This is a genomic window from Mesobacillus sp. (genome assembly GCF_047739415.1).
In the GTDB taxonomy this organism is placed as follows: domain Bacteria; phylum Bacillota; class Bacilli; order Bacillales; family Cytobacillaceae; genus Mesobacillus.
The window spans coordinates 1-54,322 of sequence record NZ_JBIQOE010000250.1 but is presented as its reverse complement, the minus strand read 5'-3'; the positions used below and the strand labels follow the sequence as shown (position 1 = coordinate 54,322).

The window sequence follows — 54,322 nt, the reverse complement described above, 5'->3', positions numbered from 1 at the left end:
CATGAAGTTATCTTAATCCAGCTCCAGCGCCTAGCCCCTCGAGTCGCTTCGGTCCGCCCAATGAAGTCAAAGAACGACTTCACCGGTCGGCCCTCCAGCGCTTGTCAGGGCTGAACGAGGCGCTTGCGCTTTTTGTTCTGGCTGTAACCTAGGACCTCTGTATGTCCATCCTGGCGGCATTCACCTTTTTATGTCATAACACTCCTTGTCCTGCATAAACTTGTACAAACTGCCAAAGGAGACGAGGGTCTGTCAATGAAAAGGATTTGGATTAAATTATTGTTAATCGCCACTCTGTTAATATACTGCATTCCTCAAACAGCGCAGGCTTCTGTTTCGGTAAGTGCCAGAAGCGCTGTTTTGATAGAACAGGAATCTGGCAGGGTGTTATTTGAAAAAGATGCTCACAGAGTAAGCAGGATTGCCAGTATTACTAAAATCATGACGGCCATCCTTGCGATAGAATCTGGAAAATTGGATGAAAAGGTGAAAGTGAGCGAGAATGCTGTCCGTGCTGAAGGATCTTCAATTTACTTGAAGCCTGGAGAAAAGATCAGGCTTGAGGATCTGGTGTACGGATTAATGCTGAGGTCGGGTAATGATGCTGCTGTCGCGATCGCAGAACATGTAGGCGGCAGTCTGGATGGATTTGCTTACTTGATGAACGAAAAAGCTCAGCAAATCGGCATGGAAAATACTCATTTCTCCAATCCCCACGGGTTGGATGACCAGGAGGACCACGTTTCCACAGCATATGACATGGCACTGCTTACGCGCTATGCAATGGAAAATGAGATTTACAGGAAGATTGCCGGGACAAAAATTCACAGGGCTCCTAATCCAACAGAAACATGGGACAGGGTTTGGAAAAATAAAAACCGCCTCCTGACAGAGAAATATAAGTATAGCACCGGTGGAAAGACCGGTTATACAAAACGGGCGAAAAGAACCTTAGTCTCTACAGCCCAAAAGGGTGATTTTGAGTTAATCGCAGTCACTCTCAATGCACCTGACGATTGGAATGACCATATCCAGATGTTTGAAACAGCATTTTCAAATTATGATGTCGCAGAGGTTCTTTCCAAAGGTAAAGTGAAAGGGATAAAGAATTCGCATTATAAGAATAAAGTTTACCTGGACCATTCATTTGTCTACCCGCTAACTTCGGAAGAAGAAGACCTAGTCAAAGTAGAATACAGATTGAAAAAGGCTGCACCAAACGAGGAGGATTTGCGAAATCCGGTTGCTGGCCGGGCAAATGTCTACTTGGATGATAAGCAGATTGCAAGTTTACCTGTTTATTACAAAGTGGACGCAAAAGAGAAAAAGTCCTTCTTCGATCTTTTTAAGAATATCTTCACATCAATAGCAGGAATCAAGAATCATGGTTAATTATATCTGGGTGGTTATGATCTTAATTGGCCTGGGCTTTGCAATGGTGAATGGCACAATGGCTGAGGTGAACGAAGCAGTTTTTAGCGGTGCAAAGGAAGCTATCACCCTGAGTATCGGCCTTATTAGTATCCTTGTATTTTGGCTTGGCATGATGAGGATCGCGGAGGATTCTGGTCTATTATCAAAACTTTCCACTTTATTTAAACCGTTGATTTCAAAGTTGTTCCCCGAAGTACCTTCCAATCATCCGGCGATGGGCTATATACTGTCAAACATGATTGCCAACATGTTTGGGCTTGGGAACGCAGCTACACCTCTTGGAATCAAAGCAATGGAAGAACTGAAAGAGCTGAACGATGGGAAGAATGAAGCGAGCCGGTCGATGATCACTTTTCTTGCAATCAATACTGCGAGCATCACCCTCATTCCAACCACCGTTATTGCAATAAGGATGAATTATGATTCAGCCAATCCAACAGATATAGTTGGGCCTACTCTTGTGGCGACTGCTGTCTCTGCAGTTGCAGCGATATTAATTGACCGTTTCTTTTATTACAGAAGAAGCAAAAAGGGGTAAATCCAAATGGAAATTGTATCTGCCATATCACTATGGTTCATCCCTGTCGTGATTGCCTTTATTCTGATTTATGGAACCTATAAAAAAGTCCCCACATATGAAAGTTTTGTAGAAGGCGGAAAGGATGGTATCAAAATGGCCGTTTCCATCATGCCATTCCTGGTAGGGATGATGGTAGCCATTGCGGTTTTTCGGGCATCAGGTGCACTTGATGTCATGGTGGACTGGCTCCGTCCAGGTTTGGAGATGGTAGGAATTCCTGCTGAAATTGTACCGCTTGCGCTGATCAGGCCAATTTCAGGGACAGCAGCGCTAGGAATTACGAGCGATCTTATTGGGGTACACGGACCAGACTCTTTTATTGGTACCCTCGCAGCTACATTACAGGGAAGCACCGACACGACGTTTTATGTCCTTACCGTATATTTCGGCGCTGTCGGCATTAAAAAAATGGGAGACGCACTTAAAGTCGGGCTTCTCGCTGACGCAGTAGCAATCATAACAGCTATAATCGTCGTTACTTTCATGTTCTGAAAAGAATAGCAAAAGAGCCCATGACGGGAGCCCCGATAATCGTATTTATTTGGATAACTTAGAAGTGAAATTTGTAACCTAATAATCCATCACCTCAGGCGTTATGTGTATCTATTTTAAAATAGACTTCGATATAGTTCCGCGTTGAGTATAAAAGTCCTGTTGATTGGAGTGGAAGGCGCGAAGACTCCTCCGAAAATGCTAACGCATTTCCATCGTGCGTGGGCAAATTCGAGGAAGCTCAATCAATGTCCTGCGGGATCAGCTGGACAGGTGAGACCCCACAGGCGCCAACGGCGACGAGGAGGCTCACCCGCCAGCCCGCGGAAAGCGAAGCGACTGGAACGGAAATCAACAGCTTCGTTTCTCATCCAAACTGAAAAAAGACTGCAGACAAACTCGATTTTCATCGAGTTTGTCTACAGTTTGGGAAGATACCTGTTGAAGGTATCTTCTTTGTTTTTTTTTAAAAAATCAATAAACTAAAATAACAGATTCCTGCTTTCGAGAACACTTATTAAAAATCGATCAAATCAGTATTCGCAAACTAATCAATTATTAGTATAAAATAATATTGCGGCATGTTTAAAGAACGAACTTTTGTTAAAGAACAATTAACTTTCCCTATTTATTTTTCACTTTTTACACCATTGCTTACTTTGAAAACAGCGAGAGTTATGTCATAATTCATAAGGATGGATTAGATATTAATATTAACCATAGTTAATTGATATTAATTGGGAGTGACCTTATGGAAAGACTGCAAAAAGTTATTGCTCATGCAGGAATAGCATCGAGAAGAAAAGCTGAGGAATTGATCCTCGAAGGAAGAGTTAAGGTAAATGGAAGTGTTGTCAAAGAACTTGGCCGGAAGGTGACCGCTTCTGACAGAGTTGAAGTGGATGGAGTCCAGATTGAAGGGGAAGAACCAGTATATTTCTTGTTCTATAAACCCCGCGGTGTTATTTCAAGTGTACAGGATGATAAAGGCCGGAAGGTTGTTACCGACTTTTTTCAAACGATCGAACAAAGGATTTACCCTGTTGGACGCCTTGATTATGATACCTCGGGACTGCTTTTGCTGACGAACGATGGAGAATTCGCGAATTTGCTCATGCACCCAAGTAATGAAATAGATAAGGTGTATGTGGCAAAGGTGAAGGGGATCCCTTCAAAAGAAAAGCTGACCAGTCTGGCTCGAGGCGTCATGCTAGAAGATGGGAAAACGGCGCCCGCAAAGACGAAAATGCTGAGTGTCGATAAAAAGAAAGATACCGCAATCGTTGAAATTACCATTCATGAGGGCCGGAATAGACAGGTCAGGAGAATGTTCGAAGCAATTGGACACCCGGTATTAAAGCTGAAAAGGGAAAAGTATGGATTCCTGACGCTGAATGGCTTAAGGACTGGGGAAATCAGGGAACTTACCCATCATGAGGTGAAGCAGCTCCGTGTCCTGGCAATGAAAAAATCTTAGAATTACCGATAACGGTGTAGTTGTAATGTTATAATGAGGGAGAAATACGGTGGGAGGTTTGAGAAATGAAAAATAAACGTCTAATCACTAGAACTATTATTCTCGCGGTTATGGCTTTAGCTATTGGTTATACACTTTATGCCAATATGAATAAGGATAAAAATCAGAAGATCGAAATTGGAAAACCTGCTCCTGATTTTGTCCTTGTTGATATGAAAGGCAATAAACACAGGCTTTCTGATTATAAAGGGCAAGGAGTTTTCCTTAATTTTTGGGCAACATGGTGCAAGCCATGCGAGCGGGAAATGCCTTATATCGAAAATCAGTACCAGCAGTTCAAGGATCAGGGTGTCCAGGTCCTGGCAATTGACTCCGGTGAATCAGAACTTGCTGTTAATAGATTTATTGAGAGAAAAGGGATGACTTTTCCGGTCATGATTGACGAGGGACCAGTCCAGGCCGCTTATGGTATTAACCCACTGCCAATCACTTTTTTGATTGACAAAGAAGGGAATGTTGTAAAGAGTCATACCGGGGAATTAGATGAAAAAACAGTCCGTGATTTCATGGAACAGATAAAACCTTAAAAAGTAAGGGGAACAGGGAGTTTTTTACTATGAATGAAGTAAAATGTGAGTGCGGCCATATAAATCCGCAGGGAACGATCCTTTGTGAATCTTGCGGGAGAGTGCTGGAAGAAAAAGAGAATGAGAAGCAGCTGATTGATATGCGCTATGAAGGTAGCGCGCGCCGATCACAAACTTATAATAAGACAATCATCGATAAAATCTGGAATTTCTTTTCGTCAGTTAAGGTTGGAGTTTGGCTGATTGTCATCCTCTTGATCACATCCTCTTTAGGAACGATTTTTCCGCAGGAAATGTATATTCCTCCGATAATGCCTGCATGGCAATATTATGAAGAACAATACGGGTGGCTGGGAAAGCTTTATTATGATTTAGGTTTCAACAACCTTTACAGTTCATGGTGGTACTTGCTCTTGATTGCAGCATTGGGAGTTTCCCTTGTCATTGCGAGTCTCGACAGGGTCGTGCCACTATATCGCTCCCTTAAAAACCAAAGGGTTGCCAGACATGAAAGTTTCTTGAAACGCCAGAGAATGTTCAGTGTGACAGACTCTGAATTATCTGATGAGGCAATAGGAAAAATCAAAGAAGAATTAACGAAAAAGCGATATAAACTACGTGAGGAAAACGGGGATATCCTGGCGGAAAAAAATCGTTTTTCTAGATGGGGTCCATATGTTAACCATTTAGGTCTGATTATTTTTTTAATAGGGGGAATGCTTCGATTCGTTCCGGGTATGTATGTTGACGAAATCTTGTGGCTAAGGGATGGAGAAACAAAAGCGATACCTGGAACTGAAGGGCAATATTATCTTAAAAACAACCAATTTATTCTTGAAGTCTATGATAAAGATAAAGATGATGAAGTCTTCCAGGAGGCTATTGATAAAGTAGGGACTGTGGTTAAAAACTATCAAACCGATGCAACATTATTCCAAAAGCAAGGAGGCTCAGTTCCAGGTGAAAAGCCTGAGCTCAAGAAACTGCGCGACCAGTCGATACAGGTAAATAAGCCGCTTAAAGTTGATGGTTTTGCTTTATATCAGGTTGATTACAAACTTAATGAAATGAGCAAGATGGCTCTCCAGCTAGAAAACAAAGAAACAGGGAAACAGTTCGGAGAAGTTGTAGTGGATCTTTACGAGCCCCAGACGAAATACGACCTCGGGAATGGGTACAAGGTTGAAATCATGAGCTACTTCCCGGATTTTGAGTTCAATAATGATGGTGAGCCTGCAACTAAATCCCGGATTCCCAACAATCCTGCGTTTATTTTCAAGATGTTCAGCCCAGGGAAACCAGAGGGTGAAGTAAGTTTCGTGGCCATCAGGCAGAACCTCGAGCCTTTGGGTGAAAATGAATACAAGATGACTTTCGCTGGCGTGGAAACGAAGAATGTAACTGCATTGACAGTAAGAAAGGACCTTACCCTGTGGATTATTGCACTTGGGGGCCTGATTTTCATGATCGGTGTGGTCCAAGGAGCATATTGGAATCATCGCCGCTTATGGTTAAGACGAGTGAATGATCAGTTATGGGCAGCTGCCCATACAAATAAGAACTGGCATGGTCTGAAGAGGGAGCTTGACGATGTGTTTTCTGAATCAGGAATCACAGCTCCAGAAGATCAAGTTTCAGGTGATAAGAAGGATTAAGGAGGGAAAATCATGGTCGAATTAAGTTCTAACTTTCTGTTTGCAGCATTTATCTTATACCTAGTCGGTATATTATTTTTTGGTGGGGCAATAAAGGATAAAAGACATGCTGACAAAAAAAATGTACCGAATAGATGGTCTAAAATTGGAATCATCATTACCATTGCGGGATTTATTTCCCAGCTGACATTCTTTATTTTAAGATGGATTGCTTCAGGGCATGCGCCCGTCAGTAACCTGTTCGAATTTATGACATTTTTTGGCATGTCTTTGGTAGGCGCATTTATACTCATTTATTTTATGTATAAAACACCATTGCTAGGATTGTTCACCTTGCCAATTGCTGTATTGATCATTGCCTTCGGGAGCATGTTCCCGAGAGAGGTAAGTCCATTGATTCCTGCGCTTCAAAGTTATTGGCTCTATATTCACGTAACAACTACAGCAATCGGGCAGGCTATCCTGGCAGTCAGCTTTGCTGCTGGTTTGATCTATCTTGTGAAAAGCGTCGACCAGTCTAAAAGAAACAATAGCAGATTTTGGCTAGAGGTCGTCTTGTTCGGCTTGGTCTGTACGCTAAGCTTCGTGATTGTTTCTAGCTACTTTGCAGCAACCGAGTATCAAGCGAGTTTCAACTACATAAACAAAGCGGGACAGCCTGCGACCGAGGAATATACAATTCCTGCTCTTGTTGGACCAAATCAGTTTGAGCCTACAAGCAGTGACCGCTTTGAGCCTATTGTTGAAACCCCGGCAATAATTGACGCTAAGAAATTGAATACTGTTATTTGGTCGCTCGCAGCGGGTATAGTTTTATATGTATTACTAAGACTCATCCTGCGCAAGCGTGTTGGAGCTGCATTGCAGCCATGGACAAAGAATATCAATATGGATCTAGTTGATGAGATCGGCTATCGTTCCGTATTGATCGGCTTCCCGGTATTCACGCTGGGCGGACTGATTTTTGCGATGATCTGGGCTCAGATTGCCTGGACTCGCTTCTGGGGTTGGGACCCTAAGGAAGTTTGGGCATTGATCACTTGGCTGTTTTATGCCGCTTTCCTTCATTTACGCCTATCAAAAGGCTGGCATGGAGAAAAATCTGCATGGCTAGCTGTAATCGGTTTTATCATTATCATGTTCAATCTTGTAGCGGTTAACCTTGTAATCGCAGGTCTGCATTCCTATGCAGGTTCCTAATTTGTGTCAATTTTATGAATGCCTTCACTGTCTTAAGTGAAGGCCTTTTTTAAAAAATCGTGGCAAGTAGACGCATGTTTATGTAAAATAATCGCAGGGAGGGATATACCTTATGGAAAAAGACGTAAAGATTTTAGTAGTGGATGATGAAGAAAGAATCAGACGATTATTGAAGATGTATCTTGAAAGAGAGAACTATATAATTGATGAAGCAGAAGACGGAAATGAAGCGCTGGCAAAATCGCTTGCCAACGATTATGATGTAATCCTTCTAGATTTGATGATGCCTGGGAAAGACGGAATCGAGGTTTGCCGTGACTTACGGGAGAAGAAATCAACTCCTGTGATCATGCTGACAGCTAAAGGTGAAGAAGTGAACAGGGTCCAGGGTTTTGAGGTTGGTACAGATGATTATATCGTCAAGCCATTCAGTCCACGGGAAGTAGTGCTGCGCGTAAAAGCAATGCTGCGCCGTTCTTCCAGTACAAGTTATCTGCAGACAGAAACGACTGCTAAAGATGTGATTGTTTTCCCTCATTTAACCATTGATAATGATGCCCATAGGGTTTTGGCAGATGGCAAAGAAGTCAGTCTGACACCTAAAGAATATGAACTGCTTTACTTCCTTGCGAAAGCTCCCGATAAAGTTTTTGACCGTGAGCAATTATTGAAAGAAGTTTGGCATTATGAATTTTTCGGTGATTTACGAACCGTCGATACACATGTTAAAAGATTGCGCGAGAAGCTGAACAAAGTATCTGAACAGGCTGCAAAGATGATCGTTACAGTCTGGGGTGTTGGCTACAAGTTCGAGGTAGTCAATGAATGATGTTTTGGCGCAGTGTAGTAGGTAAGCTTTGGATTACCATCCTTTTACTGGTTTCATTTGTATTGTTCATCCTGACAGTTATGTTGATGGAATTCTTTGAAAATTATCACATTAATGAAACCAGGAAAGGAATGACCAATACTGCAGAAAAAATAGCCAGGGTTTTGGAAGACCATCCTGGCGAGGAGGAACAATTAGGTCTTGAGATAGCCTGGGAAATGGTTGATGACGACTCCAGAGTGACAGTCATTAAAGATAAGGATACTTATTTTTATTCACCAGGTGGAGAAGCCGCGACACATGTACCGATTTCATTTTTCATGAACGATCGTGATCTTTCTACGGTATTTGAGAAGGACAAGACTGTTGATATCATCACACCCCTGCCTGGCATTTCAAACGAGGTTGATGATACTCAGTATTTAATGATCGGTGTTCCGCTTCATCAGTTTGAGCAAGGGAATGGGGCCGTCTTCATTTATCAGTCGCTTGAAGTGATGGAAGAGACGACCAGGCTGACGACCAAGTTCATCTTGCTTGCAGCGGGCGTGGCAATAGTCCTTACGACAATTTTTGCTTTCTTCCTGTCCACCAGGATCACTGCTCCATTGCGTAAAATGAGGGAGGCAGCCTTTGAAGTTGCCAGAGGAAAGTTTGACACAAAAGTTCCAATCCTCACTCATGATGAAATAGGGGAATTAGCAACTGCCTTCAATCAGATGGGCAGACAGCTGAAATTCAATATGAATGCATTGAGTCAGGAAAAAGAACAACTGACTAGCATCCTTAGCAGCATGGCAGATGGAGTCATCACATTCAATCGTGATGGCACCATCCTGATTACGAATCCGCCTGCTGAAGTATTCCTCAGATACTGGTATTATGAACAGGGCCTGGCTTCCGAAAATACAGATGCCGTGCCGTCTGAGGTCATGGAGTTGTTCCAGCTGGCAGTGAATACGGAGAAGGAGCAGGTTGGGGAAATCACTGCCCAGGGAAGAACCTGGGTAATCATCGTCAGCCCGCTTTATAATAAAAGATTCATCCGTGGCGCAGTTGCCGTTGTCCGGGATATGACCGAGGAACGAAAGCTTGACAAAATGAGGGAAGATTTCATCGCCAATGTTTCACACGAATTAAGGACGCCGATTTCGATGATGCAAGGATATAGTGAAGCGATTGTCGATGACATCGCACAAACGGATGAAGAGAAGAAGGAAATGGCTAAAGTCATTTACGATGAATCACTGCGAATGGGCCGCCTTGTTAATGAACTTCTTGACTTGGCCCGTATGGAAGCAGGTCATATTCTTCTGAACGTTGAATCCGTTGAAATTAATCCATATGTAAACCGGATTATCCGTAAATTCCATGGCTTGGCGAAGGAAAAAGGGATTGAGCTATCTGTACAGTTTGATTCAGAAGAACGAGATTTCCGATTTGATCCAGACCGCATCGAACAGGTACTAACTAACCTGATTGATAATGCAATCAGGCACGTCCCGGATTCGGCATCCGTCGTCATTAGCGGGAGAACCGATGAAAAAGGCTTATATTTTGAGGTGAGCGATCAGGGGCCCGGTATCCCTGAAGAAGACTTGCCATTCTTGTTCGAGAGGTTTTATAAAGGTGATAAATCCAGGACTCGGGGTATATCTGGCACCGGCCTTGGACTAGCAATCGCCAAGAATATCATCGACGCACATCGAGGGAATATTTCGGTAAAAAGCAAACTCGGACAAGGAACGACATTTTCCTTTTTTATCCCTCGAAATATTGAATAACTTGCCGACTATTCTTGATTCACAAGGAACAATGAAATGTAAACTTCAAGTCCATCCCATTTCGGGATGGGCTTGTGTGTTTTTTTAAAGAGGACGGAAAATAGATTCGCCGCAGGGTACATATTAGCCAAGCCGCAATACGTCTATATCCGACAAATTTGAACTGAATCAAGTTAGAACGCCTCTATCGGACAAACGCAAAGGGAATCAGGTGAAAAGTGTCCGTTAGTACCCCCTCCATCATACTTATTTATTTCAGATCCCACCTCATTTTGAAAATTTATTTTAATTTTACGTAATTTCATCGAATATTTTGTCCTCGAAAATTCCTTCCATTTCCATTCTAAAAATAATATAGTTAATATGAAACTTTTATTAATACTTTACGACTAATCTAATGAATACGGAGGCGATTAAAGCTATGAACTCCGTTTTTGATGAATTGTATCAAAAATATCATCATGACGTTTTTCAATTTTTATTTTATATGGTAAAAAGCAGGGAGCTGGCTGAAGACCTTGTGCAGGAAGTATACATTCGCGTTTTGAAGGCATACGACCGGTTTGAGGGAAAGAGCAGTGAGAAGACATGGCTGTTTTCAATTGCCAAAAATGTCGCGATTGATCACTTCCGCAAACAGAAGGGCTGGAAGCAGCGATTGCTTGAATCCTTTGATATGTCTGCACGCCAGGTAAGGGACGATCAGCCCCTTCCTGAAGAAATGGCACTTCAAAGTGAAGAGATCCAAATGATGTACAAGTGCCTTGACCAATGCACGGTTGACCAGCGAATGGTCATCATCATGCGCTATATACATGAGTTAACTATCAGCGAAACAGCAGAAGCTTTATCATGGACGGAAAGTAAGGTAAAGACGACACAGCACCGTGCTCTAAAGACATTGAAAAAGCTGATGGAAGAAATGATTGAAAAGGAAGGGATGACTAGTGAAAAAGTCACAGCTAAGCGATAAGCAGCTAGAAGAAATCCTCGGCCAAATGCCTAAGGTAAAAGATCATCGCGACTCTCGTGACATTTATCAGAATATCGCCCATCGTGTTGAAAAAAGAACAAAAATGCCGACATGGGTCATTCCCGGTGCTGCGCTGGCAGCCGTACTTTTCCTCGCCTTCATCCTTTCACCTGGATTGATGGGTGTGAACCACTCCGCCGATAAGAGCTTAGAAAGCAACTCTGCTTCCGATGCCAAGTCATCCATGGAGATGGATACAGCTGTCAGGGATGACAGTGCAAATGAAAGTGCGAACCAGGAGAAGAGCACTGTCATGATGGATACAGCAGATGGTGAGGCAGAAGAAAAGAGCAAAGAATTCGCAGCAATGGATATAGCGAATCCTTATGACGGCCTGATTTCTTTATATCCAGAAGAGGTAGACAGCGAGACTTCAGAAATTCTTACTTATGCAATTCCTGACGAACAGGCGATGAGGATCGTTCCAGTTACGGTAACGAAACCGAAGGAAGAAGGCAAGTCCCGGATTGAAAGCTATACGGAAACGATGCCAAAGCTAAAGGAAGAGGAATGGGGTTTGACCGAATACTACCCAATGGATGCTTCCTGGAACTATGATGAAGCGACAAAAACATTAAGTATGGATGTGAAACAAGATCATCCTTACCGAGATGGAAGTACTGCAAACATTATTTTTGTTGATTCGATGACACAAAACTTCTCTGGGGCAGGTATAGAAAAAATGATACTGACTACAGAGGGCAAACCAGGAATTGAATTAAGCAACATTGGTCTAATGAAGGAGCTTCCGATCACTGCAGAAACTGCCCCAAAAAGGGCGTACTTGTTTTTGACTGTAGAAGGTATGCAGAATCCGTACCTTGTGCCGACAAAAGAACAGCATAAATCAATAGTGGAAGCATTTGAGCAAATGTGGAAAGGGGATGGATACCTTTCAGCCTCGCTTCCCGAAAATTTCGAGCTGGCCCAAACGGAACAAAATGAAGATAACGTATTAGAGATTACCCTTGGTAAAAATACAACCCTGGACGAAAGTTTCCTGCCAAATCTCGAAGCAATCTTAATGACGGCGAGTGAGTTTGATTACACTGGTGTCAAGTTCATAAATGCAAACATCGATCAGCTTGGACCTTTCAATCTGAACGAAGTTCTCCCGCTGCCACTCGCTCCAAACAAGAAAAATATTAACTAAAAGAAAGGCCATCAGGTCTTTCTTTTTTTATGGATTGAAATTGGCCTTAAAATCCCGGAGTATAAACAATTTTTCCCTCTTTTGCATAAAAAAGCAGTTTCCCACCAATTATAACGAATGTGCTTTTTTAGCTGCTTCTTTTTCAACCATACAGTTCTAATTTCGTACAGGCTGTCATAGGGATGGAAAGGGAGTAAAAAGTTAAGGAGGAAGAAAATGCAGGATTACATAAAGCGTTTACTCATTGCTGGGTTAATGGCACTCTGTATCAGCTTGCTATTTCTTGGCGGAAAGCACTCTCAGGCAGAAATGCTCGATATAAAGGAATTGACTTCAGATTGGGTTTGGCCAGCTGAGGGGGTCGTTACCGATTTATATGGAACGCGGCATGACCAGCACAAGGGAATTGACATTGCCGGTGAATTCAAAACACCTATACATAGTGTTGGTAAAGGAGTAGTAACAAAGTCATATTATTCGGGCTCATATGGAAATGTTGTGTTCATTAAGCATGATAACAATCTGGAAACTGTATACGCCCATTTGAACAAAAGGAATGTTAAAGAAGGACAGGTCGTTCAGCAAGGGGATATTATCGGCCTGATGGGAACCACAGGTGATTCTTCTGGAGTTCATCTTCACTTTGAAATTCATGAAGAAAAATGGACATATGAAAAGGAAAATGCTGTAGATCCTGTGTTGGCATTGGGAGAAGCAGCTATAGGACAACCTGTAGTAGCTATGGAGCAAAAAAGTAATGAAGTGTCACTGGAAACAATCGCGAAGCTGCGTCTGACTGATGAAACCATCATTGGTAGTCAAGGTGAGAACGTAATGGTTGAAAGTGAAAAAATAAATGGGCGGAATTCATTGGCTGCCATCCCTCCGTCAAAAGAAAAACAGGTAAAGCACACCGTCCAAAAAGGAGAGACACTTTGGTCAATAGCACGACAATATAACACTTCGGTAGAAGCGATAAAGCAAAAAAATAATATAAATAATAGCCATATCTCTCAAGGTGATACATTAATAATCGAGAGGTCAGGCGAAAAGAGTTATGTCGTTGCTTCGGGGGATACACTAATATCAATTGCAAGAAAGACAAACACGTCTGTTGAAAAATTAAAAGCTTTGAACAATTTGACATCTGACACGATACAACCGCAGCAAATATTAATTACTCGATAATCTATCCTTGTACCGGATATTATCTGAAAGTATAATAGGTAAAACGGTCATAAAGGGGATGGGTACTATGCTGACGGATTACCACAACCATCTGGAAAGAGGCACATTGACGCTGGATTATTTGAAACAGTTTACTGATACAGCCAATGAAAAGGGAATCCAGCATTTTGGGATTTCTGAGCATGCATATCACTTCTATCAAACTGCGGATATTTTACGCAACAGCTGGGTGGATGAACGCAGATATTATGATATGGCTGATTACGTTAACCTTTTTAAGGAAGCATGGAAAAATGATATTGACGTTAAAATGTCGATCGAGATGGACTACACTCCTGGCAAGCATAAGGAGATGGGACAGTTCATCAAAAGCTATGACTTTGATTATGTAATTGGATCAATCCATTGGATTGGTGATTTTGGGATTGACCTTGCTGAGTATCGCAAAGAATGGGACAGAAGAGATGTTTATGAAGTCTATCGAAGTTATTTTGACCAGGTAGTAACACTGGCGCAATCAAATCTATTTGATATAATCGGACACATTGATCTTGTGAAGATTTTTAAATATGTCCCTGAGGATGAAAGTTTCCTAATGGAACAGTATGATAGGGCGACAACAGCGTTGGCACAATCCAAGACCTGTGTGGAAATAAGCACTGCAGGCTTGAGGAAGCCTACCCAAACTTTGTATCCAGATAAAACGCTATTGCAGATGTGCTTTGATAAGAATATACCAATTGTCTTGTCTTCAGATGCCCATGTACCTGAGCATGTCGGTGCTGATTTTGACCAGGCCCTGACCCTTGCCAGGCAGGTAGGGTATGAAGAGATTGTCACCTTCTCCAAAGGGGAACGGAAAACATATTCTTTGGGTTGAAAAATAACAGGCCTCCTTTAGTGAGGCCTGTTTGTTCAAAGAATTATACTGTTGATCGTGACGATGTCTTGCAGTGATTTCAGCTTGTCGATCATTTCTTCAGGAAGTGGTTTGTCAAAAGAGAGGACCATAATGGCCTCGCCGCCAGCCTCTTTTCTGCCGACCTGCATTGTCGCGATGTTCACTCCGTGGTCACCCAGGACTTTTCCTACATGCCCGATTACACCCGGACGGTCCATATGCTGGATATACAGAAGGTTTCCTGATGGATGGAAATCAATGTTAAAGCCATCCAGGCTGACAATTCTTGGCCCGTAATGGTCAATGTAAGTTCCTCTTGCTGTAAAAGTTTCTCCGTCCCCGCTTGCTTTTACGTTAATGGTATTTGCGTAACCGAAGGAGTTTCCAGTCACTTTTTCCCCAACCATGATACCGCGTTCTTTTGCAATGTGGATTGCATTCACTTCGTTTACTTTCACATCGATACGGTTTTCGAAAAATCCTGCAAGAAGTGCCTTTGTTAAAAAGGACGTTTCGAGTTCCGCCGCAGTGCCAGAATAGGTGGCTGTCAGCTCGCTGATCCCTTTATTGTGGCATTCTGAGACAATCTTGCCCATTTCTTTTGCGAGCTGGTGATAGGGCTGAATTTTTTCATAGATTTCTTTAGACATTGCTGGGAGATTGATGGAGTTGGCAACAGGTTTATTTTCAAAGTAAGTCCGGATTTCTCTGGCAACCTGTGTGGCAACATTCAACTGCGCTTCTTTTGTTGAGGCTCCAAGATGTGGGGTAGCAATGACAGAATCAAGCTTAAGCAATGGGTGGTCCCCTGGTGGTTCAACTTCAAATACATCCAGTGCAGCCCCGGCGACATGACCCTTCTCAATATAATGGGCGAGAGCAATCTCATCAATTATTCCCCCTCTCGCACAGTTCAGGAGATAGACTCCTTTTTTTGTTTGACTCAATGTCTTTTCATTAAGAAGTCCTTTCGTTTCTTTCGTCAAAGGTGTGTGGACCGAAATGATATCCGTTTCTGCGAGGACCTCGTCAAAAGAGGACAATTGAACGCCCAAAACCTCTGCTCGCTCCTTTGTAAGGAATGGATCGTATACCTTCACTGACATCCCGAAGGCCCTCGCCCTTTTCGCCAGCTCAGAACCAATCCTTCCCAAACCGATGATTCCTAATTCTTTTCCATAGAGTTCATTTCCTATAAATTGATTTCTTTTCCATTCTCCGTTTTTTACAGTGGAGTGTGCCTGTGGGATATTTCTCATTAATGCGGACATCATCGCAAAGGTATGTTCTGCGGTTGAAATTGTATTCCCATCTGGGGCATTCACGATGATAATTCCTCTTTTTGTCGCTTCGGCAATATCGATATTATCAACTCCGACTCCTGCACGTCCGACAATTTTTAATGATGGCATTCTATCAAGCAGCTCTGAGGTGACCTTTGTTGCGCTTCTGACGAGGAGGGCATCTATTTTTTGTATATCTATGCTCTCAGAGTCAACACTTCCGATATGTACATGGATTCCATCCTGTTGCAATAATGGCTGTAAACCTTCTTCCTTTATTGAATCTGCCGCGAGAACCTGAAACATCCATACCTCACTCCTTTTATTAAAGTGGTAATTTTCTGATTATTTTACAAGACGTATATTCTTTTGTCAAACCGTGAAATTGTTCATGAATAGTATGCAAGCGCTGTCAAAATCTCTTGTTTATTACTAAATATATTCTGCTATTCCGAATTTAGCAGAACATATTTAATAATCATAGTGGATTCAATAACAGAATTTGAATTAAACTCATCTCAGTCAAAAAATCGTCACAAGCATACACCTTCACAAAATAACTTTTTTTCAGTATAATGAACTTGTTAAATTAAATATGGTCTATCTTCGGGGCAGGGTGAAATTCCCGATCGGCGGTAATGAGATTGATTCTCTAAGCCCGCGAGCCTGTATGGGCAGGATTTGGTGCGATTCCAAAGCCGACAGTATAGTCTGGATGGGAGAAGATGGAGGTTCTGCAGACGTTCAAAAAATGCAGGTTTTGAACGTTTATTAAGCATGCCTTTCACAAAACTCCCTCAAGCCTAGAACTTGAGGGTTTTATTTGTTATAGGTATGTGATGCTGAATCTTTCTTCTTTATGTGAGATGGATCTCTATAAGGAGAGAGGAAAAAATGAAAAAATTTAGTGTCAAAGCAATGGTTTCAATCGGTATGCTGAGCAGTATTTCGTATGTATTAATGCTGCTGAATTTTCCGCTGCCGCCGTTTCCAAAATTCTTAATGGTCGATTTCAGCGATATTCCTGCATTGATTGCTGCGTTGATTTTTGGTCCGGTAGCTGGTATTTTAGTAGAATTCTTGAAGAATACGCTCGATTATTTCATGACAGGCAGTGATACTGGTGTTCCAGTAGGCCATGCTGCCAACTTTGTTGCAGGAGTTTTATTCATTCTGCCAACTTACTATATTTATCAACGGATGAAATCCAATAAGGGAATGACGTTCGCCTTAGTGGCTGGGACAGCAAGTATGGCTATCCTGATGAGTGTCCTTAACTACTACGTATTCCTTCCTGCCTACACATTGTTCTTGAACATGCCTGCAATGTCTGGAACGGAAGCAAGGGCCATGATTGTTGCCGGGATTTTACCATTCAATTTTGTTAAAGGCATACTAATGTCTATCATATTCATGCTTATGTTCACAAGAATGAAAACATGGATTGAGAGACAGCAAACATTCAAAAGTGCATAAACTCATATGAGATCATATACAAAGCAACGGCCTGCACCGTTGCTTTTTAATTTATAGGTGTATCAAGATGATCGATTCCTCCTGAGAAAATCCTAACTATCTCCGCAAGAGTTGTAGTTAGTGGCAGATAAAAAGAAAACATATCAAAATCTTTAACGAACAAAAAAATTCCCGCTTATAAGCGGGAATTATGTATTTCTTTATTCGAACTTAGTAGCATCTCCGTTAAATGGCTCATCTGCAACTTTAATTGAGTCAGTTGGGCAGCCTTCGAATGCGTCCATCATGTCGTCAATTAATACATCAGGAATCTCAACGATACCTTCATTTTCATCAAGTGTTACGAATGCGATGCCTTCATCGTCGTAATCGTAGATATCTGGAGCAGCAGCACCGCAAGCTCCGCATGCAATACAAGTTTCTTTGTCAACAATTGTGTACTTAGCCATGATATAATTCCTCCCAAGTGTTTAACGATAATATGCTGTTTTCACAAAAATAGTGAAAACGTATTCCTCATATCTATTGTAAAACTGTATCGCCAACATTTCAATAAAAAAAGTATTGAGAATGCTTATCACACAAGGCATTGAATGGTTTTTTCGTTGAAAATAAAACCTTTTACTAGATATTTTCATGTTAAAATAATGTTATATTATTTTTCTGCTATAGTGGGCGCCGAATATTATAGTGCCCTTTGCTTAATTTTTCATTCAAAGGTGATTTTATGGGGATAACATATTTGGAGACAGTTGTTTTGTCAATATTGAAAAAAATCAATGGTGAAAGAACCATCTATTCGTTATTTCATCTTTTACAGGGAAAGCGATCCTCTCAAACGATTCAGGACGCGCACTTATATAAAATCACCCCATATTTTCATACATATCCCTCAGTTACCCGAGATGGACTCGAAAAAATGATCAACCGGTTGCAGCAAAGAGGGCTGGTTGAGGAAATAGCAGATACGAAGGTAATATTAACAACGAAGGGCGAAGCAGCCCTGGAACAGCAGATGTCAGAATACAGGCTTCCTGACTATCTAAATGGCTGGAAATATCACCAGGTGACTGATTCTTTTTGGGAGAGGCTGACACTGCTTATTCAGGTGAGTTCCAATCTGATTAACCATGAGCGTTTCTTTATACCTGTCAGGAATAAGCGAGAAACCCTTACCTGGGTAAAACAATACATTAGGCAACAAAATGAAGATCGATATAAGCTGGCAGAAAGGCTGTATGGTGAGCTTATATCTGCACTAGATAATGAAAAGACGAAGCCGGAACTGGTTGTTTTAAGGTTGACAGGCTACAGGAAAATTGGATTGACGACTATGCAGGCTGCTGAGTGGATTGGGCTGGAACCTGCACACTATCATTTCGAATTCCTGAATTGCTTACATGCAATGTTTGAAAGGGTCCTGGCGGATTCACATGCCTTTCCGTTACTGAACGGATTGATCAAAAAGGCAGAGCGTAACGTTCCTTTGACGATTTCGACAGATAAGACATATAAATTAATCCAGAAGGGTTATACCCTGGAAGAGATAGCGGCTGTCCGCAACCTAAAACAAAGTACAATTGAAGATCATGTTGTGGAAATTGCTCTTTCTATCAAGGAATTCAATATAGACCACTATGTTCTTCTGAATAAAAGGGATAGCATTCTTCATGCAGCACAGCGGAATTCTGCTAAAAAGTTAAAGCAAATCAAGGAACAAGTGGCTGATGCTTCTTATTTTGAAATCAGGCTTGTCCTGGCTAAATATGGTGATGTGGAATGGAGTTAAAAAGATATTTAAAAAAGTATTTTAAGTTCGAGGATTTCCGTCCAGGGCAGGAAGAAACGATTGAATCCGTTTTAGAAGGAAAACATACGATTTCAATGCTGCCGACTGGAACGGGAAAGTCCCTATGCTATCAACTTCCGGGCTATCTTGTGAACGGGCCAGTATTGATTGTTTCGCCGCTGCTGTCACTAATGCAGGATCAGGTTGAGCAAATGATGGCTATGGGTGAAAAGAGAGTAATTGCCTTGAATTCCTTTTTGTCGCCACAGCAAAAGGCCAAAGCCCTGGAAGAACTCGAAAGGTTTCGGTTTATTTTCATATCTCCAGAAATGCTGGGGATTGAATCTGTATTGAAACGGATCAGGAAATTGTCTGTATCACTGTTCGTTGTGGATGAGGCCCACTGTATCTCTCAATGGGGATACGATTTTAGGCCGGACTACCTTAAGCTTGGAGAATTCAGGGAGAAGCTTGGACAACCATTGACGCTTGCGCTAACAGCCACAGCGTCAAAGGAAGTTCGAAAGGATATTGCCGAAAAGCTCCATTTAGGAGATTGGAATGAGGTTGTATATTCTGTAGACCGCCCTGCTATTTCACTTGCTTTGGAGTTTGCATCTACCTTTCAGGATAAGCTGGACCGGACAGTTGAGCTGGTGAAATATTTAAAGGGGCCCGGGATTATCTATTTTTCCAGCAAAAAAGTCGCTGAGCAAACTGCAGCGCATATGAGAGCAAAAGGAATCAAGAATGCCATGGCATATCATGGGGGACTGGATTCAGAAAGCCGGGTCCTCATACAGCAGCAATTCATCAATGGTCAACTTGACGTCGTATGTGCTACCAGCGCTTTTGGAATGGGAATAAATAAAGAAAATGTCCGATATGTGATTCATTTCCACATGCCGATGCAAATTGAGTCCTACCTTCAGGAAATAGGAAGAGCAGCAAGGGATGGCCGCGATTCAACTGCCATCCTGATATACTCGCCAGGGGACGAACAACTGGCCTATCAGCTCGCTGAAGGTGAGCTCCCTGATCAATATCAGATTGAAAGACTGTTTACCTTTTTAATCGATAACCATATAATTTATAAAAATTTAACCGACCGCTCTGAAGAGCTATCAATGATATGCGGCTTCACCGAGATTCAATGGAGGATTGTCGAAGATTACCTGTCTAATATAGAAGCGCTGGATTATAAGGTAGACAAACAGAGCCTCCTCCACTTGATCGAAAATCGCTTGGAGGTAAAACATACGAAAATTAAGAAGATGCTTGGCTGGGTTCATACAAAGGAATGTAAGAGGAAAGTGATTTTGGAAATGTTCGGCGAAGAATTGCAGGAACGGCCACGGAATTGCTGCGGCAGCTGTGGAATAGATATGGACCATTATAAAGAAACCGAACCATCCAGTGAACAATCGCTAGCTGCGATGGACTGGAAGCAGGAATTGGCTTCAATCCTATTGATGAGAGAGCGGATATAATGAAAGATGAATATAAGGAAACAGTGGCTGGACTTACTGAAAAAGAACTACTTTTCCACTTAGTTGCTACGCAAATTTTACTATTAACGATTTCAACTATATTAGGTATGATATTGTTTGATAGCTTAACTGAATTCAAAGGATTATTTATTTGGGCTGATTGGAACATATTATCCATCGGGTTATTTGCTGGTCTGGCAATTGTGGCTTTGGACTTCACCCTTATGAAATATCTGCCAAAGTCGTACTACGACGATGGCGGCTTGAACGAAAGGATATTTAGAAATAGAAGTGTATTCCAAATCATGCTTATTGCGGCGATGGTAGCAATCAGTGAGGAAATCCTTTTTAGGGGAGTCATCCAGACAAATACTGGGTTAATCATATCGAGCCTGATTTTTGCAGTCGTTCATTACCGCTATCTGTTTAATTGGTTTTTGTTTACTAATATTATCTTATTGAGTTTCTTGATTGGCTATATTTATATGGTGACAAATAATCTTGTAGTTACGATCGTGATGCATTTTATTATTGATTTTATTTTAGGATTGATCATTAAATTCAGGACTCAAGCAACAACTGGGGGTACAGACAGTGAATAAGGAAAAACCTATCAGGGACCAGGCAGAGCGACTGAGAAAAAGGGTGGAACGTAAATCTGAGCATTCTGTTGAGAAAAAGGAATCCCTTCCTCCAAGAAGTGAGATGCATAGGCAAAAACAGAAAAAAACGAAAGTCAAAGTAAAATACCCTGTCATCAGGTTGATGGCTCTGTTTTTCATCTTGCTGCCTATTTCTTTTTTCAGCATCATCTCTTATCTGGATGGCGCAAAGATGCCTTTGAATAAGTCGCTGGAACGTGCCGGAGTGGAAATGATTAATGTTGAAAGTCGGGATGATGGAAAAGGTGAGGACCAGGTAGAAGACCAAGAGGCACCATCGTATGAAGAAATTGCTGATCCAAAGGAAATCGATGTTGTGGCAGCCGGGCCTGCACCATCTAGCAGCGGGGACAAAAACACTGCCGAACCCCCTGGTGACAGTGAAGATAAAGAAAGCGGAAAAATAACACCTCCAGCTTCTGCCGAGCCTAAGAATGAGCCATCAGATACAGAAGGCACCAAAGCTACAGTTGAAGGCGAATCGGGAAGCAGTGAAAAGATCATTTATCATACAGTCAAACCGAATGAAACATTATTCAGAGTAGCGATGACCTATTATAAATCCCAGGAAGGCATCCCAATCATCAAAAAAGCAAACAACATCCAGGGAAATGAAATTCAGGCAGGACAAGTATTAAAGATACCCATCAAAAATTAGCCAATGTTACAAAGAGGCTGATTAATATCTGATGTCTTTTTAGATTATCTGAAAAACCATAACGAAAAAACCGGATTAGTCCATATTTATGGAATTTAGTCCGGTTTTTTCTTGTTTTGAATCTTATTTTTGAATCGCAATATCATAACTCCATGGACAAGTTCATAAAAATTATAAAAGGCTGTTTTCGTAAAGAATGTTGTTAAAATTCTAAAGCCGATTTTAACGTGATAAAAAACCATTTTGTAGTTCGGTATTAAGTGTGCAAGCTCTTTTCTCATAATAAGCTTTAATTTTTTGTGAAGAAGAAAAATAGGTCATTCAATCCTATTTTGTTGTCATTAGCAACAAAGTTTGAGAAAAGAGCTTTATAAAAGGGGAGGGCTTGCCATGGAACAGGAAATCGAGAACCTGGATGATCGTACGGATCCTGCAACTAAAAGGATGCTTCAGAATGTAATTGACCGAAAGAAAAAGTTTGACCGGTATAAATCCCGACATCTTTTGTCAGTTTGGGTGACGATTGGGTTGATATCGCTCTATTTCTATTATCTTTACATTACTGTGTTAAAGCCGTATTCTTATTCTTTCGCGGAGATTTTTTCGGTGTATGTCCAGAATTCCGCGAATTTATATTTCCTCATCTTGACGGTCGGGACATATGGGTTGATGATCCTGTTCAAGGAGAAGCGTGAAAAGGCTGAGAAAGAATACCAGGCGCTTCGTTGTGAAATAGTAGACCGAAGTAAGGATTTATGGAAAAAAGAAGAAGAGTGGAAGAACCGCCATATAGTGTTTGATATGATGAAGAAAAAGTTTGATATTAACTTGTTTCACGAAAATAAATAGAAGCATCCAAAACGGATGCTTCTATTTATTTTAGAATACTCGCTTTTTTCCTTGTTCATCCTTGAGAATTTCCACTGCTTCACGGAAGCGCTGGGAGTGGATGATTTCGCGTTCTCGTAGGTATCGTAATCCATCATTCAGGTCAGGGTCATCGCTCATATTGATGATCCATTGATAAGTGGCCCTTGCTTTTTCTTCCGCAGCGATATCTTCATACAGGTCTGCTATTGGATCTCCTTTAGCAGCGATATAGGAGGCAGTCCATGGCACACCTGCGGCATTATTATAGAAAAGGGCGCTATCATGGTTCGCATAGTGTGCGTCTAGGCCTGCCTGCTTCATTTGCTCAGGTGTGGCATCCTTAGTCAATTTGTAAATCATTGTGGCGATCATTTCCAAATGGGCGAATTCTTCTGTACCAATATCAGTCAATAACCCGATTACCTTATCAGGAATAGTATAACGCTGGTTTAAGTATCGCAGTGCAGCAGCAAGCTCTCCATCAGCTCCGCCATATTGCTCTACCAGGAATTTAGCGAGCATGGGGTTACAGGTGCTAACTTTTACGGGATATTGCAATTTTTTTTCATAAAGCCACATGTTCCTTACCCCCTCCTAATTGGAATTTAGATTTGCCATGGCCAAGGACCGTCATCCCAATTCCAGGGATAACCTGAATAGCTGTTGCCGTATTGCTGGAGAGGTCCATACATGCTTTCAACGACCTTTTTTAGCCGGCGTCTTTCTTTTGCGAACTGATTGAACTGGTTGATGGCATCATAATCCTCTGGATGGGTATCTAAGTACAGCGTGAGGTCCACGAGAACAAAATCAACAGCCTGGAGTTCTTCCATTGCAGCATAAAATTCCTTCGGCAACTGCTTCATGAGTGATCATCCTCCCTTGGAGCTTCGTATGGCGAATACCAAGGATCATAAAAAACCTTCCACAGTGTCCCTGTTCTTAATGCTTGCATTGGAGTGAACTGTTCTAGATTGGGCGGCTGGAAGCCCAGAAATAAATTTGGCGGCGTAGAGTACGTTTTTGCCTTAATAGGCGGACAAGGATCGAAGGGACTGGCGTACGGATACCATACTCTTCTATGTGTAGACAAACTAAGCCCTCCTCTAAATAAACTTCATTTCATTTTATGAGTAAAATTTCATTTCATGTTAAATTTATCTGGCATGCAGGGATTTTTATAAATCTGTAGAATTATATTAAGATATGGCAGTACTTTAAATTTGAGGTGAGTTGAATGTTTGTTAAAAGTATCATGATACCGAAGTACAAATGCATTACTGTACAACAGGATGAGACATTGCTAAGCGTGTTAGAAAAGTTGGATGGTAATGAGATTGATGGAGTTCCAGTATTGGATGGTGACAAATATGTAGGTGTCGTCACAAGACATGGAATTTATCAGAAATTCTTTAATACCGGTGGACAAAAGGATGAATTTCTGCAAAGCAAATATGCGAAGGATATTTTGACTCTACAGGATCAAATCCTCCATGGAATTGAGGTTTTCGAAACAACATTAGTAAAATTGAAAGATATTCCGTTAATGGCGGTAATAGATGAGAATGGGAAATTCCAGGGAGCTGTAACCCGCTCAGATGCTCTGGATCAATTCCAGAGTGCTTTTGGTGTCCATAGAGAGGGTGTCAGGATCGCGTTTACTTCTGTAGAAACGGAAGGCCGTATCGCAAGGCTGGCTGATATTGCTCACCAGTTCCATGAACATATTATCTCTTTGGTTACTTTTGATGAGACAGACAAGCTCGTCCGCAGGATTGTAATGAAAGTAGAAAAGAAAGACAACATTGACAAGTTTGTCAAGAAGCTGGAAGAGTCAGGATTCCGCATTCTTGATATTCACGAAGTTTGATTTTTTTCTATACGGAAATAAGGACAAGGGCCTTTCATACATTGTGTATGGGAGGTTTTTGTATGCTTTGGAAAGTTTTCAGGATGGTCATTGGACTGCTTTGCGGTTACCTGTTTGTCATATCACTGTCAGCAATATTTCCGTTCCACCTTGGGGAGTTACTGGGTGAGATTATTATAAATCCATTTGAGTTCCTTGCCGGGGCAGTGGCTCTTGTATTCGGTATGTATGCAATCGGAGGATTGCTCAGGGATGGTGGAGTAGCAGTCATATGTGCATATAAAGGAAATAAAAACGTAGTACCTGATATTATTTTAGCAATTACCTGTCTAGGCTCATTTTTTCTGCTATCACCTTTAGGAGCTTGGCAGACAGCAGTATTTTTCGTTTTCTGCTTGCTTTATGGTATGATGTCATTTAGCTCACCAGAGGACACAAATGAAAGCTAGATAAAGTATTGCGGGAGGCAGAAATGGATTTAATTTATTTTATATTTGGAATGCTGCTGATCGGCAGCTTCCTTCTACTATATATGTATCGCCAGGCCTTTACAGACAGAGTGCTGGAGCAGGAAATCAGGTTGCAGGAATTTCCGGAGAGCTTTGGGTCTGTCAAAATCTTTTTTATATCAGATATCCATAAGCGGATTATTCAAGATTCAATAATCAGCGAGGTGAAAGGAAAGGCCGACATTGTGATTATTGGAGGCGATCTCGCAGAAAAAGGCGTTCCTTTGGAAAGGGTTTCTGACAATATAGAAAAATTAAAAACGATTGCCCCGATATTCTTCGTCTGGGGAAACAATGATTATGAATTCAATTCCCATGAACTGGACTCACTTCTGTATCACTTGGGTGTTAAAGTACTAGACAACACAGCGGTTAAATTTGAATCGAGTACTGGGGAAGTATTGCATATTTTTGGCATTGATGATTTAAGTCTTGGCAAAAGCAGGCTGGACCTGGCAATGCAGGATGCGGGTGAAGAAGGATTCCGGATTCTTGTAAGCCATAACCCTGCCATCGTCAACAGTATCAAGCCAGAACACAATATTAGCCTCGTTTTAAGTGGGCATACCCATGGGGGGCAGATCAGGTTATTCGGGTTCGGTCCTTATGAATTAGGCGGTATTAGAACGAAGAATGGTACAACGGTGCTGACCAGCAATGGATACGGCACAACAGGTGTCCCTCTTAGACTTGGAGCCAGAGCGGAAACCCATCTTCTTACATTGGTTGCGGATTCCAAAACAGCAGATTGAAGTTTTACATGGGTGCAGCAACACGTCTATAATCTGTAGTACAGGTAATAACGGAGGTTTTAGGATGGGGAACGGCGCAGGAAAATATAATATTAAAGCAGTATCCAAAATTCTTGGTATCCAGCCTGGGACACTTAGGGCCTGGGAGAGAAGATATCAGATGATTGCCCCTGTCAGAAATGAATCCGGCCATCGACTGTATACCGAGGAACATGTAGAAATTTTGCGGTGGCTGATTTCTAAAATAAATCAAGGCTTCACAATCAGCCAGGCTGTGTCTTTGCTTGAAAACTCAGCTTTATCAATGGAAAAGACTGAAGTGCCTAGAAGGGACATGGTGGATGAGATTGGAGACAAACTGTTGACTGCACTGCTTGAGTTCAATAGTTTCAAAGCCCATGAATTGATTAACCAGGCCTTTAGTTTGTTTACAATTGACAAAACTGTTATTGATTTATTAGGCCCGATTTTGATTAAGGTGGGCGATTTGTGGGAAGAGGGAAGTATAACGACTGCACATGAGCATTTTGCTTCGTCATTTATACGTTCGAGAATTGAAGGATTATCAAACTCATTTCCGCATAATTCTTTCCTGCCAAAGTCAATAGCTGTATGCGGGCCCGGAGAAAGACATGAACTAGGTTTACTAATCTATACATTGTACCTCAGGCGAAAAGGATTTGAGGTAGTCTTCCTAGGCACAAGCCTGGCTGAGAATGATCTTGAGGTAGTGGTCGAAAAGGTAAAACCCAAGTTCCTCTTCTTATCGTGCACTCTCGATGAAAATAGAGAGGCAACTTTAAAGCTTGCCGAGGAGATCAAGAAAGTCTATCCAGATCTTATTATTGGGCTAGGTGGTATAGCAATTGACTCCATGCCGCTAGAACAGCAGGAAGAATATCAAGAGAACATTGTAGGCATGACAAGAGCGGAATGGGAAAAATGGTTGAAAAAGCGCATTGAACAATTTAAATAACTCACCAACCTGCGATATTTTCATAAACTAAAATAAGAGCTTTGTCGATGGCAGGGGGCATGAATATGCGCTTAGAACGATTAACCAACAATAAAATAAAGATATTCCTTACGATAGATGACTTATCCGACCGGGGATTGACCAAAGAGGATATATGGAAGGATTCTTTAAAATGGCACCAGCTTTTTCATGATATGCTCGAGGAGGCCAGCGAGGAATTCGATTTGGAAATCATCGGTTCAGTTGCAGTGGAAATATTCTCATTGCACGCCCAGGGAATGGTCATGATCGTTACAATGATCGAACAGGATGAAGATGAGGAGCAGTTTGATGATGGGATTATAGAAATGCAGGTCACGGTCGATGGAAGCGAAGACATTTTGTTTGAATTCGAAAATGTCGAGGACGTGATCCAGCTGGCAAAAAGACTCTTGGATGCCGGTATTGACGGAGGCAGCCTGCATTTCATGAATGACCATTATTATTTGCTTATGAATGGAATATTGCCTGATGAGACCAATAAGACAGTGTCATTAATGGCAGAATACGGAGTTCCATCAATATTGAGCATCCACAGACTGCTTGAATATGGGAACGAGATTATGGAAGAACGTGCAGTCGAAAGCCTTGTCCATTATTTTATGAAATAATGGATAGGCTTCGGCTTTTTTTATGGAAGATATTGTGTTGTAAAGGTGCTTTTGGAATTAGGTCTTTTAGGCAAAAATATACCTGATTGCCGAGGTAGGATTTTCAGAAAATTATGATGGAATTGACTTCAAATTAGACTCATAGAATACAGTCATGTCACCAAGGGATGTCTTATTATTCAGTCAATTTATTATCAAGTCAATAATAATAGGGGCTTGAATGTTATCGTTTTCATTTAATAATCAAAAAATGCGGAAAACTGTTTTTTTCTTCTTGCATAAAATATCCAAAGGTGTATACTAATCCATGAAAGCAGACAACATCCGCAAAAGTGATTTAGGAGGTTTATCAATGGTAGCCGCAAACGGTAATGAAAATCCAAATAAAGAAGACAAACATGACGTCTTACGATCTACACAAACTGTTATTCACAAGGCTTTGGAAAAACTCGGATACCCTGATGAGGTTTTTGAGCTTTTAAAGGAGCCGCTCAGGATGATGACAGTGAAAATTCCTGTCAGAATGGATGACGGATCTGTTAAAGTCTTTACTGGCTACCGGGCGCAGCACAATGATGCAGTGGGTCCAACAAAGGGAGGAATACGTTTCCATCCAAACGTTACGGAGAAAGAGGTAAAAGCCTTATCAATCTGGATGAGCTTGAAATGTGGCATTGTCGATCTGCCGTACGGCGGCGGAAAAGGCGGGATTGTTTGTGATCCTCGTGATATGTCGTTCAGGGAACTGGAAAGATTGAGCCGAGGATATGTCCGTGCGATCAGCCAAATCGTAGGACCAACAAAAGACATCCCGGCACCTGATGTTTTCACGAACTCGCAGATTATGGCTTGGATGATGGATGAATATAGCCGTATAGATGAATTTAACTCTCCAGGATTCATTACAGGCAAGCCGCTGGTACTCGGTGGTTCACATGGTCGTGAATCAGCAACAGCAAAAGGGGTTACGATTTGTATCCGCGAAGCTGCAAAGAAAAAGGGAATCGAGCTTGAAGGCGCAAGAGTGGTTGTCCAGGGGTTTGGAAATGCCGGAAGCTACTTAGCCAAGTTCATGCATGATGCTGGTGCGAAGATCATCGGTATTTCAGATGCATACGGGGCACTGCATGACCCAGACGGACTTGATATCGATTACTTGCTTGATCGTCGCGACAGCTTTGGGACAGTAACTAAACTATTCAATAATACTATTACAAATAAAGAGTTGTTGGAGCTTGATTGTGATATTCTTGTTCCAGCTGCGATAGAAAATCAGATTACCGAAGAAAATGCCCACAATATCAGGGCTAGTATCGTCGTTGAGGCTGCAAACGGGCCAACGACTTTGGAAGCAACAGAAATCCTGACAGAACGTGGCATCCTGCTTGTGCCGGACGTACTTGCCTCCGCTGGTGGAGTAACCGTTTCTTACTTTGAATGGGTGCAAAACAATCAGGGGTATTACTGGACGGAAGAAGAAGTCGAAGACAAGCTTGAAAAAGTCATGGTGAAATCCTTTGACAGCATTTACGACACTGCGCAGACTCGCAGAGTTGACATGCGCCTGGCAGCATATATGGTCGGCGTTAGAAAGATGGCAGAAGCCAGCAGATTCAGAGGATGGATTTAACATTCCAAAAACTTCACTTTAATAAAATAAAGGGTTCTTCATTGAATCTTAAGACGAAATCTCCTATCATTTAATGATAGGAGATTTTTTATATGTCCTGATACGGTTTATATAGATATTAAGGAGTGATTTTACAACATGAACAAGGAAGATATCATCATTGTCGGGGGCGGTCCCTGTGGCCTTGCCGCTGCGATTGCTTTGAAGAAAAAGGGTTTAAATCCGCTTATCATCGAAAAAGGAAATATCGTGAATGCGATTTATAATTATCCCACTCATCAAACCTTCTTCAGCAGCAGTGAAAAGCTAGCGATTGGCGATGTACCCTTCATAACCGAGAACCTTAAACCAAAGCGTAATCAGGCGCTGGTTTATTATCGGGAAGTCGTCAAGCGGGAAAAGCTTAGAATCAATAAATATGAGAGGGTCACAGAAATAGTAAAAAGACAAGAATCCGTCTTTGAGGTAATAACGGATAAACAGAAATACACCTCAGAAAATATCGTCATCGCCACAGGTTACTATGATAATCCCAACTTCATGGGCATTCCAGGTGAAGAACTTGAAAAGGTATCTCACTACTTCAAGGAAGCGCATCCTTTCTTTGATATGGATGTCGCGGTCATTGGCGGTAAAAACTCAAGCGTGGATGCAGCGATCGAGCTGGAAAAGGCAGGGGCACGTGTGACCGTATTGTACCGGGGAGCCGAATATTCTCCAAGCATCAAACCGTGGGTTCTGCCAGAATTCGAGGCACTTGTTAGAGAGGGCGTTGTAAAGATGGTATTTAGTGCGGAAGTCAAAGAAATCACTGAAGACTTCATTGTTTATGAACATGAAGGGCAAACGGTGAAAATGAAAAATGACCATGTATTCGCAATGACTGGATACCGGCCGGACCACGCCTTCCTTAAAAAAATGGGTGTCAAAATTGAGGCAGAAACAGGACGGCCCCATTTTGATCCGGAAACAATGGAAACAAATGTACCAGGAATATTTATTGCTGGAGTCATTGCCGCTGGGAACAACGCAAACGAAATATTCATCGAAAATGGACGCTTCCATGGCGGACAGATTGCAGAAGCGATATTCAGTAGAACCAGGAATGGATGAAGGCCGGGGTTCTCCCGTCTTTTACGTTTTTCAGGGGTGAATGTTGTTGCGGAACGAATGCTGCGGAGGCAATTAATATTATAGGTGCCCTGTTTTTCCCGAAATCGAATATTTAGGTCACCAATAGGAATTATTGACGCCCTTTATTTCCAAAAGAAATAGGTCTCTAACTCCAATCTGTTCAATGGGTGACATTTATTCTGGGAAAAGGGCAGAGTTACATGAAAAGTTGGAACAAACCAAAGAAAAAAGCGGTGTCTGATTGCATTCGGGACACCGCTTTTTCATATATTATCACGGACTACTAAAACATGAACATCTCAGCAATTTCATCCATATTATCCGTTTTAGTAAGTGCGACAAGCAGTTTGATTCTTGCTTTCTGGCCGTTGAGGCCGTTTGAGAAGATGACGCCCAGTTCCTTCAGGTGCTTGCCTCCGCCTTCATAGCCGTATACATCCTGGACAATGCCGGCAAAGCTTCTTGAAACAATGACGACCGGAATATTATTTTTAATTAAGTCCTTTACTCCCTCAAGTGCAGCCGGTGGAAGGTTGCCTTGTCCAAGTGCTTCGATCACCACTCCATCCACTTTTAAGCCTAGAATCGCTTTAAGGATCGATGAATCCATTCCTGCGTACGCTTTTATCAGAGAGACTTTCTTGCTGATGTCCAGAACAGGGTAGTTTTCATGTTTCGTAGGTGTATGGTGGAAAAGAACACCTCTTTTTGTAACAATGCCAATCGGGCCGTATTGTGGGCTTTGAAAGGTTGAGATATTGCTAGTATGCGTTTTGGTCACGTTGACTGCCGTGTGGATTTCGTCATTAAGGACAACAAGGACACCCTTACCTTTTGCATCTGGGCTGGAAGCAACCCTTATGGACGAAATTAAATTATAGAGTCCATCAGATCCGATTTCATTGCTCGACCGCATGGCGCCAGTAACCACGACTGGGAAGCTGGCCTGGCAGGTGAGGTCCAGGAAATATGCTGTTTCTTCAAGTGTATCTGTTCCATGGGTGATTACGGCTCCATCGATGTTGCCCTTTTTATCATAATCCTCAAGGATGTATTTTAACTCCATCATCTCTTTTGGTGTGATATGAGGGGAGGGCAAATTGAAGGGCTCTTCAACAACAAGGTCAGCCAAACCGGATAAATGATCAGTTCCCTGTGTTAAAGGGTTATTTGTCCCGGGTTTAACTGCTCCACTTGTATCCTCGCTCATGGAAATGGTACCGCCAGTATGAATCAATAAAATATTTTTCTTCAAAACTATTACCTCCGAAAGACCATTGAGAAAGAATAATAAATCCATTTTCTTTCCTCTAATTACATGATACGATTAAAAAAACGAATTGAAAAGAGGACAGCATATGCTGGGAATAGTTACTGCCGGGGTAGCTCCGGGTCTGGCGCTGTTAAGTTATTTTTACTTAAAGGACCAATATGAGTCAGAGCCGCTTTCTCTGGTTTTTAAAATGTTTATTTTCGGTGCATTGCTTGTATTTCCAATTATGTTCATTCAATATGTACTCTCTGCCGAGGGATTGTTCCAGGATGATTTCACTAAAGCATTCGGGACGGTTGGCCTTTTGGAGGAATTTTTTAAATGGTTTATTCTTTATTACACGATTTACCAGCACATCGCCTTTGATGAACCTTATGATGGAATCATATACAGTGTTTCAGTGTCACTAGGCTTCGCATCAGCTGAAAATATTTTTTACCTGCTTGCCAATGGTCTCCAGGACGCGCTTGGCAGGGCGCTGTTGCCTGTTTCCAGCCATGCTCTCTTTGGAGTCATCATGGGTTACTATATAGGTAAAGCGAAGTTTTCACCGGTGGTGCAAAAGAAGTGGATCATGCTTTCGTTAACGGTGCCCGTCCTTCTGCACGGGATGTATGATTTTATCCTGATGACCAGGGAAGACTGGATCGTATTGATGGTTCCATTTATGATTTTCCTTTGGTGGCTTGGTCTGCGAAAAGTGAAAAAAGCGAGAATATTGACGCTGCAACATATTGAGAAGCAATATCCAATCTGAGAAACTCTTCATTCTTAAAAAATGGAGGGTTTTTTTGTTTTGTGGAATAAAAGTCAACTCTTAACAAAAAATAGGAGTAATCTTTTAAGTTCACATCTTTGGGGGTTGCATTCAATGAAGAATTATCGGTCTATCTTGAAGGTGATGGCCGCGCTGGCTTTGATCATGTCATTTTTACAATTTAGCGAAGTCGATCAAAGGGCTGAGGCCTTTACTAGTCAGGTGTTGCAGCAGGGTTCAGTAGGAGACGATGTTATCGAACTCCAATCTCGTCTTAAGCATATTGGTTTTTATAATGGTAAGATCGACGGAGTATTCGGCTGGGGTACCTATTGGGCTCTGAGGAATTTCCAATACGAATTCGGACTGGAAATCGATGGAGTTGCAGGCTGGAAAACAAAACTTAAGCTTGCGAAGGCGACGCCAAATGCGAAAATTGCTTGGGGCGGCGAAAAAACAGATGGTGGGACTCAAACCCAGTCCGCACCTAAACCAGCCGCAGCAACAAACACACCGAATGGGTTCTCGCAAAATGATATACAACTTATGGCGAATGCGGTTTATGGAGAAGCCAGGGGTGAACCGTATACCGGACAGGTAGCGGTTGCGGCGGTAATCCTAAACCGGTTGGATAGCGCCACATTCCCGAATACAATATCCGGGGTAATATTCGAACCGAGGGCGTTCACAGCAGTGGCTGATGGCCAAATCTGGTTAACGCCAAATGAGACAGCGAAAAAGGCTGTTCTTGATGCCATCAATGGCTGGGATCCTACAGGCAGTGCTTTATACTACTTCAATCCCGATACTGCAACCAGCGCTTGGATTTGGTCGCGACCGCAAATCAAAAAGATTGGGAAACATATTTTTTGTAAATAGGGGTGAGTTGAATTGCTAAGAGGAATAGCCATTGCAGTCCTGGTTATAGGAATTGCCGGAACAGCATTCTGGGGGTATCAGGAGCACAGGGAAAAAACAGCAGTACTGATCAATGCAGAAAACAATTATCAAAGGGCTTTTCATGACCTGACATATCAAATTGACTTACTGAACGATAAAATTGGTACAACGCTTGCGATGAATTCAAGAAGTTCATTGTCGCCTCAATTGGCGGAAGTTTGGAAAATCACTTCACAGGCCCATAATGATGTCGGCCAGCTACCATTGACATTATTGCCCTTCAATAAAACAGAAGAGTTTTTGGCGAATGTAGGGAATTTCAGTTATAAAGCAGCGATACGTGATCTGGATAAAGAACCATTAACAGAAAAAGAATATTCGACGCTCAAGACCCTGTATGAGCAATCAGGTGAAATTCAGCAGGATTTAAGAAAAGTCCAGTATATGGTACTGGAAAATAATCTTCGCTGGATGGATGTAGAGCTAGCCCTTGCGACTGAAAAAGGACAAACCGATAATACCATCATCGACGGTTTCAAGACTGTCGAAAAGACAGTTGAAGGGTATTCGGAAACAGATTTTGGACCAGCTCAGATCAACCTTCAGCTAAAGGATGAAAACTTTAAGAAGCTGCCTGGTGATAAAATCTCAAAGGAAGATGCGGTCCAGATCACCAGGAAATATACCCCCATCAAAGGCGGTGAAGTAAAGGTAACCACAAATGGCAAAGGATCGGATTATGGTTTTTTCAGTGTATCGATCCAAAATCCAGAAACAAACCTGGAAGCGAGTATGGATATAACCAAAAAAGGTGGCTATCCAATCTGGTTCTTGCTTGATCGGGATGTGAAGAATCAAAAGCTTAGTCTCAATGACGCTTCTAATAAGGCAATTACCTTTTTAAAGGATCATAATTTTGAAAATCTTGATCTCTTCGAAAGCGCCCAATATGATAACATTGGAGTTTTTACATTCGTAGGAACACAGGACGGCATAAGGGTTTATCCAGATGCCATCAATATGAAGGTCGCGTTGGATAACGGCGATGTGATCGGTTTTTCAGCAGAGGATTATTTAAAATCCCATAAAGCAAGGAAAATCCCGCAAGCAGGCATTGAAATAGAAGAGGCTAAAAAGAAAGTCAATCCAAACCTCAAAGTGATGGATGAGAAGAAAGCAATAATCCTGAACGACCTGAATGAAGAGGTGTTATGCTATGAATTCACCGGAGTTCTCGGCAATGATACCTTCAGGATTTATATCAATGCAGAAGACGGTACAGAAGAAAAAGTAGAAAAACTTCAAAACGCTGAACCAGTATATGAAGATGTCGTTTAAGGGAAAGCCAAGGGCTTTTCCTGTTTTTTTATTTGTTAAAGCGTATTGTTGTTTTAAGTCCTGTTGATTGTAGTGGAAGGCGCGTAGACTCCTCCGAAAATGCTAACGCATTTCCATCGTGCGTGGGCAGGTTCGAGGAAGCTTAATCAATGTCCTGCGGGATCAGCTGAACAGGTGAGACCCCACAGGAGCTTGCTCCGAGGAGGCTCACCGCCAGCCCCGAGGAAGAATTGCTTATGAAATAGACGGCAAGTGGTCTTTTTCATATTCTTCCCGCGGAAAGCGAAGCGCCTGGAACGGATACCAACAGTCAAATTTAACAAAGCACTTACTTTAAGGTTAAATTAGATATAAGACTCGTTGTAAAAATAATCCATTAAAGGACTATTGCACCAGCTTAGTCCGACATGTCATAATAAATATAAATTATATAGAGAGAACAGTTTACCAATCAAACAAAAATTAAAAACAGCATAGACAGAAGTGGGGAAGTGAGTTAGGTATGATTAAAATCGGTGATAACATCATCCTTGAACATAAGTATTCCGACAGCTTTGAACAGTATAAATGTAAAATGGTTGAGCGCAAAGGCAATGATTTGTATATTGATTATCCTGTTAACATGAATACTAACAGAACAGTGTTCTTGCTTGAGGGTACACCGTTGAAGGCTAATTTTGTAACCGGATCTGGTTCTCATTATTATTTTGACACGGAAGTGAAGGGAAGAATCAAGCTTAATATTCCGATGGTGATTCTTTCATATCCAGGCAAGGAGCGCCTTATCAAAGTCCAAAGAAGGCAATTCGTCCGGGTGGAAACTTCAGTGGATGTTGCTGTTTACTCTGGCAAGGGGGAATTCGCTCCATTTACAACTGTCACCGATGACATCAGTGCAGGAGGGGCTGCATTGCTGATAGATAAAAACAGCAGTGTGAAACAAGGTATGGAGGTTGCGTGCTGGTTTGTTCTTCCGATGCAAAATGGAGAATTTGAATACAAGAAATTTCATGGTAAGGTAGTTAGGATTATCGAAGGTCAAGGTCATATGAACAAAGCTTCTGTCCAATTTTTCGACTCATCGGGCACCGACAGGCAGGTGCTACTAAGGTTCTGCTTCGAAAGACAGCTTGAAATGAAGAAAAAAGGACTTCCAGTCTAAAAGGAATAAATATCTGGAAATGCTCCAATACTAGAATAAAAGTTTTTACAGGAGCATTAAAGATGAAAACAATTGAAAGAATCTTAATCAAGATCGCTATTATTCAATTTATTTTTTTGGTTATTGCCCAAGTATTTTTCCATGAATTCAATGCTTTCCCTGAACTTAAACAAATTACTCAATACGAGGGTGTTACTGACAATAATCATTCAGAAGTCCTGAAGTCATTCAGGAGCAAAGAGTAAGCAGGTGCTAAGCCTGCTTACTTTTTATGTTGCGGCATTCGATAGAATCCTCTATTGACAGGGGGATAGGACAAGTTTTGAAAAGTGCCTTAAAAAAAGTGTTGAATGACGAGGATTAAAAGATTTTTGTGTTAAAATATAAGAGTATATCAAGGAACAACAAGGAGTGTACCAGGAGGAAATATGAATAGACGAATTTCAATTGCCATAGACGGTCCTGCAGCGGCAGGAAAAAGTACGGTTGCCAAAATTGTAGCTGAAAAACTGACATATATTTACATCGATACAGGTGCGATGTACAGAGCACTTACATACAAGGCTTTGAAAAAAGGAGCCAGCCTGGATAATGAAGCAGAGTTGATTGAGATCTTAAACAATACATCAATCGAGCTAATGCCTGGAGAATCAGGCCAAAAGGTTTTGCTTGATGGTATCGAGGTCACCAATGAGATTAGGAGTGCTGAAGTTACCAATCAAGTATCATATGTAGCGGTGCATGAACTTGTCAGGAAAGAGATGGTCAAACGCCAGCAGCAGTTTGCAGTTGATGGCGGTGTGGTGATGGATGGAAGGGATATCGGCACTCATGTATTGCCGAATGCCGAGGTGAAGGTCTTTTTACTTGCTAGTGTTGAGGAAAGGGCACAGCGCCGGCATGCAGAGAATATCGAGAAAGGCTTCCCATCTGATCTGGAAAAGCTGAAAGAAGAGATTGCCGCACGTGACAAGATTGATTCGGAGCGGGAAGTAGCTCCTTTGAAAAAGGCAGATGATGCAATAGAAATTGATACAACATCTTTGTCGATTACAGATGTGGTAGACAAAATCATGGATTTGGCGCTTGAAAGGATCGGATGAAATTGACCGTTTATTCGTTTGCAAGGTCTTTAGTAAATACAGTATTAAAACCAATTTATCGGATTGAAGTGATTGGTAAAGAAAATATGCCTGCCGAGGGCGGCGTGCTTTTATGTGCCAATCATATTGACAATCTTGATCCTCCTGTAGTCGGGATCACAGCACCCCGTCCGGTCCATTTCATGGCGAAGGAGGAGCTATTCGCTGTCCCTGTACTTGGGAAAATTGTTCCTCACCTAAATGCTTTCCCCGTCAAAAGAGGTATGAGCGACAGGGAAGCTTTAAGAAAAGGGCTCGGAATTTTAAAGGATGGAAAGGTTTTAGGATTGTTTCCAGAGGGAACAAGAAGCAAGACAGGTGAAATGGGTAAGGGACTTGCAGGAGCAGGCTTCTTTGCGCTCCGGTCTGATGCTCATGTCGTTCCATGCGCAATCATCGGTCCATACAAAGCATTCAAGAAATTGAAGGTGGTATATGGAAAGCCTATCGATATGGTATCAATCAAGGAAAAAAAGTTAAATGCAGAACAGGCAACTGACTTGATCATGAGTGAAATCCAGGAACTTATTAACAAATATAAGTAATGTTTCTTGCTTGACAAAAATGTCTGTTTGTAAGAAGTTATTAAGAAGAGATATTTTTAGAATTTTCACTTAGTGGCTAATTAATGTGTTTTTAAAGTGGCTTTTTGCCACAAAGCATATATTTGCAGCAGTCATGGATTAAGGAGGAGTACATATGTCAGAAGATATGAATCAAATCGAGGTAAAAAACTTTGAGGCTGGCGACCGTGTCAAAGGCCAGGTAACGAAAGTGGAAGAAAAGCAGGTTTTAGTAGATATCGAAGGAAGCAAGCTCGATGGCATCATTCCGATTAGTGAACTATCAAGCCTTCATGTTGAAAAAGCTGAAGATGCAGTATCTGTCGGTGATGAGCTGGAGCTCGAAGTTCAAAAGGTTGAGGAAGAAGCTTTAATTCTCTCAAAGAGAAAAGTAGATGCTGTAAAAGCCTGGGAAGAACTAAAAGGCAAGTTTGAAAGTGGAGAAGTTTTCGATGCAGAAGTAAAAGATGTCGTTAAGGGCGGTCTGGTCGTTGACCTTGGCGTTCGCGGCTTTGTTCCGGCATCTCTAGTAGAATCCCACTTTGTGGAAGATTTCTCTGATTACAAAGGGAAAACTCTCAGCTTCAAAATTGTAGAGCTTGACCAGGAGAAGAATCGCTTGATTCTTTCACACCGTGCAGTCGTGGAAGAAGAGCAAGGCAAGAAGAAGCAGGACTTGCTTGCGGCTATCCAATCTGGACAGGTTATTCAAGGTACAGTCCAAAGGATCACAGACTTTGGTGCGTTCGTTGATATCGGTGGTGTTGATGGTTTAGTCCATATTTCACAGCTTTCCCATGAGCATGTTGAAAAGCCGTCTGATGTTGTACAGGAAGGCCAGCAGGTTCAAGTTAAAGTATTGAGCGTTGATCGTGATAATGAGCGTATATCGCTTTCAATCAAAGAAACACTGCCTGGACCATGGGCAGACATTGCTGAGAAAGCTCCAAAGGGCAGTACTTTAGAAGGTACTGTGAAACGTTTAGTTTCTTACGGTGCTTTTGTCGAAGTATTCCCTGGGGTTGAAGGCCTAGTCCATATTTCGCAAATTTCTCATAAGCATATCGGCACACCGCATGAAGTCCTTCAAGAAGGGCAGACTGTAAAAGTAAAGGTGCTTGACGTAAACAAGGAAGATCAAAGACTTTCACTTAGCATGAAGGAGTTCGAAGAAAGAGAAAGCAATGAAGCATTTGACTATGAACTTCCTGAAGAAACAAAAGGTTTCAGCTTAGGTGATATGATCGGAGACAAGCTAAAGAATCTTAAACAGTAATGGTGATAAATAGTGTCAAGATCAAAACGTAAATGGGACCATATACAATATGCCCTCGAAACAGGCCAGAAGCGGCTAACCGGTTTTGATGATATTAAGTTTGTAAACCAAAGCTTGCCTGGATCAAGTCTTGATTCAGTAAAATTGGAAACTAGGATTGGCGAACTTTCTTTAAGTTCGCCAATTTTTATAAATGCAATGACAGGCGGCGGCGGAGAGAGGACTTACCGTATCAACCGTGAATTGGCGGTAGCGGCAAGAGAGACAGGATCTGCGATTGCTGTTGGATCGCAAATGGCTGCCCTGAAGGATCCGGAAGAACGAAGAAGTTATGAAGTAGTCAGGGAAATGCATCCTGATGGTATTATTCTTGCCAATCTGGGAAGTGAGGCAACGGTTGTGCAGGCAAAGGCTGCAATCGATATGCTTCAGGCAAATGCACTGCAAATTCATTTGAATGTAGTGCAGGAATTGACTATGCCTGAGGGAGACAGAAACTTTGAAGGTGCGTTAACGAGGATAATAGAGATCCAACAAAGTGTGGGAATTCCAGTAATCGTGAAAGAAGTTGGTTTTGGCATAAGTGCCGAGACTGCAGCTGAGCTCTTCTCTTCAGGGATACGCTATATTGATATTGGCGGATTTGGAGGTACCAATTTTGCGGAAATTGAAAATAAGCGGAGAAACCGTTTGTTAACGTTTTTCGAGGATTGGGGAATTCCGACTGCTGCCTCCATCATCGAAGCAAAATCTGCATCACCGGAGCTTTCCGTAATCGCTTCAGGAGGAATACAGACTAGCCTTGATATTGTTAAAGCACTTGCATTAGGTGCCGAGGGTGCAGCAATGGCTGGTTACTTGCTAAAAACCTTGATGGAAAATGGAACAGAAGATTTAATCAAGGAAATCCATCAGCTAAAAGATGAAATTACTGTCATTATGACAGCACTAGGTGTACATACAATTGAGGAGCTAAAAAATGCACCTATGGTCATATCAGGAGATACGCATCATTGGCTTGAACAAAGAGGTATTGATACGAAGACATTTGCTAGAAGGAAGAAAAATGATTTATAAAATAAAAACAGAGGGTCCCCTGCAAAAGCAGGGGACCCTTCTGTTTGTTGATTGATTAGCACGTAGCCTAATGGTGCAGCAAGTCATAAACTGTTCATTGGTCTAATTTTAGCTATACTTGCCGTCATTCAAGGAACGAGCTTCTTCAGGGCTTTGCATTTTAGCAGCTCCTGGGTAGTGCAGTGCCTGGTCACGGTCTGACTCCACTCGTCCGCTCTTCTTAAGTTTCTTTTCCTGTCTGTCTTTGCCCATAATATTACCTCCTGGTTATAAAATGAAAGCCTTACAGAGATTGTCCTGATCATCGGGCAAATTCCTGTGAATTGTCCATCAATCTAGAACTGTTTTTCTAGCTGTAATAAATGTACTGCTTTTCTTAACATGGAACAGGTGAAAAACTTTATGCAAAAAAGATTAAATTACATAAGTGATTACCATAATGGAAATGATAGGAGGGGTTGAATGGAAGGGTTGTATTTTTATTGGCTGGGGTGGATAGGTTGGGTTTGGACTACTTTCTTTATGAATAAAGATAATCCGCTTCGGTTGAAATGGACTGTTATGTTGCTTGCCGTCATTTTTGCGGCGCCTTTTACAATTGATGTGCTTATTTTTGAGCTCCACCTGTCTGCTTTTGCGATTGCCTTTTTTATATTTTTTGAAACAAGGCGTAAAAAGACAGGCTCATTTTTATATTTATTTTTATCTTCATTTATCATCATGCTTGCCTACACGAGTTTTTTAATGTTCGAATTATTCGACCCGGTCTGGGTGTTATTCGATCGGAAAATCATGCTTGGAGCAGCAGGTTTTTATCTGGCAGTCCTGTTACATAAAGATAGACATGATCGCATTTTGGCTTTGATTTCAGGCTTTTTGCAGGGTGATATATTATTTTCTGCTATCCTATGGAAATTTAATTTTCCATATGCTGCTGCATCCATGGTTTTTATGGACATATTGTTCATATCTCTAGGGTTGCTTCTTGCCTGGTCAGCTATTGAATCAATGATTTCGGTCATGTCGGGAAGTACAATAAACCAAGTTGAAGGGGAGGAACAAAAGACTTCATGAATGAATACACGTTACCAATTGTATTCGGAATTGCTATAGGGACGTTATCGAGACTTTTTATGCTAAGGACCGATTATCGTCAGTATCCAACATATTTGCATGGGAAAATCATTCATGTAGCTCTCGGATTTATTGCAGCTGGACTTGGAACAGTTGCCGGCCCTGCAATCATGGAGGAGGAATTCACGGCGATTACCTTCTTGACCCTGGCGGCGTCACAATTCAGGGAAGTCAGGAATATGGAGAGAAATACCCTTACCGAACTCGATAGCTATGAACTTGTATCCCGGGGGAAAACATATATCGAGGGCATTGCGATTGCTTTTGAGAGCCGCAATTACCTGGTTATTTTCACCTCTCTTGTCAGCACACTTGCATACCTGATTTTGAATATCTGGGCTGGACTCATTGCCGCGGTCATTGCGGTGCTTATCTCTCATAAGTTGATGTCAGGCGGGAAACTAAAAGATATTGTAGAAATTGAATATATGGAGCCTCGGTTTGAAGGTGCCGGGTTGTATGTAGATAATATTTATATTATGAATATTGGTCTTCCAGAAAGGCAGAAAGAGGTACTTCGTTATGGAATGGGGTTTATTTTAAAGCCAAAAAACATGAATGCCCGGTCTACAATTGCGAACCTTGGACAGAGACAGGCCGTGCTGCATGACTTGTCAACCGCCCTGGGGGTTTATCGTGATTCTGGTACACCTGCGCTCGTTCCGTTGGCGAAAAGGGATCTGGACGATGGCAGAGTAGGGGTATTCGTGCTGCCACAGGAACGGGATATCGAGCGTGCGATAACGGTGATTGGTGATGTACCAACACTGGAGAACGCAATCAGGATGCCTTCAGAGAAAAAGAGCAATGAAGGGAGTGGGGCTCTATGATGCTTGAGAAATTCGTCCTTGCCGCCATCACAACGAACCCTAAAAAAGTGCCATCCGGAACCGCTGTTTTTCATTGCGATTCAAAGGAAGAAATGGAGAAGGTCGCTGCAAACCTCGAAGCAATCCTGGATGGAATCGCTCATGCCCTGACGGAGGATCTTTATATTATCGTAAAACACTGACAAGAAATGTTTTCATTGCCTGTTTAAGGCATCTTTTGATAAACTGATTAAGCCAGACCCTTCTGTACTCAAGAAGGGTTTATTTTATAAGTGTCGTCAAGGCATTAAATTAATAATGAGAACTATAGAATTTTGAGTTTGAAATTGTTATGGCTCAGGTCATTGACCTGCACAATAGAATTTTGAAAGGGTGATGTTCATGACGAAACCAGTGATAGCTATCGTTGGGCGTCCGAATGTCGGCAAGTCTACGATTTTTAACCGAATCGTTGGTGAACGTATTTCGATCGTTGAAGATATTCCTGGAGTAACGAGGGATCGTATATACAGTTCAGCTGAATGGCTGACACATGATTTTAATATTATTGATACTGGCGGGATAGATTTAGGGGACGAGCCATTTTTGGATCAAATCCGCCAACAGGCTGAAATTGCGATTGATGAGGCAGACGTTATCATTTTTCTTGTAAATGGCAGAGAGGGAGTAACATCTGCAGATGAGGAAGTAGCAAAAATCCTTTATCGCTCCAACAAGCCAGTTGTCCTCGCAGTCAATAAAATTGACAATCCAGAAATGAGAGACATGATCTACGACTTTTATGCTCTTGGATTTGGAGAACCTTTCCCGATTTCTGGCTCCCATGGGCTGGGTTTGGGTGATTTGCTGGATGAAGCGGCAAAGCATTTTCCAAAAGATAAGGAAGACGAGTATGATAAAGATGCGATCAAATTTTCATTGATCGGCCGTCCAAATGTTGGGAAGTCTTCTTTGGTCAATGCGATTCTAGGAGAAGACCGTGTAATTGTTAGTGATATCGCGGGTACGACTAGAGACGCGATTGACTCGCAAGTAACTTATGATGGACAAAAATATGTCATTATTGATACCGCGGGTATGCGTAAAAAAGGAAAAGTGTATGAAACGACTGAAAAATACAGTGTTTTAAGGGCGTTAAGAGCTATCGAGCGCTCCGATGTTGTCCTTGTTGTGATCAATGCCGAAGAAGGTATTATCGAACAGGATAAGCATATCGCCGGCTATGCCGAAGAAGCGGGCCGCGCAGTTATCATTGTTGTTAACAAATGGGATGCAATTGAAAAAGACGAAAAGACAATGAAGGAGTATGAAGAGAAAATCCGTGCTCACTTCCAATTCCTGAGCTATGCACCAATTGTTTTCTTATCGGCAAAAACAAAGAAACGGATTCACACATTGATGCCGATGATTGATATGGCAAGTGAAAACCATGCAATGAGGGTGCAGACCAATATCCTGAATGAAGTCATTATGGACGCTGTTGCGATGAATCCGACACCAACAGACAAAGGGAAGAGACTCAAAATTTATTACGCTACCCAGGTATCGGTAAAGCCGCCTACTTTTGTTGTCTTTGTCAACGAACCTGAATTAATGCATTTTTCTTATGAGCGATTCCTCGAAAATAGGATCAGGGATGCCTTTGATTTCACAGGTACTCCTATCAAGATTTTTGCGAGACAAAGAAAATAATATAAAGGTTGTGGTTTAAAATGGAAAGGAAGAGTGAGAAAATAGCTGTTCTTGGGGCTGGAAGCTGGGGAACGGCTTTGGCTATGGTCCTCGCCGACAATGGCCATAAGGTTCGTCTTTGGGGGCACAATCCTGTGCAAATTGATGAAATCAATCATCACCATACCAACAAGAAATACCTTCCTGAAATTACTCTGCCTGCAACCATCATTGGGTATTCATCACTTCAGGAGGCTTTGGCTGGGATCAAAACAGTGATTATGGCTGTCCCTACAAAAGCAATCCGTGAAGTAATCCGAAAGATGACTGAGGTTACTTCTGAACCCATGGTAATTGTCCACGTCAGCAAAGGAATCGAACCGGATTCCTTGCTCCGTATTTCTGAAATGATTGAAGAGGAAATGCCAGAGGGCTTATTAGAAAGCGTCGTAGTCTTATCCGGTCCAAGCCATGCCGAAGAAGTTAGCCTGCGCCATCCGACAACGGTCACCGTTTCCTCGAAAAATATGGGAGCGGCCGAAAAAATCCAGGATTTGTTTATCAACAATAACTTTAGAGTATACACAAATCCGGATTTAATCGGCGTGGAAATTGGCGGGGCACTTAAAAATATTATCGCTCTTGCTGCCGGGATTTCAGATGGATTAGGTTACGGAGATAATGCCAAGGCTGCTTTGATTACCAGGGGGCTAGCTGAAATAGCCCGGCTTGGTGTCAAGATGGGCGCCAGCCCTTTGACTTTTTCAGGATTGACAGGGATAGGGGATTTGATTGTCACTTGTACGAGCGTCCATTCCAGGAACTGGCGGGCAGGAAATCTGCTTGGCAAGGGCCAGAACCTTGAGGAGGTCCTTGAGAACATGGGGATGGTCGTAGAAGGTGTAAGGACGACGAAGGCGGCGTATCAGCTTGCTAAAAAATATGAAGTCAATATGCCGATAACTAATGCGCTATATAATATTCTTTTCAATGACGTCAATCCGAAGGACGCTGTTGATGGGTTGATGTCCCGAGAGAAAACTCACGAGATGGAAGACCTGGCTGACGTACTCGGAGGTAAAATCTAACTTAGAAAAATTTTCTAATGAATAATATCGCCAATATAGGCATTCGAGGATGCGATTTCCTCTGTGCTTGCATAAGATGCAACGAAGCAAACTGGTGGTTTGAACTGGGTGTTAGGGTATTTAGTCGTGTAGGCTGAGGTAAAGTTGTCCGCCCCTTCTTTACTTCAGCTTTTTTTGTTTTCTTAAGGGATTTATTTGCCTGCACAATTGCTGCATATGATATAATACTTCTCGAAAAAGGGAGGGGTTTATTTTGTCACCCGCATTATTGAAAATGTACATTTCTTTCGTTGGCATGGGCAGTATGATTCTGTCTTTGTTTGCCATCTATTTAAGTCGTTATAAGTTAAAAGGGTTCTTCAAAATTGCAACGGCGATCATAGCCTATGTGCTGATGATCTTAGCAGGGCTGATAATCTTTTTCGTTGTTTTCAGCGGTCCGACGAGCGAATAAAATACATAGGATTAAAGGGTTGGTATCAATGAACAAAATCCGTATTTTTATGCCAGTCATCCTGGTATTACTTACATTGACTGGTTGTATGTATCCGGAAGAAAAACTTGTGCAAAATCAGGTTCCATACAAGGACCAGCTTGATAGTGTACAGTCTGCTGTTGACCAGTACAAGGAGGCAAATGGCGGCTTGCTGCCAATCAAGACGAAGGATTTAGAGACACCGATTTATCAAAAGTATCCAATAGATTTTAAAAAGATCGTTCCAAGATTTATTGCTGAGGCACCAGGCAATGCTTATGAAAACGGAGGTCTGTTTCAATATGTCCTTGTAGATGCTGAAACAGATCCAACAGTGAAGCTGCTCGATTTAAGAATGGCAGAGACAATCCGTGAGATAAAAATGAGAATCAATGCATCTGGATATCCACCTTTCAAGGAACGTATCGCAGAAAATGTGTATACTCTTGATTTTAAAAAGATTGGCTATAAAGAAGAGCCTGTCGTTGTAAGCCCGTTCACAAACCAGAACCTGCATTTTATCATTTCGACTGATGGTGAAATATATGTAGATTACCGGAGTGATCTCTACCAGGCTATCAAATCGTCAAAAAAGGAACTTGCAGAGGGTGAGGATATCCGAGACATTCTCGTAGATGATTCCATGTTCGTACCAGCATACTCTTTGCCTTATACCATCGATAAGGAGACCAATGAACCGGTCTTCTTAATAAAGGAATAAAATAGGAATTTCACCACCCAACGATTGTATGGGCGAACAACGAGCTTGCGCATTTCTAATAAATTAGTCATAACCCTGTTTCTGCAAAATATATTGTAGAAGTAGGGTTTTTTTGTCTTTAAAAAGATATCGATTGTTCTCATAAATGGGAATTGAAGGAGTCTTTTTTGAAATTAAAATTAAGGGGGTAAAAAAATAAAAAATTGTCATATTGATATAGGACAACATCATAAATATATACTGTCCCAGATTACTAATTTGGATGAATTTATTCCCACTAACTCTATGATCGGGAGGGGATCACTTGGAAAAGGTAGATATTTTTAAAGATATTGCCGAGAGGACTGGCGGCGATATTTACCTGGGGGTTGTAGGTGCGGTCCGCACTGGAAAATCCACTTTTATCAAAAAATTCATGGAACTGGTGGTTTTACCTAATATCAATAACGAGGCTGACAGGGCCAGAGCTCTTGATGAGCTGCCTCAGAGCGCAGCAGGTAAAACAATCATGACCACTGAACCGAAATTCGTGCCTAACCAGGCAGCATCCGTGCACGTTGATGATGGTCTGGATGTAAATATCAGGCTCGTAGATTGCGTAGGGTATACAGTTCCGGGAGCAAAGGGTTATGAGGATGAGAATGGGCCAAGGATGATCAATACGCCTTGGTATGAAGAACCAATCCCTTTCCATGAAGCAGCAGAAATTGGAACAAGGAAGGTTATTCAGGAACACTCTACACTCGGTGTCGTCATTACGACAGATGGGACAATTGGGGAAATCCCAAGACAAGATTATATTGAGGCAGAGGAAAGAGTAATTGAGGAACTTAAGGAAGTCGGAAAGCCGTTCATTATGGTGATCAACAGCGCACAGCCGTATCATCCAAATACGGAAACACTTCGCTCACAATTGGCTGACAAATATGATATACCTGTGCTTGCAATGAGTGTTGAAAGCATGAGGGAATCAGATGTTCTCAGTGTGATGAGGGAAGCACTTTACGAATTCCCAGTGCTAGAAGTGAACGTCAATCTGCCAAGCTGGGTAATGGTACTCCGTGAAAACCACTGGTTGCGTGAGAGCTATCAGGAAGCTGTCAAGGAGACTGTGAAGGACATTAAGAGGCTGCGTGATGTAGACAGGGTCGTCCATCAATTCAGCGATTTTGAGTACATTGACAGGGCTGGACTGGCAGGTATCGAAATGGGCCAGGGTATAGCTGAAATCGACCTGTTTGCTCCGGATGACCTTTATGACGAGATCCTTAAAGAAATCGTAGGCGTAGAGATCCGCGGCAAGGATCACTTGCTTGAGCTGATGCAGGAATTTGCCTATGCAAAAACAGAGTTTGACCAGATTTCTGATGCGCTTAAAATGGTTAAGCAGACGGGATACGGCATCGCTTCACCTTCACTGACGGACATGAGCCTGGAAGAGCCAGAAATCATCCGCCAGGGGGCGCGTTTCGGTGTCCGCTTAAGAGCAGTAGCCCCTTCAATCCATATGATTAAGGTGGACGTAGAATCCGAATTCTCGCCAATTATTGGTACTGAGAAACAAAGTGAAGAACTTGTTCGCTACTTGATGCAGGATTTTGAAGATGATCCGCTGTCAATCTGGAATTCTGATATCTTTGGAAGAAGCTTAAGCTCAATCGTCAGAGAAGGAATTTCGGCAAAATTGAGCCTGATGCCAGAAAATGCACGTTATAAATTAAAAGAGACGCTGGAGAGAATCATCAACGAAGGTTCCGGTGGATTAATAGCAATCATATTATAATTTGGACTCCTTTTGGGAGTCTTTTTGTTTTGTCTGCCAAAACATTGATTTTCACTTTATCTAGTCGATCTACAGTAACTTTGGACCAAAATTAATCTTTTAATATAACTTCCTTTCAGTAAATTATGAGTAAAGACCTTGTTGACTGCTTGCGTAATCAGGAGAAAAGGCATAAAATTCATTATTGTAGGTTTGATACTGCCTGTTACGGGTAATGAATTAGGGTCAACATATTACAATTATGTTTCAAAGAAGAAAAGATTCCCATTATTTCTTGAAATTATCTTGATAAGAGTAAAACATTATGATAATCTTTTAACAGAATTAGCGTTGCAGCTTACAAACCCTTATATAACAGGGTTTCAAGCGATTTAAGGTTTATTTATCATAGTTTTTTTAAAACTATGATAATAAAATCTTCCACCAACGTATAGAATTCATATGTTTTGTTTAGAAATGTAGTAAGATGCTTAATTTCTGAGCAATGGGATCTCTTTGGGAGGAGGTGAATGGCATGAACAAAACAGAACTTATCAATGCAGTTGCAGAAGCTAGTGAGCTTTCTAAGAAAGATGCAACAAAAGCAGTTGACGCTGTTTTTGATTCAATCTTAAATGCATTAAAAGATGGGGACAAAGTACAATTAATCGGTTTTGGTAACTTTGAAGTTCGTGAGCGCGCTGCCCGTAAAGGACGCAACCCACAAACTGGTGATGAAATCGAAATCTCTGCAAGCAAGGTGCCTGCTTTCAAACCTGGCAAAGCGCTTAAGGATGCAGTGAAATAATTACATACGACGCACTGAGCGTATGCTAAACCCTAAAGGCCGCGACCTGTTCGCGGCCTTTTTCTATGTTATGGAATATTAAGTTTTGCCTGCTGAGAATTGGTTATGCTAAGATGAAAATATTATAATCAATTAGTTGCTTAACTATGCAAGATTATAATGAGATTGTCGGATCATAGGAGGAAGCGCAGATGTCAAACGTCAATCGTGCCCAAATCGAAGAAGCGGTGCGTTTAATATTAGAGGCAGTCGGTGAAGACCCAAACAGAGAAGGTTTGCTTGATACTCCCAAGCGTGTCGCGAAGATGTATGAGGAAGTTTTCTCGGGGTTGAACCAGGATCCTAAAGAATATTTTGAAACTATTTTTGGTGAGGACCATGAGGAACTGGTCCTGGTCAAGGATATCCCTTTCTATTCAATGTGTGAACATCATCTTGTTCCTTTCTTCGGCAAGGCACATGTCGCATACATTCCACGTGGAGGAAAGGTCACAGGACTCAGCAAGCTTGCAAGAGCTGTGGAAGCAGTAGCGAAAAGACCTCAGTTACAGGAAAGGATCACTTCTACTATAGCGAACTCCATAATGGAAAAGCTGGATCCCCATGGTGTCATGGTAGTGGTAGAAGCGGAACATATGTGCATGACAATGAGAGGAGTCAAGAAACCGGGCTCCAAAACAGTTACATCTGCTGTTAGAGGAACTCTAGCAGAGGATGTAAGTGCAAGGGCTGAAATACTCTCATTGATTAAAGATTAAAGAGTGTTGATTACATGAATTTCGAAAAGTACATTCAAAAGATGTAAAAGGCTGAAAGTAATTCTTTTAGCCTTTTGTTATATTATAAACAAACATAACTACGAATTATCGGGTACGTCCCAGACTCGACATAATCTTTCCTGTAAGGGGGATAATAATGGATAAGAAACAAGGTGTTAACACGGACTATGTAGTGATCAAGGCCATCGAGGATGGTGTGAACGTGATTGGACTTACAAGAGGAACAGACACTCGCTTCCACCATTCAGAGAAGCTGGACCAGGGCGAAGTTATGATTGCCCAGTTCACAGAACATACATCAGCCATTAAAATTAGAGGGCATGCAAAAATTGTCACACCATTCGGTGAAATAGTTAGTGAGAAGAAGTAATTAAGTCCAAAACCAACTATTTTGTTACAAAATCAAGCTCAATTTATCGCAAATGGTGTTTAATTTATAATATCACGTTCATGTTTTTACTATTTGTGATATAATTGTCACTGCCTTGGAATGTTCGGTACAACTGCAAACTAGTTATTTAGGCGCTTTTTTTATGTCTGTTTTAAATATAGACCAGCTCACCAAATACGGCTGGCTTTCCTGATTAAAACAATGTTGTGCCCGTCGCCGGCAATCCAACATAAATAAGGGGAACAAGGGTGATTTAATTGCTAGATTTACAAAACAAATTAGACGGCACCAGAGAGCTTCTTCTCGAAAAACTTTCACATCCTTATTTGCTAAGGCATGTAGAATCGCCATTTATAGATGATGACCGGCTCTTGTTGCTTACATCCTTGCTGGAAGAGCAGGAAGTAGATCAGGAAAGAGCAAAGAATTACACTGTGACCGCCATGCTCCTGCAAATTGCCCTTGATACCCATGAGCATGTCCACAACTCACACCCAGGTGAAGAGGATGAAACCCATAAGCGCCGACAGTTGACGGTTCTCGCTGGAATTTATTTCAGCGGACTATATTACAAGCTGCTGGCTGATATGGATGATATAGAAATGATCAAGCGGTTGGCTTCAGGTGTAAAAGAAGTCAATGAGCATAAAATTTCGTTGTATCAAAAAGAAACTGAAGCGATCGATAAGTTAATGGAAAGCGTAAAATTAATCGAGTCGTCTCTTTTAGGCAAGGTCGCTGATCATTTTGACGCGGCTGAATGGTTTGAATTCGCTTCTAATTGGCTTTTTGTCAAAAGGATGCTATCTGAAGAAACGAAGTTCATTAAAAACGGTAGTTCGCTGGTTTTCAACGCGCTGAAAAAAATTACTTTGCCAAAAATGGACCAGACTACAACAGAACTTTCTTCGGAACAGCAAAAATACCTTTTAACAATTTGCACACGATATATTGAATTTTCTATGACGAAGATTAATGCAGCGTTTAAGAAGCTGCCAGGGATGAACAGCTTGCTTATAGAACGGTTAGACCTGATCTCCGGGCAGCACCAGACCATGTCTAAAAATTTCGCGGAAGAAGGGTAATGCAATGCAGCAATCGAAAGAACAACGTGTTCATGGAGTCTTTGAAAAAATCTATGAAAATTACGACCAGATGAATTCTGTCATCAGTTTTCAGCAGCATATTAAATGGCGCAATGACACAATGAAAAAGATGAATGTCCCAAAAGGAGCCAAAGCACTTGATGTGTGCTGCGGTACGGCTGACTGGACGATTGCACTTGCAGAAGCAGCAGGCAAAGACGGCGAAGTGGTCGGACTTGATTTCAGTAAAAATATGCTGAAGATTGGCGAGGACAAATTGCACGCACGTAATTTGGACCAGGCAGCACTAATCCATGGGAACGCAATGGAGCTCCCATTTGAGGATAATAGCTTTGACTATGTCACTATTGGTTTTGGTTTGAGGAATGTCCCTGATTACAATCAGGTGCTTCGTGAAATGTACAGAGTCCTAAAGCCGGGCGGTATGGCAGTATGCCTGGAAACTTCCCAGCCTACAATGCCAGGTTTTAAGCAGGCGTATAGATTGTACTTTAGGTTTATCATGCCGATGTTCGGCAAACTGTTCGCGAAGAGCTATGATGAGTATTCCTGGCTCCAGGAATCCGCAAAGGATTTCCCAGGCATGAAAGAACTCGCGAAAATGTTCTCCGAAGCAGGATTCGTGAACGTTGAATATAAACCATATAGCGGTGGAGTAGCTGCCGTGCATATCGGCCGTAAATAAGAAAGACGCCATGGTGTCCGGGAAAAGACACGCCGTGAGTGGCTTCTCACTATAATCGAAGCCGTTTCTGGGTCGGAGGCTGGCAAATGCGCTGGGGCTTGACGATTCTTTCAGGTGAATATACAATCTGATACTATATATAAAGACAATGGCTGTCCTTTTCTTTTTCGCTCGGCAAGGAAGGTCAGCCTGTTTTCATTTAGTGTTGTCGCTTTGTTCCCGATTAACGAAGTGACCTGTATCTGGATTGGTTCCAAAAGAAAGAAAAATCTATTAGCTGGACCGGATGGAAAGCTCCAAGCATATAAGAAATTTCCTGATTGCATTGAGGCTGTGGAAAGGAACTTGTTGCAGTTGCATCAATGGATATCGAGGATGTAAAAGCTGGGTGGATAATTATGAAGATGAAGCTATTATATACATATTTGAATTCTGATTTGACATTGATTGAAAGAGAGCTGGAAAAAGCAATCCAGGCCGATTCCCAGCTGCTCAGACAGGCAAGCCTTCACTTACTTAAAGCTGGCGGGAAACGGATCAGACCCGTTTTTGTTCTTCTTGGTGGTAAATTCGGAGATTATGATATTGAAATCATCAAGGATGTCGCAGTCTCCCTGGAGCTCATCCATATGGCCTCCCTTGTACACGATGACGTCATCGACGATGCTGAATTGCGTAGAGGGCAGGCGACAATCAAAGCGAAATGGGATAACAGGATTGCAATGTATACTGGGGATTACATTTTTGCCAGGGCACTGGAGCTTATGACTGACATTGAAAATCCGAAAGCGCACCAGATTCTCTCTGATACTATAGTCGAACTAAGTGTTGGGGAAATCGAACAAATAAAAGATAAATATAACTTTGATCAAAATCTGCGTAATTATTTGCTGCGAATCAAGCGGAAGACTGCTCTTCTTATCGCTGCCAGCTGCCAGCTTGGTGCCGTGGTGGCAGGAGTTCCGGAGCAGGACCATCGAAAATTGTATAAGTTTGGCTACTATGTCGGCATGTCCTTCCAGATTACTGATGATGTACTGGATTTCACCGGTACAGAAAAGGAACTTGGAAAGCCGGCTGGCGGGGATCTTCTACAGGGGAATGTCACTCTTCCTGTACTGTATGCAATGCAGGATGAGTATATCAAAAGCCGGATCAGGACTGTCCATGAAGGTATGCCAAGAGAAGAACTGATTGAAATACTAAAGCTTGTACAGGAGTCAGGAGCGATTGAAAAATCACTTGAGATCAGTGACCGCTATTTGGATAAAGCTCTTGAAATCCTTGAAGAGCTCCCATCTAATAAGGCAAAGAAGTCATTGCGCGATATTGCCAAATTCATTGGAAAACGCAAGTATTAGCAAGTTGCGAATTTTTCAAAAAAATGATACTATTTCTAAGGATTGCTTTTGTAAGCGGTTCACATACATATAGGAAATAGGAGTGGAACTCATGGAAAAGACTTATTTAATGGTCAAGCCTGACGGAGTACAACGCAACCTGATCGGTGAAGTTGTAGCTCGTTTCGAAAAGAAGGGCTTCCAGCTAGTTGGCGCAAAACTTATGAACATCCCAAGAGAACTTGCTGAAGAGCATTATGGCGAACATAAAGAGCGTCCATTCTTTGGCGAATTGGTAGACTTCATCACTTCAGGACCAGTATTCGCTATGGTATGGCAGGGAGAGAATGTAATTGCTACTGCACGCCAGATGATGGGTGCTACAAACCCTAAAGATGCAGCTCCTGGAACTATCCGCGGAGAATTCGGTGTGACTGTAGGCAAGAACGTAATTCACGGATCTGACTCACCAGAAAGCGCTGAGCGTGAAATCGGATTATTCTTCAAACAAGAAGAACTGGCTGAATACAGCAAATTAATCAACGAGTGGGTTTACTAAGAAAAGCGTAAGCGCCTTGGTCAGCCCCGACAAGCGCTGGAGGGCCGACCAGTGAAGTCGTTCTTTGACTTCATTGGGCGGACCGAAGCGACTCGAGGGGCTAGGCGCTGGAGCTGGACAAAGAAAAGCGTAAGCGCCTTGGTCAGCCCCGACAAGCGCTGGAGGGCTGACCAGTGAAGTCGTTCTTTGACTTCATTGGGCGGACCGAAGCGACTCGAGGGGCTAGGCGCTGGAGCTGGACAAAGAAAAGCGTAAGCCGCTTATCTTTTAAATAAACTCCGGACACTTGTGAAAAGCAAGTGTCCTTTTTCTTTTTCGGGACGTTATATAGCTCTCCGGATATAAAAAAATATATCACCCAAAATTCTATTTTTCGATATAATGAAAATGTCCAACTTTTTCTAGTAAAAATAAGGAGCTAAATGATGCCGCAAGACTATGAACACTTCATCTCGAAAATCCACCAGAAGACAGGTATAAACCTTGCTCTATACAAAGAAGCCCAGATGAAAAGAAGGTTGACTTCACTCTATCAAAAGAAAGGTTACTCATCTTTCAAGGAATTCTTTCAAGTCCTTGATAAAGACCAGCAGCTCATGAACGAATTTCTGGATCGAATGACAATCAATGTATCCGAGTTTTATAGAAACGCAAAAAGGTGGGAAGTCCTCGATAAATCGATAGTACCTGAGTTGTTAAGCAGAAATCCGAACCCGAAAATCTGGAGTGCAGCTTGTTCTACTGGAGAAGAGCCTTATACATTGGCGATGGTGCTGTCAAAACATATGCCATTATCGAGAATCCAGGTCCTGGCGACTGATATTGATGACAATGTCCTGGCAAAAGCGAGGCGCGGAGTTTATGCAGAAAGATCACTGAATGAAGCCCCTAAGGAAATGGTTAAAAAGTTTTTTCGGCAGGATGGTTCCTATTATACGGTAGAAGATGACATTAAGAAGACTGTTGCGTTTAAAAAGCAAAATTTGCTTGCCGATCGTTTCGGCGGTCCGTTTGACCTGATTGTCTGCCGGAATGTCCTCATTTATTTTACCGAGGAGGCCAAGGAAAGCATTTACCATAAATTCAGTGCGGCATTAAGGCCAGGCGGGATTCTGTTTGTTGGAAGCACTGAACAGATCTTCAACCCTGGTACATATGATTTTGAAACTGCAGATACTTTCTTTTACAGGAAGAAATAAATGGAGGAGCCGGGATTCCGTGCTCCTTCTTGCTTTTCCCGAAGGTATGGTATTTATTGTCCCGGGTGCAGCGGAAGGCCGGAGTGGAAACTAAGTAACGGAAGATTGTTTTTTGCGAGTCAACATGCTTCATGATAAAATGACTTCATTCTTGAAAAGGAAAAATATATATTTCGAAATTTTTAATTTATTTCTGTTGAACTGTATGATATAGTAAAACAAAT

Annotated in this window: 58 protein-coding genes and 1 riboswitch; of the genes, 51 read left to right on the top strand and 7 right to left on the bottom strand. The window is 41.9% G+C overall.

Annotation, left to right across the window (positions count from 1 at the left end; all coding sequences use genetic code 11):
• Positions 1 to 255 precede the first annotated feature (255 nt).
• The 13 genes from ACH0QE_RS19715 to ACH0QE_RS19655 all read left to right on the top strand — a co-directional run bounded on the left by ACH0QE_RS19715 (position 256) and on the right by ACH0QE_RS19655 (position 14,292).
• A complete protein-coding gene (locus ACH0QE_RS19715) occupies positions 256 to 1,392 on the top strand; it encodes a D-alanyl-D-alanine carboxypeptidase family protein (RefSeq protein ID WP_415802188.1) in 1,137 nt (378 codons plus the stop codon).
• Positions 1,385 to 1,972, top strand: a complete 588-nt coding sequence (locus tag ACH0QE_RS19710; protein ID WP_415802187.1) for a nucleoside recognition domain-containing protein — start codon at positions 1,385 to 1,387, stop codon at positions 1,970 to 1,972. Before ACH0QE_RS19715 ends, ACH0QE_RS19710 begins: the two co-directional genes overlap by 8 nt.
• Positions 1,973 to 1,978: 6 nt before the next feature.
• A complete protein-coding gene (locus ACH0QE_RS19705) occupies positions 1,979 to 2,506 on the top strand; it encodes a spore maturation protein (RefSeq protein ID WP_415802186.1) in 528 nt (175 codons plus the stop codon).
• A gap of 751 nt (positions 2,507 to 3,257) precedes the next feature.
• Entirely contained in the window at positions 3,258 to 3,983 is a 726-nt protein-coding gene (rluB, locus tag ACH0QE_RS19700) for a 23S rRNA pseudouridine(2605) synthase RluB (protein ID WP_415802185.1), read from the top strand.
• A 65-nt stretch (positions 3,984 to 4,048) separates the two neighbouring features.
• Entirely contained in the window at positions 4,049 to 4,570 is a 522-nt protein-coding gene (resA, locus tag ACH0QE_RS19695) for a thiol-disulfide oxidoreductase ResA (RefSeq protein WP_415802183.1), read from the top strand.
• A 29-nt stretch (positions 4,571 to 4,599) separates the two neighbouring features.
• Positions 4,600 to 6,225 (top strand): cytochrome c biogenesis protein ResB, encoded by a 1,626-nt coding sequence (resB, locus tag ACH0QE_RS19690; protein ID WP_415802182.1) that lies wholly within the window; start codon positions 4,600 to 4,602, stop codon positions 6,223 to 6,225.
• Positions 6,226 to 6,237: 12 nt separating this feature from the next.
• Positions 6,238 to 7,425: a c-type cytochrome biogenesis protein CcsB gene (ccsB, locus tag ACH0QE_RS19685; RefSeq protein WP_415802181.1), complete on the top strand. Its 1,188-nt coding sequence runs from the start codon at positions 6,238 to 6,240 to the stop codon at positions 7,423 to 7,425.
• 112 nt (positions 7,426 to 7,537) lie between these two features.
• The gene (locus ACH0QE_RS19680) at positions 7,538 to 8,254 is read left to right on the top strand and encodes a response regulator transcription factor (protein ID WP_041965633.1); all 717 of its coding nucleotides are present in this window, start codon (positions 7,538 to 7,540) and stop codon (positions 8,252 to 8,254) included.
• A complete protein-coding gene (locus ACH0QE_RS19675) occupies positions 8,251 to 10,038 on the top strand; it encodes an ATP-binding protein (protein WP_415802179.1) in 1,788 nt (595 codons plus the stop codon). The genes ACH0QE_RS19680 and ACH0QE_RS19675 overlap by 4 nt, the downstream gene beginning before the upstream one ends.
• 421 nt (positions 10,039 to 10,459) lie before the next feature.
• On the top strand, positions 10,460 to 11,011 hold the full coding sequence (gene sigX / locus ACH0QE_RS19670) for an RNA polymerase sigma factor SigX (RefSeq protein ID WP_041965708.1): 552 nt from the start codon (positions 10,460 to 10,462) through the stop codon (positions 11,009 to 11,011).
• Positions 10,986 to 12,224 carry a hypothetical protein gene (locus ACH0QE_RS19665; RefSeq protein WP_415802177.1) on the top strand — a complete coding sequence of 413 codons (1,239 nt, stop codon included), beginning with the start codon at positions 10,986 to 10,988 and terminating at the stop codon, positions 12,222 to 12,224. The genes sigX and ACH0QE_RS19665 overlap by 26 nt, the downstream gene beginning before the upstream one ends.
• Positions 12,225 to 12,440: 216 nt before the next feature.
• Positions 12,441 to 13,412 carry a peptidoglycan DD-metalloendopeptidase family protein gene (locus ACH0QE_RS19660; protein ID WP_415802176.1) on the top strand — a complete coding sequence of 324 codons (972 nt, stop codon included), beginning with the start codon at positions 12,441 to 12,443 and terminating at the stop codon, positions 13,410 to 13,412.
• 67 nt (positions 13,413 to 13,479) lie between these two features.
• Positions 13,480 to 14,292, top strand: a complete 813-nt coding sequence (locus tag ACH0QE_RS19655) for a histidinol-phosphatase (RefSeq protein ID WP_415802175.1) — start codon at positions 13,480 to 13,482, stop codon at positions 14,290 to 14,292.
• A 35-nt stretch (positions 14,293 to 14,327) separates the two neighbouring features.
• Here the strand turns inward: ACH0QE_RS19655 and serA are convergent, their stop codons facing one another.
• Complete coding sequence (serA, locus tag ACH0QE_RS19650) at positions 14,328 to 15,902, bottom strand: phosphoglycerate dehydrogenase (protein WP_415802174.1); 1,575 nt, start codon at positions 15,900 to 15,902, stop codon at positions 14,328 to 14,330.
• Between the two features lie 292 nt (positions 15,903 to 16,194).
• Positions 16,195 to 16,327, top strand: a riboswitch (FMN riboswitch).
• A gap of 163 nt (positions 16,328 to 16,490) precedes the next feature.
• Here serA and ACH0QE_RS19645 point away from each other — a divergent pair.
• Positions 16,491 to 17,072, top strand: a complete 582-nt coding sequence (locus ACH0QE_RS19645; RefSeq protein WP_415802173.1) for an ECF transporter S component — start codon at positions 16,491 to 16,493, stop codon at positions 17,070 to 17,072.
• 200 nt (positions 17,073 to 17,272) lie between these two features.
• Here ACH0QE_RS19645 and ACH0QE_RS19640 read toward each other — a convergent pair whose 3' ends face one another.
• On the bottom strand, positions 17,273 to 17,521 hold the full coding sequence (locus tag ACH0QE_RS19640; RefSeq protein ID WP_023627496.1) for a ferredoxin: 249 nt from the start codon (positions 17,519 to 17,521) through the stop codon (positions 17,273 to 17,275).
• 308 nt (positions 17,522 to 17,829) lie between these two features.
• On the opposite strand from ACH0QE_RS19640, the gene ACH0QE_RS19635 reads away from it, so the two are divergent.
• The 5 genes from ACH0QE_RS19635 to ACH0QE_RS19615 all read left to right on the top strand — a co-directional run bounded on the left by ACH0QE_RS19635 (position 17,830) and on the right by ACH0QE_RS19615 (position 22,520).
• The gene (locus tag ACH0QE_RS19635) at positions 17,830 to 18,861 is read left to right on the top strand and encodes a helix-turn-helix domain-containing protein (RefSeq protein ID WP_415802172.1); all 1,032 of its coding nucleotides are present in this window, start codon (positions 17,830 to 17,832) and stop codon (positions 18,859 to 18,861) included.
• Complete coding sequence (locus tag ACH0QE_RS19630) at positions 18,852 to 20,351, top strand: RecQ family ATP-dependent DNA helicase (RefSeq protein ID WP_415802171.1); 1,500 nt, start codon at positions 18,852 to 18,854, stop codon at positions 20,349 to 20,351. Before ACH0QE_RS19635 ends, ACH0QE_RS19630 begins: the two co-directional genes overlap by 10 nt.
• Positions 20,351 to 20,953, top strand: coding sequence for a CPBP family intramembrane glutamic endopeptidase (locus ACH0QE_RS19625; protein ID WP_415802170.1), 603 nt, complete (start codon positions 20,351 to 20,353; stop codon positions 20,951 to 20,953). Before ACH0QE_RS19630 ends, ACH0QE_RS19625 begins: the two co-directional genes overlap by 1 nt.
• A complete protein-coding gene (locus ACH0QE_RS19620) occupies positions 20,946 to 21,671 on the top strand; it encodes a LysM peptidoglycan-binding domain-containing protein (protein WP_415802169.1) in 726 nt (241 codons plus the stop codon). The genes ACH0QE_RS19625 and ACH0QE_RS19620 overlap by 8 nt, the downstream gene beginning before the upstream one ends.
• A gap of 390 nt (positions 21,672 to 22,061) precedes the next feature.
• Complete coding sequence (locus ACH0QE_RS19615; RefSeq protein ID WP_415802168.1) at positions 22,062 to 22,520, top strand: YpbF family protein; 459 nt, start codon at positions 22,062 to 22,064, stop codon at positions 22,518 to 22,520.
• A 30-nt stretch (positions 22,521 to 22,550) separates the two neighbouring features.
• Here ACH0QE_RS19615 and ACH0QE_RS19610 read toward each other — a convergent pair whose 3' ends face one another.
• From ACH0QE_RS19610 to ACH0QE_RS19600, 3 genes are read right to left on the bottom strand one after another with little or no spacing between them, the layout of a single operon-like run.
• Positions 22,551 to 23,120, bottom strand: coding sequence for a manganese catalase family protein (locus ACH0QE_RS19610; RefSeq protein ID WP_415802167.1), 570 nt, complete (start codon positions 23,118 to 23,120; stop codon positions 22,551 to 22,553).
• Positions 23,121 to 23,146: 26 nt separating this feature from the next.
• Complete coding sequence (locus tag ACH0QE_RS19605) at positions 23,147 to 23,407, bottom strand: spore coat protein CotJB (RefSeq protein ID WP_415802166.1); 261 nt, start codon at positions 23,405 to 23,407, stop codon at positions 23,147 to 23,149.
• Positions 23,404 to 23,634 carry a spore coat associated protein CotJA gene (locus ACH0QE_RS19600; protein ID WP_023627506.1) on the bottom strand — a complete coding sequence of 77 codons (231 nt, stop codon included), beginning with the start codon at positions 23,632 to 23,634 and terminating at the stop codon, positions 23,404 to 23,406. The genes ACH0QE_RS19605 and ACH0QE_RS19600 overlap by 4 nt, the downstream gene beginning before the upstream one ends.
• A 144-nt stretch (positions 23,635 to 23,778) precedes the next feature.
• Between ACH0QE_RS19600 and ACH0QE_RS19595 the strand changes: the two genes are divergently transcribed.
• From ACH0QE_RS19595 to ACH0QE_RS19565, 7 genes are all read left to right on the top strand, one after another.
• A complete protein-coding gene (locus ACH0QE_RS19595; protein ID WP_415802165.1) occupies positions 23,779 to 24,411 on the top strand; it encodes a CBS domain-containing protein in 633 nt (210 codons plus the stop codon).
• 62 nt (positions 24,412 to 24,473) lie between these two features.
• Complete coding sequence (locus ACH0QE_RS19590; RefSeq protein ID WP_415802164.1) at positions 24,474 to 24,860, top strand: hypothetical protein; 387 nt, start codon at positions 24,474 to 24,476, stop codon at positions 24,858 to 24,860.
• A gap of 23 nt (positions 24,861 to 24,883) precedes the next feature.
• Complete coding sequence (locus ACH0QE_RS19585) at positions 24,884 to 25,672, top strand: metallophosphoesterase (RefSeq protein WP_415802163.1); 789 nt, start codon at positions 24,884 to 24,886, stop codon at positions 25,670 to 25,672.
• A gap of 64 nt (positions 25,673 to 25,736) precedes the next feature.
• Entirely contained in the window at positions 25,737 to 26,648 is a 912-nt protein-coding gene (locus tag ACH0QE_RS19580; protein ID WP_415802162.1) for a MerR family transcriptional regulator, read from the top strand.
• A gap of 65 nt (positions 26,649 to 26,713) precedes the next feature.
• Complete coding sequence (locus tag ACH0QE_RS19575) at positions 26,714 to 27,298, top strand: genetic competence negative regulator (protein WP_415802161.1); 585 nt, start codon at positions 26,714 to 26,716, stop codon at positions 27,296 to 27,298.
• 352 nt (positions 27,299 to 27,650) lie between these two features.
• Complete coding sequence (locus tag ACH0QE_RS19570; protein ID WP_415802160.1) at positions 27,651 to 28,928, top strand: Glu/Leu/Phe/Val family dehydrogenase; 1,278 nt, start codon at positions 27,651 to 27,653, stop codon at positions 28,926 to 28,928.
• 138 nt (positions 28,929 to 29,066) lie between these two features.
• On the top strand, positions 29,067 to 30,041 hold the full coding sequence (locus ACH0QE_RS19565; RefSeq protein WP_415802159.1) for a YpdA family putative bacillithiol disulfide reductase: 975 nt from the start codon (positions 29,067 to 29,069) through the stop codon (positions 30,039 to 30,041).
• Positions 30,042 to 30,345: 304 nt separating this feature from the next.
• Here the strand turns inward: ACH0QE_RS19565 and ACH0QE_RS19560 are convergent, their stop codons facing one another.
• Positions 30,346 to 31,317 carry an asparaginase gene (locus ACH0QE_RS19560; protein ID WP_415802158.1) on the bottom strand — a complete coding sequence of 324 codons (972 nt, stop codon included), beginning with the start codon at positions 31,315 to 31,317 and terminating at the stop codon, positions 30,346 to 30,348.
• Positions 31,318 to 31,420: 103 nt separating this feature from the next.
• On the opposite strand from ACH0QE_RS19560, the gene prsW reads away from it, so the two are divergent.
• From prsW to fni, 9 genes are all read left to right on the top strand, one after another.
• Positions 31,421 to 32,092 (top strand): glutamic-type intramembrane protease PrsW, encoded by a 672-nt coding sequence (prsW, locus tag ACH0QE_RS19555; protein WP_415802157.1) that lies wholly within the window; start codon positions 31,421 to 31,423, stop codon positions 32,090 to 32,092.
• A 114-nt stretch (positions 32,093 to 32,206) separates the two neighbouring features.
• A complete protein-coding gene (gene sleB / locus ACH0QE_RS19550; RefSeq protein ID WP_415802156.1) occupies positions 32,207 to 32,971 on the top strand; it encodes a spore cortex-lytic enzyme in 765 nt (254 codons plus the stop codon).
• A gap of 12 nt (positions 32,972 to 32,983) precedes the next feature.
• A complete protein-coding gene (gene ypeB / locus ACH0QE_RS19545) occupies positions 32,984 to 34,330 on the top strand; it encodes a germination protein YpeB (protein ID WP_415802155.1) in 1,347 nt (448 codons plus the stop codon).
• A 502-nt stretch (positions 34,331 to 34,832) separates the two neighbouring features.
• On the top strand, positions 34,833 to 35,492 hold the full coding sequence (locus ACH0QE_RS19540; protein ID WP_415802154.1) for a flagellar brake protein: 660 nt from the start codon (positions 34,833 to 34,835) through the stop codon (positions 35,490 to 35,492).
• Positions 35,493 to 35,554: 62 nt separating this feature from the next.
• Positions 35,555 to 35,737 carry a YpfB family protein gene (locus ACH0QE_RS19535; RefSeq protein ID WP_415802153.1) on the top strand — a complete coding sequence of 61 codons (183 nt, stop codon included), beginning with the start codon at positions 35,555 to 35,557 and terminating at the stop codon, positions 35,735 to 35,737.
• A 183-nt stretch (positions 35,738 to 35,920) separates the two neighbouring features.
• A complete protein-coding gene (cmk, locus tag ACH0QE_RS19530; RefSeq protein WP_415802152.1) occupies positions 35,921 to 36,595 on the top strand; it encodes a (d)CMP kinase in 675 nt (224 codons plus the stop codon).
• A gap of 2 nt (positions 36,596 to 36,597) precedes the next feature.
• A complete protein-coding gene (locus ACH0QE_RS19525; protein WP_415802190.1) occupies positions 36,598 to 37,179 on the top strand; it encodes a lysophospholipid acyltransferase family protein in 582 nt (193 codons plus the stop codon).
• A gap of 154 nt (positions 37,180 to 37,333) precedes the next feature.
• The gene (gene rpsA / locus ACH0QE_RS19520; protein ID WP_415802151.1) at positions 37,334 to 38,473 is read left to right on the top strand and encodes a 30S ribosomal protein S1; all 1,140 of its coding nucleotides are present in this window, start codon (positions 37,334 to 37,336) and stop codon (positions 38,471 to 38,473) included.
• Positions 38,474 to 38,485: 12 nt separating this feature from the next.
• Complete coding sequence (fni, locus tag ACH0QE_RS19515) at positions 38,486 to 39,550, top strand: type 2 isopentenyl-diphosphate Delta-isomerase (protein ID WP_415802150.1); 1,065 nt, start codon at positions 38,486 to 38,488, stop codon at positions 39,548 to 39,550.
• A gap of 108 nt (positions 39,551 to 39,658) precedes the next feature.
• On the opposite strand, the gene ACH0QE_RS19510 is transcribed toward fni, so the two are convergent.
• Positions 39,659 to 39,802 carry a YpzI family protein gene (locus ACH0QE_RS19510; protein ID WP_084135440.1) on the bottom strand — a complete coding sequence of 48 codons (144 nt, stop codon included), beginning with the start codon at positions 39,800 to 39,802 and terminating at the stop codon, positions 39,659 to 39,661.
• Between the two features lie 210 nt (positions 39,803 to 40,012).
• On the opposite strand from ACH0QE_RS19510, the gene ACH0QE_RS19505 reads away from it, so the two are divergent.
• From ACH0QE_RS19505 to ACH0QE_RS19430, 16 genes are all read left to right on the top strand, one after another.
• Positions 40,013 to 40,624, top strand: a complete 612-nt coding sequence (locus tag ACH0QE_RS19505; protein WP_415802149.1) for a YphA family membrane protein — start codon at positions 40,013 to 40,015, stop codon at positions 40,622 to 40,624.
• A complete protein-coding gene (locus ACH0QE_RS19500) occupies positions 40,621 to 41,514 on the top strand; it encodes a YIEGIA family protein (protein WP_415802148.1) in 894 nt (297 codons plus the stop codon). Before ACH0QE_RS19505 ends, ACH0QE_RS19500 begins: the two co-directional genes overlap by 4 nt.
• Positions 41,511 to 41,696 carry a capping complex subunit for YIEGIA gene (locus tag ACH0QE_RS19495; RefSeq protein WP_415802147.1) on the top strand — a complete coding sequence of 62 codons (186 nt, stop codon included), beginning with the start codon at positions 41,511 to 41,513 and terminating at the stop codon, positions 41,694 to 41,696. The genes ACH0QE_RS19500 and ACH0QE_RS19495 overlap by 4 nt, the downstream gene beginning before the upstream one ends.
• 199 nt (positions 41,697 to 41,895) lie before the next feature.
• Entirely contained in the window at positions 41,896 to 43,206 is a 1,311-nt protein-coding gene (gene der, locus ACH0QE_RS19490; RefSeq protein WP_415802146.1) for a ribosome biogenesis GTPase Der, read from the top strand.
• Between the two features lie 20 nt (positions 43,207 to 43,226).
• Positions 43,227 to 44,273: an NAD(P)H-dependent glycerol-3-phosphate dehydrogenase gene (locus ACH0QE_RS19485; RefSeq protein ID WP_415802145.1), complete on the top strand. Its 1,047-nt coding sequence runs from the start codon at positions 43,227 to 43,229 to the stop codon at positions 44,271 to 44,273.
• A 253-nt stretch (positions 44,274 to 44,526) separates the two neighbouring features.
• Positions 44,527 to 44,727 carry a DUF2768 domain-containing protein gene (locus ACH0QE_RS19480; RefSeq protein WP_023627530.1) on the top strand — a complete coding sequence of 67 codons (201 nt, stop codon included), beginning with the start codon at positions 44,527 to 44,529 and terminating at the stop codon, positions 44,725 to 44,727.
• A 28-nt stretch (positions 44,728 to 44,755) separates the two neighbouring features.
• Positions 44,756 to 45,469 (top strand): hypothetical protein, encoded by a 714-nt coding sequence (locus tag ACH0QE_RS19475; RefSeq protein WP_415802144.1) that lies wholly within the window; start codon positions 44,756 to 44,758, stop codon positions 45,467 to 45,469.
• A gap of 304 nt (positions 45,470 to 45,773) precedes the next feature.
• On the top strand, positions 45,774 to 47,252 hold the full coding sequence (spoIVA, locus tag ACH0QE_RS19470; protein WP_415802143.1) for a stage IV sporulation protein A: 1,479 nt from the start codon (positions 45,774 to 45,776) through the stop codon (positions 47,250 to 47,252).
• A gap of 514 nt (positions 47,253 to 47,766) precedes the next feature.
• Positions 47,767 to 48,039, top strand: a complete 273-nt coding sequence (locus tag ACH0QE_RS19465; protein WP_023627533.1) for an HU family DNA-binding protein — start codon at positions 47,767 to 47,769, stop codon at positions 48,037 to 48,039.
• A gap of 191 nt (positions 48,040 to 48,230) precedes the next feature.
• Positions 48,231 to 48,797, top strand: coding sequence for a GTP cyclohydrolase I FolE (gene folE, locus ACH0QE_RS19460; RefSeq protein ID WP_415802142.1), 567 nt, complete (start codon positions 48,231 to 48,233; stop codon positions 48,795 to 48,797).
• Between the two features lie 157 nt (positions 48,798 to 48,954).
• On the top strand, positions 48,955 to 49,188 hold the full coding sequence (gene mtrB, locus ACH0QE_RS19455) for a trp RNA-binding attenuation protein MtrB (protein WP_023627535.1): 234 nt from the start codon (positions 48,955 to 48,957) through the stop codon (positions 49,186 to 49,188).
• Between the two features lie 278 nt (positions 49,189 to 49,466).
• Complete coding sequence (locus tag ACH0QE_RS19450) at positions 49,467 to 50,294, top strand: heptaprenyl diphosphate synthase component 1 (RefSeq protein WP_415802141.1); 828 nt, start codon at positions 49,467 to 49,469, stop codon at positions 50,292 to 50,294.
• Between the two features lie 4 nt (positions 50,295 to 50,298).
• A complete protein-coding gene (locus ACH0QE_RS19445) occupies positions 50,299 to 51,000 on the top strand; it encodes a demethylmenaquinone methyltransferase (protein ID WP_415802140.1) in 702 nt (233 codons plus the stop codon).
• A gap of 398 nt (positions 51,001 to 51,398) precedes the next feature.
• Positions 51,399 to 52,361 (top strand): heptaprenyl diphosphate synthase component II, encoded by a 963-nt coding sequence (hepT, locus tag ACH0QE_RS19440; protein ID WP_415802139.1) that lies wholly within the window; start codon positions 51,399 to 51,401, stop codon positions 52,359 to 52,361.
• Positions 52,362 to 52,452: 91 nt separating this feature from the next.
• Entirely contained in the window at positions 52,453 to 52,899 is a 447-nt protein-coding gene (gene ndk, locus ACH0QE_RS19435) for a nucleoside-diphosphate kinase (RefSeq protein WP_041965667.1), read from the top strand.
• A 425-nt stretch (positions 52,900 to 53,324) separates the two neighbouring features.
• On the top strand, positions 53,325 to 54,098 hold the full coding sequence (locus ACH0QE_RS19430) for a CheR family methyltransferase (RefSeq protein WP_415802189.1): 774 nt from the start codon (positions 53,325 to 53,327) through the stop codon (positions 54,096 to 54,098).
• Positions 54,099 to 54,322: the final 224 nt, after the last annotated feature.

What these genes read in the sequence shown, in the direction of transcription:
- ACH0QE_RS19715 (WP_415802188.1), top strand. Translation starts at nt 256, where the DNA reads ATGAAAAGGATTTGGATTAAATTATTGTTAATCGCCACTCTGTTAATA.
- ACH0QE_RS19710 (WP_415802187.1), top strand. Translation starts at nt 1,385, where the DNA reads ATGGTTAATTATATCTGGGTGGTTATGATCTTAATTGGCCTGGGCTTT.
- ACH0QE_RS19705 (WP_415802186.1), top strand. Translation starts at nt 1,979, where the DNA reads ATGGAAATTGTATCTGCCATATCACTATGGTTCATCCCTGTCGTGATT.
- rluB (WP_415802185.1), top strand. Translation starts at nt 3,258, where the DNA reads ATGGAAAGACTGCAAAAAGTTATTGCTCATGCAGGAATAGCATCGAGA.
- resA (WP_415802183.1), top strand. Translation starts at nt 4,049, where the DNA reads ATGAAAAATAAACGTCTAATCACTAGAACTATTATTCTCGCGGTTATG.
- resB (WP_415802182.1), top strand. Translation starts at nt 4,600, where the DNA reads ATGAATGAAGTAAAATGTGAGTGCGGCCATATAAATCCGCAGGGAACG.
- ccsB (WP_415802181.1), top strand. Translation starts at nt 6,238, where the DNA reads ATGGTCGAATTAAGTTCTAACTTTCTGTTTGCAGCATTTATCTTATAC.
- ACH0QE_RS19680 (WP_041965633.1), top strand. Translation starts at nt 7,538, where the DNA reads ATGGAAAAAGACGTAAAGATTTTAGTAGTGGATGATGAAGAAAGAATC.
- ACH0QE_RS19675 (WP_415802179.1), top strand. Translation starts at nt 8,251, where the DNA reads ATGATGTTTTGGCGCAGTGTAGTAGGTAAGCTTTGGATTACCATCCTT.
- sigX (WP_041965708.1), top strand. Translation starts at nt 10,460, where the DNA reads ATGAACTCCGTTTTTGATGAATTGTATCAAAAATATCATCATGACGTT.
- ACH0QE_RS19660 (WP_415802176.1), top strand. Translation starts at nt 12,441, where the DNA reads ATGCAGGATTACATAAAGCGTTTACTCATTGCTGGGTTAATGGCACTC.
- ACH0QE_RS19655 (WP_415802175.1), top strand. Translation starts at nt 13,480, where the DNA reads ATGCTGACGGATTACCACAACCATCTGGAAAGAGGCACATTGACGCTG.
- serA (WP_415802174.1), bottom strand. Translation starts at nt 15,902, where the DNA reads ATGTTTCAGGTTCTCGCGGCAGATTCAATAAAGGAAGAAGGTTTACAG.
- ACH0QE_RS19645 (WP_415802173.1), top strand. Translation starts at nt 16,491, where the DNA reads ATGAAAAAATTTAGTGTCAAAGCAATGGTTTCAATCGGTATGCTGAGC.
- ACH0QE_RS19640 (WP_023627496.1), bottom strand. Translation starts at nt 17,521, where the DNA reads ATGGCTAAGTACACAATTGTTGACAAAGAAACTTGTATTGCATGCGGA.
- ACH0QE_RS19630 (WP_415802171.1), top strand. Translation starts at nt 18,852, where the DNA reads ATGGAGTTAAAAAGATATTTAAAAAAGTATTTTAAGTTCGAGGATTTC.
- ACH0QE_RS19625 (WP_415802170.1), top strand. Translation starts at nt 20,351, where the DNA reads ATGAAAGATGAATATAAGGAAACAGTGGCTGGACTTACTGAAAAAGAA.
- ACH0QE_RS19615 (WP_415802168.1), top strand. Translation starts at nt 22,062, where the DNA reads ATGGAACAGGAAATCGAGAACCTGGATGATCGTACGGATCCTGCAACT.
- ACH0QE_RS19610 (WP_415802167.1), bottom strand. Translation starts at nt 23,120, where the DNA reads ATGTGGCTTTATGAAAAAAAATTGCAATATCCCGTAAAAGTTAGCACC.
- ACH0QE_RS19605 (WP_415802166.1), bottom strand. Translation starts at nt 23,407, where the DNA reads ATGAAGCAGTTGCCGAAGGAATTTTATGCTGCAATGGAAGAACTCCAG.
- ACH0QE_RS19595 (WP_415802165.1), top strand. Translation starts at nt 23,779, where the DNA reads ATGTTTGTTAAAAGTATCATGATACCGAAGTACAAATGCATTACTGTA.
- ACH0QE_RS19590 (WP_415802164.1), top strand. Translation starts at nt 24,474, where the DNA reads ATGCTTTGGAAAGTTTTCAGGATGGTCATTGGACTGCTTTGCGGTTAC.
- ACH0QE_RS19585 (WP_415802163.1), top strand. Translation starts at nt 24,884, where the DNA reads ATGGATTTAATTTATTTTATATTTGGAATGCTGCTGATCGGCAGCTTC.
- ACH0QE_RS19580 (WP_415802162.1), top strand. Translation starts at nt 25,737, where the DNA reads ATGGGGAACGGCGCAGGAAAATATAATATTAAAGCAGTATCCAAAATT.
- ACH0QE_RS19575 (WP_415802161.1), top strand. Translation starts at nt 26,714, where the DNA reads ATGCGCTTAGAACGATTAACCAACAATAAAATAAAGATATTCCTTACG.
- ACH0QE_RS19570 (WP_415802160.1), top strand. Translation starts at nt 27,651, where the DNA reads ATGGTAGCCGCAAACGGTAATGAAAATCCAAATAAAGAAGACAAACAT.
- ACH0QE_RS19565 (WP_415802159.1), top strand. Translation starts at nt 29,067, where the DNA reads ATGAACAAGGAAGATATCATCATTGTCGGGGGCGGTCCCTGTGGCCTT.
- prsW (WP_415802157.1), top strand. Translation starts at nt 31,421, where the DNA reads ATGCTGGGAATAGTTACTGCCGGGGTAGCTCCGGGTCTGGCGCTGTTA.
- sleB (WP_415802156.1), top strand. Translation starts at nt 32,207, where the DNA reads ATGAAGAATTATCGGTCTATCTTGAAGGTGATGGCCGCGCTGGCTTTG.
- ACH0QE_RS19540 (WP_415802154.1), top strand. Translation starts at nt 34,833, where the DNA reads ATGATTAAAATCGGTGATAACATCATCCTTGAACATAAGTATTCCGAC.
- ACH0QE_RS19535 (WP_415802153.1), top strand. Translation starts at nt 35,555, where the DNA reads ATGAAAACAATTGAAAGAATCTTAATCAAGATCGCTATTATTCAATTT.
- cmk (WP_415802152.1), top strand. Translation starts at nt 35,921, where the DNA reads ATGAATAGACGAATTTCAATTGCCATAGACGGTCCTGCAGCGGCAGGA.
- rpsA (WP_415802151.1), top strand. Translation starts at nt 37,334, where the DNA reads ATGTCAGAAGATATGAATCAAATCGAGGTAAAAAACTTTGAGGCTGGC.
- ACH0QE_RS19510 (WP_084135440.1), bottom strand. Translation starts at nt 39,802, where the DNA reads ATGGGCAAAGACAGACAGGAAAAGAAACTTAAGAAGAGCGGACGAGTG.
- ACH0QE_RS19505 (WP_415802149.1), top strand. Translation starts at nt 40,013, where the DNA reads ATGGAAGGGTTGTATTTTTATTGGCTGGGGTGGATAGGTTGGGTTTGG.
- ACH0QE_RS19500 (WP_415802148.1), top strand. Translation starts at nt 40,621, where the DNA reads ATGAATGAATACACGTTACCAATTGTATTCGGAATTGCTATAGGGACG.
- ACH0QE_RS19495 (WP_415802147.1), top strand. Translation starts at nt 41,511, where the DNA reads ATGATGCTTGAGAAATTCGTCCTTGCCGCCATCACAACGAACCCTAAA.
- der (WP_415802146.1), top strand. Translation starts at nt 41,896, where the DNA reads ATGACGAAACCAGTGATAGCTATCGTTGGGCGTCCGAATGTCGGCAAG.
- ACH0QE_RS19485 (WP_415802145.1), top strand. Translation starts at nt 43,227, where the DNA reads ATGGAAAGGAAGAGTGAGAAAATAGCTGTTCTTGGGGCTGGAAGCTGG.
- ACH0QE_RS19475 (WP_415802144.1), top strand. Translation starts at nt 44,756, where the DNA reads ATGAACAAAATCCGTATTTTTATGCCAGTCATCCTGGTATTACTTACA.
- ACH0QE_RS19465 (WP_023627533.1), top strand. Translation starts at nt 47,767, where the DNA reads ATGAACAAAACAGAACTTATCAATGCAGTTGCAGAAGCTAGTGAGCTT.
- folE (WP_415802142.1), top strand. Translation starts at nt 48,231, where the DNA reads ATGTCAAACGTCAATCGTGCCCAAATCGAAGAAGCGGTGCGTTTAATA.
- mtrB (WP_023627535.1), top strand. Translation starts at nt 48,955, where the DNA reads ATGGATAAGAAACAAGGTGTTAACACGGACTATGTAGTGATCAAGGCC.
- ACH0QE_RS19445 (WP_415802140.1), top strand. Translation starts at nt 50,299, where the DNA reads ATGCAGCAATCGAAAGAACAACGTGTTCATGGAGTCTTTGAAAAAATC.
- hepT (WP_415802139.1), top strand. Translation starts at nt 51,399, where the DNA reads ATGAAGATGAAGCTATTATATACATATTTGAATTCTGATTTGACATTG.
- ndk (WP_041965667.1), top strand. Translation starts at nt 52,453, where the DNA reads ATGGAAAAGACTTATTTAATGGTCAAGCCTGACGGAGTACAACGCAAC.
- ACH0QE_RS19430 (WP_415802189.1), top strand. Translation starts at nt 53,325, where the DNA reads ATGCCGCAAGACTATGAACACTTCATCTCGAAAATCCACCAGAAGACA.